Here is a 57,671-nt window from a genome sequence, read left to right as displayed (position 1 = left end):
ATCTTACAAAATGAGTCATGGGAATGTTTTTTCTCCTTGGACAGATGGCTGTCCGAATTAGTTCCATATGGCCATTGAAAGAAAAATTTAAACATATGAAAAATAATAGTATTCCGCTAAAGATTATCTTATTTAGCGTTGGTCTTTTTGTTATGGCTGTAGGTGTTGCTTTATCTGTGAAAGCAGATCTTGGGGTGTCACCTATATCTTGTATTCCCTATGTATATAGTTTTAAAATGCCCTTTTCTTTGGGTACGCTGACGATCTTTTTTAACTTGATTTTGATTGTCATACAAATAGGGATACTTCGAAGGAAGTATCGTCTGCTTCAATTGTTGCAACTTCCTGTTGTATTTGCTTTTGGTGTTTTTATTGATTTGGCACTCTATTTTGTTTCTGATTTGAATGTGTCTAATTATTATTGGCAAGCCTTCTGGTGTTTGGTGAGCTGTGTAGTGATTGCTTTGGGTGTTTTTTTAGAGGTAAAGGCAAAGTTAACGTATCTGCCGGGAGAAGGGTTGGCTATGGCCATTGCTGATACTTTGAATAAAGAGTTTGGGAAAGCAAAAATAGGGGTTGATAGTGCAATGGTTATGGTGGGCTTAATAAGTTCTTTTATTTTTCTTTTTCAACTTGAAGGAATAAGGGAAGGAACTATTGTTGCTGCTGTTTTAGTGGGGTTTATTGCTAAGTTTTTTCATCGTAAGATACATATATTGGACTCGTGGCTTGGGCTGGATGTTAGTAAAGCCTCCGACGAAAACGTCTCGGATAGTATTGAAAATGGAAGTGAAACAAGTCATAAGAATCCAGTTCTTATACAAGTGGATGATTAAGTTAGGCGAGTTCCATATGGCCATTGAAAGAAAAATTTAAACATGAATATAGTTTGTAAATCAATGGGTAGTTTTTATTGAAGAGTGTGAGGGAGATAAATTAACTGAACATTTATTTAAGGCTGAAAGGTCGATAGTGAAACCAATAATTGTATGACAGGGATGACCAGATGGTTTACTAAGGGTGTTTTAAAATTTGGTAAAGCAGGTACTATTTATAGTATAGCTTGTTAACTTTCATCCTGTTTAATATCTTTGCGGCTTATTTTAAAGCCTTGTGGGGTATATTTCATGTCAAAAATTAAATCTTATATTATAGCTTTTAGGTTGCGAACGCTTCCCTTGGCTTTGTCTTCCATTTTGATGGGTAATTTTATAGCTGGCTACCATCAATCATATCGTTGGTCAGTGGGAATTTTAGCCCTGGTGACCACCGTATTGTTGCAGGTGTTAAGTAATGTGGCCAATGATTATGGAGATGCCGTTTCTGGGGCCGACAATGAAGAACGGGTGGGGCCAGAACGGATGGTGTCTTCAGGTAGGATTACAACGGATGAAATGAAAACTACCGTGATTGCATTCTCAGTTTTGTCTCTTATAGCTGGAATTGTTTTGATTGCTTGTGGCGATTTTAGCATGGTGAGTATAAAAGCTTGGGGACTGCTATTCTTGGGTTTGGGTGCAATTGCCGCGGCCATAAAATATACAGTGGGAAATAGTCCTTATGGATACAAAGGTTTGGGTGATATTTTTGTTTTCTTGTTTTTTGGATTAACGGGCGTGTTGGGGACGTACTTTTTGCATACCGGAACTTTTGATGTATGGCTCTTGCTGCCCGCTTCTGCAGTGGGCTTTTTAAGTGCAGGCGTTTTGAATCTGAATAATCTTCGTGATGTAGAGAATGATGCTAAAACGGGAAAGCATACTTTGGTAGTGAGAATGGGAAGTTCATGGGCAAAAAAATATCATACCTTTCTTGTCGTGGGAGCGATGGTGCTTATGGTTTTATACGGTGTTTGTCAGTTTGTTAGTGATTGGCAATGGTCTTTTGTCCTTGTGTTTCCTATTTTCATTAAAAACCTTGTTTTTGTGTTGAGAAATCAAGTACCCAAGCTATTGGATCCTCAATTAAAAAAGTTGGCAATAGCTACTTTCTTGATGGTATTACTATTGGGCCTAGGGTTGTTTCTTTAATACCTTTGTAGCATGTTGTGTGATATGGTGTTTTATTATTAGTTTCATTGCTTATGCTGAAAGCTTCGTTTAAAAGACATACTTTGAGTTTTAATACGCCAGGTGGCACATCACGGGGAGTATTAAAGACTAAGAATAGTTGGTATGTGGAAATTTATGAACAGACCAAGCCTGATGTGGTTGGTATTGGTGAATGTTCCATATTACCCAGATTGAGTGTGGATGACAAACCTCATTTGGAAAGTAAGCTTACTGAGGTATGTGAGCAAATTAATATTTATGCGCACAGCTTGCATGAGTCACTAACTGAATGGCCTGCTATACGTTTCGCATTGGAAATGGCTTTGCTCGATTTACAGAATGGAGGTGGTAAAAAAATATTTCATTCTGATTTTGTGGTCGGAATGAAGGCCATTCCTATCAATGGATTGATATGGATGGGAGAGATGGAGTACATGCAAGAGCAGTTGGAGCAGAAACTAAAGGCAGGTTTCGATTGTATTAAGATAAAGGTGGGTGCACTGGATTTTAAAAAGGAGATTGAACTGATAAAGGAAATAAGAAGAAGGTATGATGCCTCTCAAATAGAGGTAAGGGTGGATGCCAATGGGGCATTTTCACCAGATGAGGCATTGGACAAAATGATCCAACTAAGTAAGTTGGATATTCATTCTATTGAGCAGCCCATAAAGGCTGGACAATGGCAAGTAATGGCTGATCTATGTAAGGAAACACCTTTGCCTATAGCCTTGGATGAAGAGTTGATTGGTCTTGATGATTTTCAGACAAAGGAGGAAATGCTTTCAATCATTAAGCCGCAATATGTTATTTTAAAGCCTTCATTACTAGGTGGTTTTAAGGCTTCTGATGAATGGGTTCGAATTGCAGAAGCTCAAAATGTGGGTTGGTGGGCTACTTCGGCCCTGGAAGGTAATGTTGGACTAAATGCCATTGCACAATGGACCGCTATTCATGATAATTCCATGCCTCAAGGTTTGGGCACGGGACAGGTATTTTCTAATAACGTTTCTTCTCCGCTGGAAGTAAAGAAGGGGCATCTTTTTTATAATATAAATGAACCATGGGGTGTTTTACCAGAGGAGAATATAATCGTATAAAGCTGGACGGTATTTGTCGTGAAGGAGAAGCCTTGAAGGCATATTGCGCTGCGCGGCTAAAAGACCCGCTTACACCGCAATGGCAAAGGGATATTTGGGAATTTATTGAGCAATGGTTGTCTCCCCGCAATTATATCTTAGCTTATACTTCTGGTTCAACAGGACAGCCTAAGGAAGTACGATTGCAGAAAAAGCATATGCTTGCATCGGCACAAAAGACAGTGACATATTTTAATCTAACAACTGATAAAACGGCTTTGTTATGTTTGTCTGCTCATTATATTGCAGGTAAAATGATGTTGGTGCGAGCATTTGTGGGAGGGTTTAATTTGTTGCTGGCGGAACCCTCAGGAACTCCGCTTTCTCATATTTCTGAATCGATTGATTTTGTAGCGATGGTGCCATTACAGGTGTATCATTCCATATCTGATTTTACGAATGTTAAGTCGGTAATAATAGGAGGAGGTGCTGTTTCTTTGGAATTAAAATATAGCTTAAGGGGTATGGAAACCCGGTTTTATGAAAGTTATGGTATGACGGAAACAGTGTCGCATGTGGCTATAAGGGAGCTGGGTGATGAAGATGACTTTTTTAAGGCTATGCCTAATGTGACCTTTGGGCAGGATAAAAGATCTTGTCTGAAAATTGTGGCTTCTGATATTTGCGAGGATGAGATTGTAACCAATGATATTGTGACGCTTAAGAATAAAACAGAATTTTTGTTTATAGGGAGGTATGATCATGTGATTAATACCGGAGGACTTAAGGTGATACCCGAAAAAATTGAATTGAAGTTGTCGCGTTTATTGACAGTTCCTTTTCTAATTTCATCTGTGCCGGATGATAAACTGGGCGAAAAGATTGTATTGGTATTTGAAGAGAATGATAATCTAATGGAACTGCCTGATTTCTCTCTTGTGCTTGACAAGTATGAAAGGCCTAAAGAGATTAAGATCATTCAAAAATTTCCATTAACAGAAACCGGTAAGATAAGAAGAAAGGAAGTAAAACGCCTGATTGGTGATGGTGTATTGTAGTGCTGTTGGTGCTGTGGGGATACTGTGAAAATATGAAGGAAGAGATATTTTTTGAGGTCATGTCTTTGTTCTTGGCGAATGGAAGTCTATAAAATAGATAAATATGCCGAATGTCATGGTATGAAAAGGACAATTTTATTTTCTTTGGCTTTTTGATGCGAAATTTCCCTGAAACTAAAATATTAAATGTAAAACATAAGGAGACATTATGAGGAATTTGAAGTTGACAAGTATTGTTATGCTGGCTTTTATAGCCTTGAATAACATTAGTGCGCAGGAGGAACAGGAAGAAGGGTATCAATTTGAAACCATTTACGATTTGGAGGCAACTCCGGTGAAAAACCAATATCGCTCAGGCACATGTTGGAGTTTTTCCGGACTTTCATTTTTAGAATCAGAGGCTATAAAGAACGGAAAGGGCTCTTTTGATTTGTCTGAAATGTTTGTTGTGAGAAACTGCTATTCAGACAAGGCAACTAAATATGTACGTTTGCACGGCTCTTTGAATTTTGGTGGAGGCGGATCCTTTGAAGATGTGCTTTATACCTTGCGTAACTATGGTTTAGTACCAGAAGAAGTATACACCGGACTGAATTATGGTGAGTCTAAGCATGTGCATGGGGAGATGGATAACCTGTTAAAAGCTTATGTGGATGGTGTGATCCAGAATAAGAATAAAAAACTGACATCTGTTTGGCATAAGGGATTCAATGGTATTTTAGATGCTTACTTGGGTGAATACCCTGAAAGTTTTACATATAAGGGAAAGAACTATACGCCTCAGACCTTTGCCAAAGAAGCAACGGGATTAAATGCCGATGATTATATCATCGTAACATCTTTCACACATCATCCATATTATTCGAAATTTATTTTTGAGGTTCCTGACAACTGGGTGTGGGGAGAGGTTTATAATGTTTCACTGGAGGATTTAAAGAATATCATGCATACAACCCTGGAGAAAGGCCATACTTTCGGTTGGGCATCTGATGTGAGTGAAAAGGGTTTTACGTTTAGAAATGGAGTGGCTATTGTTCCGGAAAGTGATATAGAAGAAATGGACGGTTCTGAGCGTTCCAAGTGGGAGACGATGACAAAGGCTGAGAGAGAAAAATTGATGTACAGTTTTAAGGGACCGGTGAGCGAGAAAGTAATTACTCCAGAAATGCGACAGGCTCAATTTGATAATTATTTAAGTACTGATGATCATGGTATGCATATTACAGGAATGGTAAAGGATCAGGAAGGTACTATATATTATAAAGTGAAAAACTCATGGGATACCAATAATAAGTACGATGGATATTTATATGCTTCTGAATCATTCGTTTTATTGAAAACGATGAATATCATGATTAATAAAAATACTTTACCCAAGGATATTAAAAAGAAGTTAGGTATTAAGTAGTCTTAGCAAGAAAACTCCAAATACTACGTTATTCTCATTTTTGAAACAGTCATTTACAATCAGTAAACTCCAGATTTTCAAAAATATCGAAAGTCTTGTGTTTGAAGCTTTCTTATCAAAGACAGAAAAAACAGTAGTTTTCTTGTAGCTACTAAGTAGATAATGATTTAATACTAGCATACCGTTAAAAAATACGTTATCATCACCAACACTTTACCCAATCATTTTTGATAACGTTAGAAGCCGCTTTTGTTTTCAAAAGCGGCTTTTATTTTTGTATGACTGATGTTTCATCCCAAATGATAGTATATTTGTCATTTGTTGGAGTGTTATGTTTGACCTGATTTTAAAACAAGTATATTATGAGTTATAAAGATTATAAAACCCGTGTAAAGATAAAGGCTGAAATAGAAGATATTTATGCGGCACTAACTAACCCATTTACCATTGAGCTGTGGTCGGGATATAAAGCCGAAATGTCTACGGAGCCTAATTCTGAATTTTCACTGTGGGAAGGAGACATTGTAGGTAAAAACCTGGAGTTTGAAACCAATAAAAAAATGGTGCAGCAGTGGTATTTTGGGGAGCAGCCTGAACCGTCTATCGTCACCCTAAAAATATTTGAACAAAAAAATCATTGCCAAATAGAATTGGTACATACGAATATACCAGAAGGTGATTATGATGATATTTGTGAAGGCTGGAATGCTTATTATCTGGGTGCTATTAAAGAGTTTTTTGAACAGGAATAGCAAGGGGTGTAGTGCCTAAGCTAAAGAAAGATAGGTGTTTGTGTTTGATAATCATTTTGAGTTTTTTTACCTTTAGTTAGGAATTAACCTACTAGAGTATATGAATACCTTTAGCTATAGTGCTTTCCCTTTTGTGCGTTTGTTGCTTCCCTTTTTGGCAGGGCGTGTTCTTTCTCTTTTTTATACGCCTTCCTTCTTGTGTTATCTGCTGGTGTTTTTGCTTAGCATCCTGGTGATTGTTTCTTTATCTCGCTCTTTGGTCATCCCTTATTCAAAGGGGTGGATGGTGGGAGTCGTTATTTTTGTGGTTATATTGGCTTTGGGTTTTATTAGCAAGCCAAACGATTATTTCGACGTATCCTTGATAGGTCAAAATCATGTGTATAAGGGGGTGGTAAAGCAGGTTGTTAAAAGTACGGATGACCGGCAAAGTCTTATTCTTACCATTGGCAATGTAGATAGTTCTGCACTCTACTATTTTAATGTGCTCATGTACCTGAAGAATGAGCCGGCACAAGCTTTACTTCCGGGTGATCAAATAGCATTCTATGCCAGACTTGGCGATATGAAATATACGGGCAATCCTTTTGCTTTTGAGTATGCCGAGTATATGAAAGGTAAAGGAATACGTGGTCAGTTTTTTCTGGAGAATGAAAATGTGCTAAGGTTGGGAAGGGTATTTTCATTGAATCGTATCTTTTATCAAACACGCCAGAAGGCAGAAGCAAAATTAAGGCACTTACCACTGAATACAGAAGAGTTTGCCATTGTTTCAGCTTTGGTACTAGGAGATAAATCGATGCTGGATTATCAAACCAAAGCCAACTTTTCTCGTGCGGGTGCTATTCATGTATTATCTATTTCGGGGCTCCATGTGGGGATTGTATTTATTATGCTTACAAGCCTTATGGGCCAGATAGGGAAAGGTACTGTTGCATTATTGAAGGCGCTGGTGGTGATTTTGGTGTTGTGGTTCTATGCTGCCATTAGTGGAATGTCACCATCTGTCACTAGGGCAACGCTAATGTTCAGTGTTTTTGTTGTCGCCAAATGGAAAAGTCACCAGTATAGCATATATCATTCCATGGCCATAGCTGCCTTTGTTATTTTAGTCATCAATCCATATGCAGTGATCCATGCAGGTTTTTGGCTGAGCTTTATGGCTGTTGGATCCATAGTGTATTTCTATCCATTGGTAAATGGATGGATGTATTTTTCATCTCCATGGGCAAAATATATCTGGTCTTTGATTGCGGTATCGGTATCCGCTCAGGTAGGAACCCTGGCGCTGAGTCTTTACCTTTTCGATTTCTTTCCAACCTGGTTTGTGCTCTCAAATATACTTGTTATCCCTCTGCTGCCAATGATGTTAGTTGGCTCTATCTTGGTTGTGGTTTTTCCTGCTGATTCAATACTGGTACTCTTATTGGGGGAATCTTTAGTCGCGATGTTTCGGTATCTGAATCAGGTGACGGCTTGGGTGGGTAGTCTGCCATTTGCCCAATATGTGGGATTGCAACTGGACTTTTATCAGGTGCTTGTGTTTTATGCGATGTTGGCTTGTTTTATTATGTGGCAGCAGCTTAAAAAGGGTAAATATCTGGTTTATGTCCTCCTGTTTTTGCTAGTGGGTTTAGTTGGCTTAACGGTTTCTCGTTTTAACAGATATCATGAAAAGATATTTGTAGTGCATCAAATCAAAGGAAAAACAGCAGTTACGCTCACCGCTTTTAATAAATGTGAATGTTGGATTAATCAGCCCCTGGCTCCCCAAGAGGTAGATTATGTGTTGTGGCCTCTGGCACTGCATCAACATGCCCCTTCGATCTCTTACCGCAGAGTAGACTCTTTGATGCTAAGTCCTATTTGTAACAGTGGAAAAAACATATTGATGGTCAACGGTAAGTCGGATGTGGGTAGGTTGATTGATCATGCGGATGTGATTGTGTTTACAGCTAAGTCTAAACTGTATCAAATAAAAGAGTGGCTGAATAAAGCAGATAAGCAGGTATTGGTGTTTGATGCTTCCTTCTCTTATTCGCAATGCAAATACCTGCGAAAAGAAGTACAGAATCGTTCTCTGAATGCGCACTTTGTAACGCTTGATGGCGCCTTTGTAATTGCCATATAGGTTAAAAATTAAAACTTATTACTGCCTTGAGTGTTAGGTTCTTGTGGCTAAATATATAAGGTGTTGGTATAAATGTTGTAAATGATTGATAGTTTTAATTATTATCTTATAAATTTGCGACGGTTTTTTAAATGCGGTTGTCGTGTTTGTGTTATAAGAAAAAATAAGCGATGAGAATTATTATTGCAGGTGCAGGTGAGGTTGGTACACACGTAGCAAAGATGATGTGTCATGCCAATCATGATGTTATTTTGATTGATGATAACGAAGAACGTCTTAGGCAGGTTGATGCTCATTTTGATTTAATGACCATTGTTGGATCTGTCTCCTCTATCGAAGACTTAAAGCAAGCTAATGTAGCAGCCTGCGATTTGTTTATAGCTGTCCCTCCCTATGAGGAATTGAGTATCATGTCGGCCATACTGGCAAAAAAGCTGGGCGCCAAAGTTACCATTGCACGTATTAATAATTACGAGTATCTACTTCCGGAGAATAAGGAGTTTTTTAAACAGTTGGGTGTGGATGAGTTGATTTATCCTGAGCAATTGGCAGCCAAGGAAATCATGACCTCCTTAAAACGTGTGGGTATCAGACAACAAATCGATTTCTCTGATGGTAAGCTGATTCTCTATGCCATAAAAATTCGCGCCAATGCGCCTATTATTAATAAAACATTGGCTGAGATAGCCGAAATGCACGATACCAAATTGTATAATACTGTAGCCATCAATAGAGATGGACACACTATTATTCCTCGAGGTAATGAAATGTTCAGACACAATGATCTGGCTTATATTCTTACAACACCTGAGGGAACTCCCAAGGTAATGGCCGATGCGGGAAAAGAACATTTTGATGTTAGAAGCGTCATGATTTTGGGGGGTAGCCGAATTGGAAAAAAGGTGGCTCAACGTTTAGAGGGTGAATATAATGTGAAGTTGATTGAAATAGATAGGGACAAAAGTACCAGACTGGCAGATACACTGGAGCATACCTTGGTGATTAATGGAGACGGAAGAAACCTTGAACTGTTGAAAGATGAAGGTATTAAAAAGATGGATGCCTTTGTGGCTGTAACAGCTAACTCAGAAGTCAATATTTTAGCATGTCAATTGGCCAAAAAAATGGGTGTGCGTAAATCAGTGGCTGAGGTGGAGAACATGGACTATATCGATTTGGCCGAGAATATTGGGATTGGTACCTTGATCAATAAGAAACTAATTGCAGCCAGTTATATTTACCGTTATACTGTAAAAGCCCGTGTTTCACATGTGAAATGCCTGATTGCTTCCGAAGCTGAGGTGTTGGAATTGGTGGCCAGTGAAGGATCTAAAATTACAAAGGATCGGTTGAGGGATCTTAGATTACCCAAAGACGTGAATGTGGGAGGAATTATCCGCAATGGAACCGCTATTATTGCAACCGGAAATACACAGATTATTCCGAATGATAAAGTGGTGGTTTTTGCTTTGCCTTCGGGTATTCGTAAAATTGAAAAGATGTTTCTTTAGTCAAACATTTTTTGTTTATGTGGAATAGCAGATTAATTTTGTGCTTTTACATTAATGGTCTGAAAAGATAAACTATCCTTTTATATGTTAAATGGTAGAATAGTCCTGCTTATAATGGGACTGCTTCTTGTAGTGGAAGGTGCATTTATGCTACTTTCGTCAGCTGTTGCTGCTGTTTATGGTGAGTATGACTTGCCTTATTTCCTTTGGTCGGCATTGATTTGTATTTCTATTGGACTGGTTTTGTTTGTTACCAATCGCAATGCCGAGAAAAATATAGGTAAACGAGAAGGATATATCATCGTTTCTATGGTATGGATTGTTTTTTCCTTTTTTGGTTTACTACCATTTTATTTGAGTGGCGCTATTCCTTCTTTTACGGATGCTTTTTTTGAAACCATGTCCGGTTTTACTACCACAGGTTCTTCCATATTGAATGATATTGAAGCCTTGCCACATGGCATATTGTTTTGGCGGAGTATTATACAATGGTTGGGAGGTATGGGAATCATCGTGTTTTCATTGGCCATTTTGCCTCTGCTGGGTGTGGGAGGTATGCAGCTCTTTGTGGCAGAAGTCCCCGGACCTGTGGCCGAGAAGTTAAGTCCGCGTATTGCAGATACAGCAAAACGACTATGGGGTATCTATGTTTTTTTTACCGCCGTAGAAACATTGATGTTATGGGCCGGAGGAATGAGCTTTTTTGATGCTATCTGTCATTCCTTTACTACGATGGCCACGGGAGGATACTCCACTAAACAAGCCAGTGTTGCCTATTACGATTCTGCCTATATACAATATGTGATTATCTTTTTTATGTTTGTTGCAGGTGCCAACTTTACCTTGTCGTATAGTGCCCTGCATGGTAAAGTGGCCAAAGTATTTAAAGATGAAGAATTTCAGTATTATTTAGGTTTTGTGCTTGTGGTCTCCTTGTTGGTGGCAGGCGTTTTATTTGCTACGGGCAATGTGATGGGTGTGGAACAAGCTTTTCGGGATGCATTGTTTCAGGTGGTGTCTGTGATAACAACAACAGGTTTTGCTACGGCCGATTACTTGGTGTGGTTCCCTACTCTTAGTATTATCATGTTTATGCTTATGTTTGTGGGCGGTAGTGCCGGGTCGACAGGTGGTGGTATCAAAGTGGTTCGTATTGTTTTGTTGCTCAAGAATGCCTATTTTGAATTAAAAAGACTGATACACCCCAATGCTGTTATTCCTGTTCGATTTAATTCTAAAGCTGTGTCCCCAACTGTTATTACTAATGTGCTTGCTTTTATTGTTATTTATATGTTAATAGTAGGAGTGAGTATGATTATTATGTCATTTATGGGATATGATTTGAATACTTCTATTGGAGCTGTAGCTACTTGTATTGGTAATATAGGTCCTGGCCTTGGAGAAGTAGGTCCTGCTGCTAACTTTGCTTATATCCCGGACTTCGGAAAATGGTTTCTTAGTTTTTTGATGTTGATAGGACGTTTGGAAATATTTACAGTGGTATTGCTTTTTTCTCCTCACTTCTGGAAGAATTAAGTTTTGTTAAGCGGTGATTTATTTGCTTATGAGGACTTTGTTTTTGAGGTGCTTGTGCTATCCATGATCTTGTGTAATAATTGGATTACCTATCTTGTCTCCTGTTTTGTGTAACTTACCTTTGTTTTCTGCTACAACGTTTTTTTAAAAAATTACAGATTATTAACACGTTATAAGGATCTTGATTCATTACATTTTTTTTCTCTTATGGTGATGCCGTCATGGATCATCAGGCTGAAGTGGAACTTGCTGAAAGTGAGTTTGTTTGAGTGAGAAGGATTGGGTGATGAAAAAAAACGGTGATTTATTTCTTTTCTATACTAAATATCCGAAAAATACCTATGATAAGTAAATTGTGTATTTGACCTGGGATTTATCGTTGGTTTGACCTGTGGTTTGGAACAATACATAGAATTGTGCGTAGACGGGTAAAATTCAAAAATAACGAAGTTATAATGCATATTCAGATGAAAGATAGGAGTAGATATCATTGTTCTACGTGATGGTGCTAGCTATAGGAACGTTTCGGTCTATGTTAATTAATGAGAGGTAAATGAAAAGTATGAATGATCTAAAGATAGGAATAAGACTTAGCTTGTTTATTGGTCTGGCAGTAATATTAATGCTTACGATTTTAGGTATTTATATTTATCGAATACAAAGTGAGAAAATTGTGCAGGATACGGATGCGCATATGACCGAGCAGGTCAATGATTTATCGAATCTTGTGCGGCTTCAAATACAAGAACGGCAGGCGCAGGTTAGCTCGGCTATTAATGTTGCGTCCGAAATTGTGTATTCTAACGGAGGCTTAAGTTTATTAACTGATGAAAAAATAGAATTAGAAGCGATTAACCAAGTAACGAAAGAAGTTAAAAGTACTGAAGTATTTCCTTTATGTTTAGGTGGTGATGTTTTGTATAATAACACCTATATTGTTGATAAAATTACAGAATTGACTGGTGCAAAGGCGACTATTTTTCAAAAAATAGAAGGGGGTTATGTCCGCATTTCAACATCGGTATTAAAAGTAGATGGGAATAGAGCCATTAATACATTTATACCTGAAGATTCTCCTGTTGTAGCAGCAATAGAACAAGGTGAAGATTTTATTGGTAGAGCTATTGTTGTGGATGATTGGTATTTGACAGCTTATCGCCCCCTTAGGCTAGATGGCGAGGTGATTGGGATTTTATTTGTTGGAATGCCCGAAAAGGATTTACAAAACATAAAAAGAATGTTCAGTGAGAAAAAGTATTTGCAATCAGGCTATCCTTATATTGTGAACAATAAAGGAACAATGATTGTCCATCCAACGCGTGAAGGATCTACACTTGATAATGAAGATTTTTTTAAAAAAATCATGGGTTTGGAAGATGAACAAGGTCGAACATCTTATTTGTGGGAAGGACAAAATAAAATACAATATTCAAAATTTATTAAGGAGATTGATGCTTACGTCGTTGTTTCATTATATGAAAGTGAGATGTTGGAGATTCTCCATCATTTAAGAGATGTACTTGTTTTTTCTATTATTTTTAGCATGATTGTAATTATTAGTATCAATTATTTTATAAGTCGTTCATTGTCTGTTGCTATACAAAAGGGTGTTGATTTTGCAAAGAGAATTTCGGAAGGTGATTTAACAGCGGAGTTAAATATACATCAGAAGGATGAAATAGGTGTTTTGGCAAGTTCATTAACGCAAATGGTTGATAAACTGAGAGAAATTGTTTCTGGGATTAATGGAGGAGCAAAAGAAATTGCAAAGGCAAGCTATCAAATAAGTACAGGAGCACAACAAGTATCGCAGGGTGCCAGTTTGCAGGCAGTTGCAGCGGAAGAGGTTTCCTCGTCAATGGAAGAGATGGCTGCAAATATTCAACAAAATACAGACAACGCTATTCAAACCGAAAGGATTTCTTTGCAAGCCAAAAAGAGTATGGATTTAATGGGAGAGTCTGGTAAGAAAAGTATTACATCTATTAAGGAAATTGTAAGTAAAATTTCTATTATCAATGACATTGTGTCTCAGACTAATATTTTAGCACTCAATGCTGCGGTGGAGGCAGCTCGTGCTGGTGAGCAGGGGAGAGGTTTTGCTGTTGTGGCAGCAGAAGTTAGGAAGCTAGCAGAGCGTAGTAAAGTGGCAGCTGATGAAATTATATTTATTTCTACGAATAGTGTTACTGTAACTGAGGAAGCAGATTCCTTGATAAATAATTTAACTCCTGAGATTGAAAAAACAGCTAATTTGGTTCAGGAAATTAGCTCGGCGAGCAGTGAACAGGTATCAGGTGTTGATCAGGTGAATGCCGCATTAAATGATTTGAATACGGTTATTCAACAGAATGCATCCGCTTCTGAAGAATTGGCCACAAGTGCAGAAGGTTTAGCTGGTCAGGCTGAGCGCCTAAAGACAATGATTAGTTTTTTGAGGTTAAGTGCTAAAGATGCTTAAGAAATATTTATCATCGCGAACTGCTTTTTCACTCGGTAAGAATGGTCTGATCATTTATGAGACTGATCAAATATTTAATTTAGTTATATTTAACAGATAGATAGCCTAATTATTGTTATTTTAATCTATTTTTGGCGACTTAATATGTTTAATCTTATATAAATGAAACAGGTTGTATTTGTATTTCTAACCTTTATTGTCAGTGGATATTTGTCGGCTCAAGAAGTTATGTTTACCGAAAGTGGGGAATATCTTGTTCCTGATGGGGTGACTCGTTTGTGGATAGAAGCTGTGGGAGCAGGCGGTAATGGAGGGTCTAACGGTATGTCAGGTGGCGGCGGAGGAGGATATGCCTTGGGTGTTTATGATGTTACGCCAGGGCAAACGCTCAGTGTAAGCATAGGAGCCGAATCTAAGGTGGATGATTTATTATCAGCTACAGCAGGCGTTAATGCGAGTTATTCTCGTGATGATGATGGATTTGGTATTGTAGGTGAAGGCGGTATAGGTACGGGTGGAAATATAGCCAATTATAAAGGTGGTGATGGCGGTAAAGGTTACTACACCTATTATGGTGGTGGCGGCGGAGGGGCTGCTGGGCCTAATGGAAATGGACAAAATGGTGGGGATACTTATGCTTATGGTGCTCAAGATTGTCCACCTGAAGGTGGAGCGGCTGGAGAATCGGGAGGTTATCCTGGCGGAGCTGGAGGAAAAGGTGCGGGATACGATAACTGTGCGCATGGTTATGGAAACTCAAACCCTTCTACTGCCCCCGAAAACTACGGCGGTGGCGGTGGCGGAGGTAATGGTAGTGGTTATGTTTCTACAGCCGGGGCTGGCGGATTTGTTCGAATATCAACCGCTTCCTTGGTAAATGGAGTTACTGCCATTGGTTTGACTTTGCATGCTCATGATACCGAATCAACTTACCAATGGATTGATGCGGATTATAATAACATTGATGGTGCAACAAGTAGAAGCTTTCAAGTGAAGGATCTAGGTAGTTATGCAGTTAAGTTGACCCAAGATGGAACTACACGGACGTCTAGTTTTACGACTATTACCTTTGATGATTTTGTTGGTAATTCTGCTTCTTTTGGAGCTACTGTATTTGAAGAATCAGGTGAGTTTATTCATGATAATTTTATGACAGATGATGTTCTTATTGAAGTAGTAGGAGCAGGCGGTAATGGAGGATCTAACGGTATGTCAGGCGGCGGAGGAGGAGGTTATGCTTCGGGTATGTATACCTTGACTCCCAATGAAAGCCTAACGGTTGAAGTGGCAGAAGCGAGTGTTTCTGGTAGTGTATCTTCTGTAGGTGGTTTATTATCTGCTACTTCAGGTAGTAATGCTAGTTATACCAGAGACGATGATGGATTTGGTGTGGTTGGTGTTGGAGGTGTTGGAGCTGATGGAAATATCGCCAATTATACTGGTGGTGATGGAGGGAAAGGATACTTTACTTATTATGGCGGCGGTGGCGGCGGTGCGGCCGGTCGAATGGGTAATGGACAAAATGGTGGGGATACTTATGCTTATGGTGCTCAAGATTGTCCACCCGAGGGAGGTGCAGCAGGAGAATCTGGTGGTTACCCCGGTGGTGCTGGAGGAAAAGGAGCTGGTTACGACAATTGTAGCCATGGTTATGATAATACGAATCCGTCTACCGATCCAGATAGTTATGGCGGCGGCGGTGGCGGTGGAAATGGCTCCGGCTATGCTAGTACTGCGGGCGCTGATGGATTTGTAAGTATAAGTTATTGTGATTTCTATATTCAAATGACGCGATCTTCTAATGTATTAACATTCGAAAATTCAAGTGGAATTTCCTACCAATGGCTTAAAATTTCTTCGGATAACAGTATCGAATATCTAACGGATGAAACGGGTCCTTCTTTTGAGATGCCTGAATCCGACGATCAATATGCCTTATATGCTGCTAATGGTACTTGTTCTTTGTTGTCAGACTTGTATACACCATACTTACCAACCGACACAAGGATACTTGAGGAAGCGCAAATTAAGGTGGAGGTTTATCCTAATCCTGTTCGAGATGTTTTATATATTAATGCTGATCAGGAAATACTAAAGATTCAGCTTATCTCTACTTCAGGTAAAGTGATCAAAGCATCTGATGGTGTCTCAGAACTGAATGTGCAAGATGTTCCTAAAGGATTGTATTTAATTCATGTTACTTTTCATTCAGGAAATACGGTGCATAAGGTTGTGATCAAATAGAAGAATTAAGCTTTGCATTCATCTGCTTCTGGTATGGAGGGGCTGATTTGGTATGTAAATTCTTATGTAGGTGTAAGTATTTGTTATTTAGTTGTTTTTTTAAATCCGAATGATGCATGCGGTCTTTGTAATCGATTTTCAAATGTATTTTTCGGTTAAAACACAATTTTAAATGTCAACAGTAAGCATTGTTATTACTATAATTATTTTGGCAGGTTTTCTGCTTTTTACATCTTGTAAACATTTTAGTGGGGCTGTTAATAAGGAACTATCTGATAGTTATTATTATAATAGGAATAAAAGTGCCATTCAATATAGCCCCATGGGTAACTGGTTTGAACTCGGTAACACCAAGATGGATGCGGATGTTGCTTCGTTTGAAGTGCTGGGACGTGATTATGGAAAAGATATGCATAAGATTTACTTCAAAGCAAGCGATATAAGTAACGAGGTGGATTATGCTACATTCTGGGTAAAGGAACATTTTGCTTTCGATCAAAATCATGTTTATGTAGCCATTGAGTATTTACCATACGAACTTGTTGAAAATGTGCCTTCCTCCAAAAAGCTCTTAATTATAGAGGGGGCCAATCCTCAAAGTTTTGTGAATATAAATAATGACTGGAGTAAGGATGATAAGTTGTACTTTTATAATTACCAGGCTGTTGAAGTAGATTATGCTTCCTTTGAGATACTTAACGAAACTTGTAGTAAAGATAAAAATACGGTGTATTTACACCATAAGGATGGGATTATCGCTTCAGATATTGATGTTGTGAGTGTGCAGGTGATTGATAAACATTATGTTGCGGATAGGGATAGACTGTATTCATTTGAAAGGTGGGAAGAGGATAGCGAAAAAGCCATGACCATCATTCCGCTGCTGGATGCTAGAACCATAGAGGTTTTAGAACATGGCTATTTATTGGTGGATGATGGTGTTTATTATAACAATGTGCGGATGCCGATGGCTCATCGTGCTTCTTTTAAGATCTGGAAGGATACTTATTATGGTGTAGATAAAAATTATGTGTACTATTGTGAAATGCCGATAGAAGGAGCTGACCAGGAATCTTTTCATGTGTTTGCTTATCAGTCTTATGCGAAGGATAAAAATAATGCTTACTATGTAGGTAAGCCTATGAAGGGTGTTGATGTGGAATCTTTCGGACCCAAAGATAAAAATGGTTCAGGCCTCTTTAAAGACAAAAACCATATTTATAGAGGAGATGAAATTGTAAGGGAATAGCTTTTGTTTATAATCAATTCGATATTCTTTTTGCAGCGAATTCATGAAAAAGCTATTGATGTCAGCCTTAATAAAATATTTTTATAGTTTAGCATTTAGTTATCAAGCCTAAAACTCATTTAATGCGGCATATCCATCCTTCATAGAAGTCATGCATTTAAATTTAATCTTCAAATGGCACATGAAACTCGCCTATCCTAATCAGGTACTTAAGATTTATCTTTGGGTGTCGATTTTTCTTCCGTTTTTCTGTCTATTTTATCTAATAAATTGTATTTGGCTTCTCTGGCTCTCCATCTTTGGCGGGCGTATTCCTGCATGTCGGTTACCGTGTCCGTTTCATCCACAATTTCTAGTCCTAGTAGTGTCTCTATAATGTCTTCCATTGTAATGATACCATCCAAGCCACCATATTCATCCACAATGAGTGCGATGTGTTCTTTTCTTTCCAATAGCTTTTCCCATAAAGAAAAGATGACGATGGAGTTAGGAACAATGAGAATATCTCTTTTGATATCTTTGAGTTTTGTATCGTGCTTGTGTTCGGCTAACATTTCAAATACCGTTTGGCGAAATACATAACCGGTGATGTTTTCGTCGTTTTCAGCATAAATAGGGATTCGTGAAAATTTGACGAAGTCTTTGTTCTTCAAAAAGTCTCCTAAGCTAAGCTGTTCATCAGCCAGGGCTACTACCACCCTGGGGGTCATAATTTGAGTTACCTTAATGTCCTTTAGTTTTAGTACATTTTGAATGATTTTATGCTCTTTCTCTGAAAAGACACCTTCGTCGGCGCCAATGCTGGCTAGTACGCCAATTTGTTCACGGCTGACCGTGTTTTCGTTGCTGTCGTGGGAAATTAATTTGGTGATAGCTGATGATAATAGTACCAATGGATACGTAATATACATCATTGCTCGGATGGTGTAAAATGTAAATTTAGATAGTTTACGCCAATACTTGGCTCCAATTGTTTTAGGTATAATTTCTGTAACGATTAAAATTAATATGGTGAGGATGGCAGATACTACCCCAAAGGAGGATTCTCCAAATACTTTGATAGCTTGGGCACCAACACCTGCTGCTCCAATGGTATGAGCTACGGTGTTTAGAGAAAGAATGGCAGAAAGGGGTCTGTCAATATTCGTCTTCAAGGTTATAAATTCCTGAGCCCATTGGTGGCCTTTCTCCTGACTAATGATTAAAAAAGACTGGGGGGTGGAGAGTAAAACTGACTCCATGATGGAACATAGAAAGGAGACAAATAAAGCAAGAAATAAATAGGCGAAAAGAAGCGTCATTTTTTTTATTAAAGATACTATTTTTGTCTGTTCCCTACCAACTTCATATTTTTATTTTGTTCATAGTGTAATGCTTTTTACATTATCTATGAATAGCTTAGGTTTGGTGGAGGATGATCCTTTGTCGTTCTTTTGTCCATTTTGTTCTTTCTGCTTCAACAAAAATTAGGATAGGGTGTTTTTCTAATATAATTGAGGTTCCGAATTTATATTTACATCACAAGTTATATCTATATGATTTACTATTTTACCTTGCCTGGCTTAGGGAATTCGGATGAGAATCATTGGCAAAGTCATTTCGAAAAAATACTGCCTAATTGTAGGCGCATTGAGCAAGATAATTGGGATAAGCCTGTGCGTGAAGCATGGGTGGATCGTGTTGAGGAGGCTGTTAGAGGCATCGATTTGTCTCAGGTGGTTTTTATAAGCCATAGCCTGGGAGGGATTACTTTGTCGCACTGGGTGCGTACATACCATAAAAAAATAAAGGCCGCGTTGATTGTGGCTCCGCCTTGTGTGGAAAATGTGTCTCCGGAATATGGTTTAGAGTCTTTTTTGCCTGTGCCCAAAACTAAGCTGCCTTTTTCAACTCTATTGGTTGCCAGTAGTAACGACCCGTGGTCAAGTATTGACCAATCCCAAAAGTTGGCTGAGAATTGGGGGAGTGATTTTGTAAATATTGGCCATGCGGGTCATATTAATTCTGATTCAGGATTGGGGATGTGGAGTCAAGGACAGCGTTTGTTAAATGATTTATTGCAGCCACTAGATAAGTAATAGGGTGCAAAAAAACACACCCTATTATTGAATATTGTTTCTAACCTCTTGCAAAAACTTTTTCATCTTTTTTGTATCCTTTTCGTCTATAATGGCCAATAGTTCTTTTAGTTTTAACCTTATTTTTTCCACCTGACTACTGGTAAAGGGGTTGAACAAAATTTCGGAAAGTAAATAATCATCTTCACTTAACAAGCCCTTGGCAATATCAAAATGTTTGCTAAATGTGGTTCCTGGCGCATCTTGTTTTTTCATGCAAGCGGCAAACACAAGGGTAGAGGAGAAGGGTATGGATAAGGAATAAGCGATGGTTTCGTCATGTTGAATAAAGGTATATTCATGAATGTTCAAGCCCAGTGTGCTGAAAAAATCCTTAAAAAACTTTTTCCCGGCTTGGTCTCCTTCTGATATGATGATGGCATGGTGTTCGCGCAGTGATTTGAGGTTGCCGAAGGTAGGCCCAAACATCGGGTGAATAGAGACATAGCGCATACCGGTTTCTTCATAAAATTCTTGAAAACCTGTTTTTACAGAAGAGATATCAGATATGATGCAGTTCTTAGGTAGATAAGGAATGGTTTCCTGAAAGGCAGCAATGGTAAATTTTAAGGTAACAGCATTTATTAATAGTTCTGGTTCAAATGCTGTTATTTCTTCCAGCCTGGTTAAGCGTTGTGTGTTAAATATGTACTTGAGTTTTTCTAAGTTGGGGTCGTAAATAGCTACATCATGGTCGAGACAAAGTGCATCGGTAAGCCATGTGCCCATTTTTCCGGCTCCTAGTATACAGATTTTCATTATATTTTTTATAAGAGACTTATAGATTTTCTAATGCATTTTTGGAGTTAAAGATAAATGGGGAGCTAAGAGGGTGTTAAATCTCTTAACTCTCTTAACTCATCATTCTTTATCTTCATTCATCAGCAATGCAGATGTGTTATTGATTCATTATTTTGTTTTGGCGCGTAACGGACTCTTCGTGAATGCTTTCGAAGAGCTTGGTTAAAAACTCGTCTGACAGACCCAGTTTTGCTCCGCGTTCTTTACGGTTATTCATGATTTCATCATAACGTCGTGTTTGTAAAATGGTAATGTTATTTTCTTTTTTATAGGTACCAATGGCCTCTGAGATCTCCATACGTTTTTGAAGTGTGCTCAGCACTGCGTCATCCAACTTGTCTATTTTCTGGCGTAGCTCATCTAAGGTAACCCTTGGTTTTTCGCCAATCTTAGGCTCTCGAAGAACTATTTTGTCGGTTATTTCCTTTAGTTCGCTTGGTGTAACTTGTTGTTTGGCATCGCTCCATGCTTTGGTTGGACAGCGGTGCGATTCAACAAGTAGACCATCGAAACCCAGGTCCATTGCTTCTTGTGATATCTCATAAATTAATTCGGATTTACCACTGATGTGCGATGGGTCGCAGATAATGGGTAGGTCAGGACAGCGACGTTTTAGTTCTATGGGGATTTGCCATTGTGGGTGGTTACGGTATTTGGTCTTGTCGTAGGTAGAGAAACCGCGATGAATAGCTGCTAATTTTTTGATGCCAGCCTGGTTGATTCTTTCCAGAGCACCAATCCAAAGCTCCAAATCGGGATTGACCGGATTTTTTACCAATACCGGAATGTCAACACCCTTGAGCGCATCGGCAATTTCTTGAACAGCAAAGGGGTTGGCAGTAGTACGGGCGCCAATCCAAAGAATGTCGATGCCATGTTTAATGGCTTCAAAAACGTGGTGTGCATTGGCTACTTCAGTTCCAACGAACATGCCCAACTCTTCTTTAACCTTTTTAAGCCATGGCAAACCGATGGTTCCTACACCTTCAAAAGCCCCCGGACGTGTTCTGGGCTTCCATATTCCTGCTCTGAATATTTTAAAACCATCCGCTGATAGCTGGGTGGCAGTTTCCATTACTTGCTCTTCTGTTTCGGCGCTGCAAGGACCGGCGATTACCCAAGGACGTTCTAAGTCAAGTCCTGGAAGGCTGATTTTTTCAAGGTCTAATTTTACCATTTTATTGCGTTTTTATATTTTTTTGTTTCCTCTATAAGAATAATATCGTTGTATAGGTAGTTAAGCTTGTTCTGTTGATTTTGTTTTAATCGGAAGTTGTTTTATTTTTTCAATGGATTGCTGTAAAACTTCCTTTGTAGAGCAAAGTGAGATACGTATATACCTTTCACCTTGCGTGCCGAAAATACTTCCTGGTGTAATAAATACATGTGCATTATTTAATATAAAATCAGAAAGTTGTTCTGCAGATTCTACCGAGTCCGGAATTTTAGCCCAGATAAACATGCCCGACTGTTCTTTGTGGTAGGTGCAATTCAGCATATCCATGATTTTCCACGCCAATTCCCTTCGTTGGTAATATTCGCTATTAATTTCATCGTACCAGGTTTTGTCCAGATTCAAGGCATGTGCAGCAGCAAGTTGTAGTGGTTTAAACATTCCACTGTCCATGTTACTTTTTACCCTGAGGATATATTGAATAAACACCTCATTAGCGGCTACCATACCCACGCGCCAGCCGGCCATATTGTGTGATTTGCTCAATGAATTTAGTTCAATACAGATGTCTTTAGCACCTTCGACCCTAAATATGCTCAAGGGTTGGTCGTTTAAGATGAAGCTGTACGGGTTATCGTTGCAAATCAATATATTGTGTTTTTTGCCAAAGGTAACGAGTTTGTTGAATAGCTCGAGGGTAGCGTTTGCTCCAGTAGGCATATTGGGGTAGTTGACCCACATTAATTTTACCTTTGATAGATCTAATTTTTCCAGTTTATTAAAGTCCGGTTGCCAGTTCAGCTCTTCCTCTAAATCGTAGGTGATCATTTCTGCCTCCACTAAATTAGAGACGGAAGCATAGGTTGGGTATCCGGGATTAGGGATAAGAACCTGATCTCCTTTGTTTAAAAAGGCCATGGAAATATGCATGATGCCTTCTTTGGAACCCATGAGCGGCAGTATTTCTTTGTTGGCATCCAGTTCAATGTTAAAATATTGAAGATACCATTGCGAAAAAGCATTTCGCAGTTCCGGTATACCTATGTAGCTCTGGTATCCATGGTTTCCTTTTTCCGAGGAAGTCTTGTTAAGTTCTTCCAGCACTTTCGTGTGTGGTGGTCTGTCAGGGTTTCCTATGCCCAGATTAATCACCTGAACACCCTGTTGACGCATTTCGTCTATCTCTCTGAGTTTTTTGGAGAAATAGTATTCTTTTACCTCGCTGATGCGATGGGCGGGTTGTACGGTCATCATGCCTTAAAATGTTTTTTGTTCTGAAAGAGGTTTGTTGTCATTGCTTACTGTGTCAAAGGATCTTTTGCCCACGTGATACTCACCCAGACTCTTTAAATTCCGTGTCAAAGGACGAATGGCATTCAATGATTGTTGATAGCGTTTGTAGTCTTCAAATACCAAATCGATATAAAACAGATATTCCCATTCGCTACCTACCACAGGTAGTGATTGTATTTTGGATAGGTTTATATTGTAAAATGCCAAAATAGAAAGTACTTTAGATAGGCTTCCCTCTGCATGAGGCAATGCAAATACCAATGATGATTTGTTTATTGGCTGTTGGGTCAATATGTCTTCAAGCGCTATTTTTTCTTTATGGGAGATGATTAAAAAACGTGTAAAGTTTCTTTTGTTGGTCTCAATGTCTTTGGCAATAATGTCTAAATTGTATTTCTCTGCGGCTAATGCAGGTGCTATGGCTGCCATTCCTTTTAGTTGGTTATCCCGAATCCACTTTCCGCTTAAGGCCGTGTCATCTCTTGAAATCATCTTGATATGGGGATACTGTTTGAAAAAATCGCTGCATTGCGCCAATGCCATAGGGTGGGAGTGAACTTCCCTGATATCCTCTAGTCGTTCACCAGGTAAGGCCAGTAGTTGGTGCTTGATACGTAGTTTGTATTCACCAATGATGACCATTCCGGAATCCTTTAGTAGAGTGTAGTTCTGAAGAATACTTCCAACCAAGGTGTTTTCGATTGCTATGATGCCATAAATCGAATGATCTTCTTTTAGTGTGGAAAAAAGCTCTTCGAAGGAGTTGCACTCAACTGTTGCAATGTTGTCTGTTTCAAAATACGCTTTGGCTGCTATTTCGTGGTTAGAACCACCGCCTCCTTGAATTGCTACTTTCTTCATTTTTGTTTTGTTTATAATGAGGTTGCTGTGGAGTTACTGTGTTATGGTTACTTCCTTGCGTCAAACCTGCTGGTAAAAGCTCCGGCTTTGCCAGTGCCATGTAATAAAAAAAGTCCCACCTCATTGAGGCGGGACTTTAAATTTCGTTTAAAAATTTATATACTATATACCCACCTCTTTTTGATTACAGAATCCAAAAAAGTAAAAATAAAAGCTGTAAAAAAATGCAAAATGGGTCATTGATATCTTATTTATGCTGGCAAATGTAGTACAAAAATATTCGTAACAAAAATATTTGCACTAAAAAATAACTATTTTTAATGTTTTCTTTCTAATATATTGTAAGAATTAGGCCTCTTTTAATAATAGTTTAATGTTTCTTTTGTGAATGTATATTTATTTGTAAGTGAACTGATGTTTGTCAGTGTTATTTTAAATATCATCCTTCAATCTCACTTAGTTCTAGCCATCGCATTTCTTTTTCATCGAGTAGGTTTATTACTTCTGAAATACGTTTGGCTTTTTCAGTGAGTAGATCAGCGTCGATACTTCCTGAATTTAGTATCGCTTCAATGCTTTCTTTTTCTGCATTTAGAGCTTCCATATCTTGCTCCAGTTGTTTCATTTCCATCTTTTCTTTAAAGGATAATTTTTTGGGTTTTTCCTTTGGTGGAGTTGGCTTAGAGGGTTCTTTGGTGTTTTTACCTGCTCTTTTGCTTTCTTTTTCTTGTGCCAATTCATGCTCGTGAAAGATAGAGTAGTTGCCTGGGAAGTCTTTGATGTGTCCTTGTCCCTCAAATATAAAGAGGTGATCTACTATTTTATCCATAAAATACCGGTCGTGAGAAACGATGACTACGCAACCTTTAAAGCCTTGTAGGTATTCTTCTAGGAGATTTAGGGTAAAGATATCCAGGTCGTTGGTGGGTTCATCTAGGATTAGGAAATTGGGGTTTTTCATCAATACCGTCATCAGGTATAAACGTTTTTTTTCACCTCCACTTAACTTGTCAACTAGTACGTGATGCATTTCGTTGTTGAACATGAAATGACGAAGAAATTGGGCAGGACTCATGGAGTTGCCGGATCCTAGGGTGATGTTTTCTGATATGTCAGCGATAACATCCAATACTCTTTTGTTGGGGTCTATGTTCATTCCCGCTTGGCGGTAATAACCAAGTACAACTGTTTCTCCTGTCTCCAGATAGCCTGAATCAGGTTCCAGTGCTCCTGTTATGGTGTTTAAGAAAGTTGTTTTTCCTGTTCCGTTTTTTCCAATAATCCCAACTTTTTCTCCTTGTGCAAATTTGTAATTGAAGTCGTCCAGAATTTTTAAATCTCCAAAGGATTTACATACGTGGTGGCACTCGATAATTTTTTTTCCTAGACGGGCCGATTGTATATCCAGGTTCATGGACTGTTCTTGAATACCGCTGTTGGCTCTCTTTTTTAAGTCGTGGAAGGCATCAATGCGATATTTGGCCTTGGTGGCACGTGCTTGCGGCATTCGGTTCATCCAGTCCTGTTCTGTTTTGAGGAGGTTTTTTGCTTTTTCTACTTGTGCATTATGCGTTTGTATGCGTTCTTCTCTTTTTTCTAGAAAAAGCTCATAGTTTCCTTTGTAGTGATATAGGGTTTGGTCGGCCAGTTCCATGATCTCGTTGCAAACGCGATCCAGAAAATAACGGTCGTGGGTAACCATCATGAGTGTGCATCTGGAGCGTTCTAAATAAGATTCCAGCCACTCAATCATTTCCAGGTCCAAGTGATTGGTGGGTTCGTCAAGAATTAAAAACTCCGGTTCGTTAATAAGAATATGGGCCAGCGCAACTCTTTTTTTCTGCCCACCGGAAAGTTGACCGATTTGTTGGTCAAAATGGGTGATCTTAAGTTGTGAGAGAATTTGTTTGATGCGGGATTCAACATCCCAGGCACCTAGTTTGTCCAGCTCCTCAATTAATTTTCCCAGCTCCTCATGGTTTTCTTCGGCCAGGGCTCTTTCGTAGGCTTTTATGGCCAATACTTGCGGATTGTCTGAAGCGAAAATTTCCTCAATAACGGTGTGATTGTCATTTAAAAGAGGAATTTGTGGTAGGTAGCCGATGGATATTCCCTTGCGGTAAATTACTTGGCCACTTTCGTTGGGTAATACTTGCGCTAAAATGTTAAGTAAGGTGGTTTTTCCACTGCCGTTTCTGGCAATTAATCCTATTTTTTGTCCTTCGGAAACACCAAAGGTTAAATCATCAAATAATTGTATGTCGCCCCAGTGATGGGTTAAATTTTCAACAGATAAATAATTCATAGTTATGTGCTTGTTGTAATGGGCAATGCCCATCGCTTAAAATAAATGTAGGGAGCTTTTTGATATTGTTCTTGTGTATCGCCCGCCTGAATAATTTATATACATCCACAGACAAAGCCGTCGGCCAAGGAGTCCAGCATTTCTTGTTCTTTGGCTTTTTCCCGGACAGAACCTTTGCATTCATTACAAACGGGAAGGAGGGTTACTTTGTTCTTGTGAACTACCTGATCCAGTTCTTTTTCGCAGACAAAACATTTCTTAGCTAAATTGCTTTTCATGTGTTTATATTTATCTTTCAATGGTCATATGGAATTCGCCGAAATGAATCATTCTCCTGTGCGAGAAATATTTTATCATGGCTTGTTTCATGTACTCAAATTCGTTTTTCGTTTGTGGCAAAAGTAATCATTAAACCCGAAAAATGCATGAGTGATATCTATTGTGAATAAAAATTGCGGCCCACCAAGTTACTGGTTAACTTGTTTTCATGCACCATAGTGGAGTTACGCCTCATTTCTGCTTGTTTTTGGTATGGCCTTAATGACCAATCAGGTATTTCATGGAGGGCTATGGGGAACGCTTCATAATAAATCAGTGAAACCAAAAATTGAGATTACCGAAGGTGTAATTGATAAGAATACGCTTTCTTTTGATATTTATAGGACTGAAGGAGTGATGTTTATGGCTCTTGGGTCATTCGTATTGACTTGTATGATAAAGGAAATAATTTGATGCTTCATTATGGTCAAGATGATTTAACATCTTTGCGCAAAGAGAGTATATTAAACAACTATGTGGTTAAAATAAAGCCAGGTAAGTATAGTTTAATAGTTCCCTTAGGCGCAAAAGCAACATTGCGTTTAAAAAATGAAAAACTGGAAAAACTACCCCGTGGAGTATATGCCTTAAGGGTTACGGATATTAGTGGTGTTTATTGGGAGTGTGAAATTGTTAAATCCGAATGATGTCTTAGTATCTCGTGACTAAATTGAATATATATATTCCCATAAAGCACATGGTTTTGTGTTTTATGGGAATGCTTTGTTAGATGAGTAATGTGATATATTATTCGATGACCATTTGCTGTGCAAGATCTTCGGCTTCTTTTTCTCCCTTTAGCATGGCTACTAACTGCAGGGCGAATTTCATGGCTGCACCAACACCTTTGGCAGTAACTATATTATCAGCCACTTCCAATGGAGAACCTGTATGGTTAGCTTCTGTCAGTTGATCTTCAAACCCTGGATAGCAGGTGGCATTTTTCCCTTTTAACAAGCCTTTTCCTCCTAGGACGATGGGGGCAGCGCAAATAGCACCTATTAATTTTCCTTGTTTGGAGAAATCAACCAGTAATTCTTTTAGTGCCTCTTTTTTATTAAGGTTTAGGGTTCCAGGCATTCCTCCCGGAAGTACGAGCAAGTCAGCATCTGAAAAATTACATTGGTCAAAAACACGGTCTGCATAAATCATAATGTTGTGTGCACCCTTTACTTCTTTTTTATCGGAAACCGACACTGTTGTGACGTCTATTTCTGCCCTGCGAAGCACGTCAACTGGGGTGATGGCTTCTATTTCTTCGAATCCTTCGGCTAGAAAAATATATACCTTTTTCATATGTTTATAATTTGTTTCTTAATGGTCATATGAAACTCGCCAAAGATAATCATCTCCCTGTTTTTGAAGTACTTTATTATGGCTCGCTTCATTTGTTTAAAATTACCAAAACTTGACTAGTCTGTGCAAATTCCATTCATTCACCTGTGTATCCAATAACACGCAAGGCCAATGTCAGGTTTATGTATTTCTCTCAAATAGAGTGTTTGTTGATTATTCAAAATTAGTCAATGGGGATGAAAAGGACAAAACAATAATGGTAAAAAATCAAACAATTTTAGGTTGACAATCTTATCAATTTATTTATTAGTTTGGTGGTTTTTTTTGCACGGTTTAAATAATAAAATAGGTGATGTGTGAATAATTTATATATATTTGGAGGTTTATTTACGCATTAATTTATAATAGCGATCAGATTTACAAATCGAATTAACAACTAATTATTCTTTCATCTATCGACATTATACTTCATAATTTTTCATTCAAGTAATACAAAATGTTTTTAAAACAGGGAGATAAAACGGCTCTGGTAAAGTCTGGAAAGACGGTTACATATAACGAGTTAGGTAAGAAGGTACAATTATATTCTTCATTATATAAGGCATCAGAAACAAACAAAGTGGGCATCTTTTCAGAGAATCGGGAAGGGTGGGTATATAGTTTTTATTCGGCATGGAACAATAACGCCATGGTTGTTCCGGTTGATTTCATGAGTACGGTCAGTGAAGTGGCCTATATTTTAAATGATTGCAAACCAGAGATTGTTTTTGTGTCGGCGGCAAAGATGGCTGATTATCAAGAAGCGGCTAAGAAATTAGACTATCAACCTAAGGTTTTTACTATTGAAGATTATGAAGACCAAAATGCGGATCGTTTTTCAGAGTTTCCTATTATTGAGCCCCAAAACGAGGACGATACGGCAGTTGTGATTTATACTTCAGGTACTACAGGTAATCCTAAAGGGGTGATGTTATCTTATGCCAACCTCTTGGCCAATATGTTGGGCGTCTCGAGAGATGTAAAAATTTATCAAGCAGATGATAGAGTCATGATGTTGTTACCGCTTCATCATATTTTTGGTTTGGTTGGAAACATGATATTGCCTATGTATATGGGAGCCATGGCTGCCATTCCTCCTTCTATGGCCTCAGATGATATTATTAAGACGCTTCAAGACAATAAGATTACTTTGCTACTAGGTGTTCCTCGCTTATATTCAGCTATACATAAAGGAGTAAAAGATAAAATAAATAAGAGTAAGGTGGCCGGAGCCTTGTTTTCTTTGGCTGAGAAAGTAAATTCGAAAGCGTTTTCTAAATTTGTTTTTGGTACGGTTCATAAAAAGTTTGGTGGGAGTATTCGTTTTATGGTGTGCGGAGGAGCTGCGCTGGATCAGGTTGTGGGTAGAGATTATAAGACCTTAGGTTTTGATGTGTTGGAAGGTTATGGTATGACAGAGGCATCGCCCATGATTACTTTTACCCGCCCGGGGCATATAAAGGTTGGTTCTCCAGGATTTGTCCTGCCTAAATGTGATGTTGAGATTCGTGATGGTGAGATTGTTGCTAAGGGCGAAAATATTATGAAAGGTTATTATAACCGATCCGAAGAAACAGCCGAGGTGTTGAAGGACGGTTGGTTGTATACCGGTGATCTGGGACATTTTGATGAGAATGGATTTTTGCATATCACAGGACGTAAAAAGGAGATTTTGATCCTGTCCAATGGAAAAAATATTAACCCAGTTGAGATTGAAACAAAGCTGGAGCGTTATGCTGCTTTTGTTGCAGAGGTAGGTGTTTATCAATCGGGTGATCAGTTTAAGGCAATTGTTGTGCCATCGCATGAATTGAAAATGCAATTTAAAGATGCGCATGAATTACATCAGGAGCTTAAGTGGAAAGTCTTTGATGTATATAATAAGGGCTGCTCATCCTATAAAAAAGTGACAGATTTTACGGTTTATGATGGAGAGCTACCAAGAACAAGGTTGGGTAAAATACGACGATTCAAATTAGCTGCTTTAGAGCTTGTGGATGAAGTAGAGGAAGTGGCTGAATTGAAAGTGGAGAGTCAGGAGTTTAATATCATTTCAGAATACTTGACTCAGGAAAAAGGGAAAAAAGTATTGCCTCAACACCATCTGGAAATGGATTTGGGATTGGACTCGTTGGATAAGGTAAGTTTGCAGGTGTTTTTAAAGTCATCTTTTGGAGTGGACGTAGACCCTAGTGAACAAGTAAGGTTTAAAAGTGTCTATGACCTGAGCCAGTATATTCATGAACACCGAAGTAAGATGGAGGTGGAGAAGATAGACTGGACAAGGATATTAAAAGAAAAAGTGAATTTGTCGCTTCCTAAAACCTGGTTTACCGGTAGAGCCTTGGTTAAACTGTCAAAGGCCTTCTTTAGTTTGTACTTTGGATTAAAAGGAAAGGGTTTAAAGAATATCCCGGATGAGCCATGTATTATAGCTCCTAATCATCAAAGTTATTTTGATGGGCTATTTGTGGCCTCTTTTTTAAGGAACAATGTGATTAAGAATACGTATTTCTACGCCAAAGAAAAGCATGTAAATACAAGATGGCTTAAGTTTATTGCTAATCGACATCATGTTATTGTGATGGATTTGAATAAGGATCTAAAAGAATCTATTCAAAAAATGGGCGAGGCCCTGAAGAAAAAAAAGAACCTGATTATTTTCCCTGAAGGAACTCGTACGAAGACAGGGAATATTGGCGACTTCAAGAAAACTTTCGCTATTTTAAGTCGTGAGTTGAATGTTCCTATTGTACCTGTTTCTATCAAAGGAGCTTATGATGCTTTACCTAAGGGGAGTAAATTTCCAAAACCCTTTAAAAAGGTGATCGTTGAATTTTTGGAACCTGTTATGCCGGGGGCTGAGACTTATGAAAATATTTCCAATGCTGTGCATAGTAAGATTAGTAAGCAATTGAATGTGAGTCGTGTTAGACTTGGAGAATAAGTCCGACGTAGCTAATGATGCTATGGAGGTAATGTGAAAAAAGAGATTAAGAAACAAAGGAGGGGCGCAATATTGTGCCCCTCCTTCGTTTTATCTTAAAAGATGTATTGGAAAAACCATAGCAAAGTTCTAATATATCACTTGGGTTTAAGCTACACCTTTGGATTTTAGAAGATCTACATATTGGGCGTCGGAACCTTGTATGTGGTTGGTGATCCACGCTTTCAAAAAGTTGGTGATCTCAAATGATAAAATCAACCTTCCATTCAGATATCTGTTTTCTAAATCAATCACTTTATCTACAAAATCCTGATGTTCAGCTTTGTGTTCTGCAAACCCTTCAAAGTCATATTGTCGAAAATAAGCTTCTTCGGTTTCGAAATGATCCACCGTATATTCTTTCATATCCTTAATGAGTTTGGCAATCAGTTCTTTGTTCGATTTTTTTGCAATCATTGCATAAAAATCATTGATCATGTCAACTAGTTTTTTGTGTTGTTGATCAATGCTTTCAATGCCTAACTTAAGGTCATTTGTCCATTTAATAAGTTCCATTTTGTAAATGATTAAACGTTTATATTAGTCTGTTTGTTTTGGTACTACTCTTAATTGGGGTGGTTCTGACCTGTATTTTTTTATTCAGAGTGATTATTAGTAAGGTTTTCTTCTGATATTCGAAATATGCATTTGAAACATAGATTAAGAAGCTTTCATACAAATAACAAATGGATAATACATAAATATATTTTAAAGGTTACTGGATTTATTAAAATAATTGACAAATATCATAAAAAAATAAATATGACTTAAACGTCGATAATCATCTTATGCTTGATTTAAGTTGTGTTTTATTAAATTTTCTACTTCGGAGGCTATTTTTTTCACATCTTTTTCTTGAGGGTCAATGGCAGGTAGTGCAGTGAATGTGAGTTTGGTTCCAAAGTTTAAAGGGAAGTCTCCATGCTTGGTTAATGTACTATTGCCATCAATAACCAATGGTACAACCTTGGCGGAAGGTGCCTTTTTTACTAGAGCAGCGATGCCGGCATGTTGAAACTTTTTAAGGGTTCCGCTTTTGCTTCTGGTTCCTTCAGGAAAAATGCTGGCGCTGTAGTTTTCTTTTTCAATGTGCTGGCCTAACCTGGCAATCTCCATCATGGCTTGTCTTGGATTCTTTCTGTCGATAAGGGCTGATCCACTGTGTCTTAAATTGTATGAGATGCTAGGTATGCCTTTCCCCAATTCTTTTTTAGACACAAATTTGGGATGGTGTTTTCGAAAGCCCCAGACAATTGGGGGAATATCAAAGGTGCTTTGGTGATTGGAGGTAATGATCAGAGGGCAGTCTTGGGGTAAGTTCTCAAATCCTACAAACTTAATACGGACACCAACTATAACTAAACCATATAACAATAGAAAATTGAGGAGATCAACCGATTTTTTTCTTAGTTCGTAACCACCTATGTATTGGCATATAATTTGGATCACGTGAAATACCACCAGTAAAAACCCAAAATAAAGCCAATAGATGACTGAGAAAATGTAAGAAAGAATAAGCATAGAGTTTTGGATGTAAATGAGTTATAAATGTAATTGATTGTTTTTATACGGTTAAAAATAAAATTGTAAACCGCCTGAAATAAGATGATAGCTTTTGTCAAACAACCGCGTATCGATGTCTGCTTCTAACATAAAAGCTATATTTCTTTTGATGTCTACCTCAAAGTTTAATGGAATCCAAAGCGGTGCAATGTTTTCTCCTTCCAAAAAAATAATATCCATGTCTAAGCCCGAAGTGAACCGAGCCGTCGAAGTGAGTGGGAAAGTGAACATTCCGGTAAAATCAAGACCGAAATTGTGGTTAAAGCTGTGAAATCCTGTGGAAATAGATAGGTTTTTTTTGAGGGCAAATTCCAGATCGGCACCTAAATAGCTTTCTTCATCTAATAGGTTTAGTCTGAGTGCAAGATCAATGCCCGAGCTTAAACCATAGCCGGCCTGTAAATATAAGGTGTATTGATTCTCTCCATTATAGATCATGGCTGAGGGCATGATGCCAAGGTTGAATTTATGGGGAGATAAGGTTTGGCCTGTGCCGAAAATTTGTGCTTGTGCTTGGATGGCCAATATTACAATGGCGGTGGTCAGTAATAATCTTCTCATGTGTTTAAAATTTGTTTTTATTTATGAAGGTGTTTTAAAGAATCCATGAGATTGGAAATTTCGGCATAGGGTTTATCGTAATGATTAAAATAAATATTACTATGAAATTCATCAATCTCATTTAGAACCGATAGTGTTTTTTTCCATTTATTGGGGCTGATACATGCTAAAAACATATTTCTCGCTTCTTCAATACGTTTGTTGGCTTTCTTTAAGATTTCTCCTCCCTCTTTTGTTAGTATGAGTATTTTAGCCCTTTTGTCTTGTTCGTCAGGTAGTTCGTGGAGTAATTTGTTTTTAACCAAGCGTCTGATTGTGTCCATTCCTGTTGTGTATTCCACCAGATGAATGTTGATAAGATCGGTCTTTCGGGCTTTTTCAATGTTGCCAATGGTAAATAGAAATAGATACTCTAAGCGAGAATTTAAAGGAAGATCAATAAGGTACTTTCGTATGTAAAATTCTTCAAAGCGTGCTATTCTTAATATGTACTCCTGAAATCGGGAACCCGGTCCTAGTTTGTTAAGGAAGGCCACTGTTTCCGGATGTGAATGTAACTCCCGTTGGGGGTGAAATTGGGTATTGTCAATGCTTTTGTCTTTGATTTGTTCTACCACCCATTCCGAAAAATTTAAAAGATCCTGTTCGTCAGGAGATTCATTTTCATAACTTTCCCATAAATCAATCAGTTTTTTTATGACATCATATTTCCCGTCCATATTTTTTATCATAATAAATTAAAGGGCAAACATAAGTCGTAATCGTTATATATTACATCGTAATCGATTTTTCGGCATATTGTTTGCTACGCAAATATAATAGATAAAATAGCATATTAATTAAAGAGCCCTTATTCATTTAATCGTAGCAGAATTTTAGGAGGAAATGCAATTATTTATTAATTTAGTATCGGAAACGATATGAAATAAATCGCATACGATTTTAATGTTTGAATAATCATTTAAAATATGATGACATGGCGATAAAACAGATAGTACAACAAAATGGAAAGGTTTTTTCATGGAATGAGAAAGCGATTACACATAAAGATTATGATAAGATTATGCATTTGTTAAGAGAGGATGTGGGGAAAGCGCACGTGAGCCCTTCTAGTTTGCATAGACTTTATTTATTTGCAGTTAATAGCGTGAAATATGATTCTAACGATATTCCAAAGGATGTGGTGACTCTAAACTCGGAGGTGTTACTTGCCAATGCTGATCATCAAAGGCAGTTGGTGAAAATTGTATTACCCGAAAAGATTCATGGTAGGCATGATATTTCGGTGTATAGTCTTCTGGGTTTAGCTTGTATTGGATCTAGAGAGAGTGAATGTTTACAGGTGCAACATCATAACTCAAAACAGAAGCTTTTTGTTGAAAAAATAATGTTTCAACCGGAGAAGGAAAATGTACCTTATCTGTAGAAAAGGGTAAATGAATTTGTATTACTAAGTAATTGTATTGATAATTAATTTAAGCCCGAAAAATGCATTGGAAAATCTACTAGGAATTAAAGTTGTTGCCATCAAGTTGCCAGCTAACTTATTTCAATTTTCCATAACAGTGCTATGGAAAATCTTAACAGGTGCTATTGATTGTACATTTAATTTTTATAACGAAATTCTAATGCATCATTGGGGTTAAATGCTAGGTTAAAGAAAATAGTTATGGAAGAAAAAATAAAAATTACTGAGCTCGACTATGCACGCTTAAGCAGTCTGGTTGGGTCTGCACGAAATATAAAAGGTATCGAGCATAATTATCTGGAGGCCTTGGCGCGTGAAATTAAACGGGCTGAAAAAGTTGACTCTCATAGTATTGAGCCTGAATATGTGACGATGAATTCGGTGGTTCAGGTTGAAAATGTGGAGACTAAAAAACGGATGACAGTAAAGGTGGTTTATCCTAAAGAGGCTAATTTTACAAAGGGTTATGTGTCTGTGTTTTCTCCATTGGGCAGTGCTTTATTGGGGTATAAAATTGGTGATTCGGTACAGTTTGAAGCTCCCAAAGGTATTGTTACAGTAAAAATATTGAGTTTGGAATATCAACCGGAAGCCAATGGAGCTTATACGGTGTGAGATGGGTGTTTTGAATTTTTAAGATGCTGTGAACCGTAAGGACAGGTTTATAAGGCAATGGTGTTAACGAAGGGGCTGTCATGGTTAAGTCAACATATGGTTGGCAACTATGACAGCTTTCTTTTTAAGGCTTGTTTATTTGAGAGATGTTTAATCATGGCTCGTTTTATCGGAATTAAATTTTGGGATCAAGGCGTGGATGTCTTTTAGATTGATGCCAATACCATAAAATATACCATGTTTATTCATGAAAGTTGTATTGGGGGTATTTAGGTGAAGTGGGTTTCCTGAGAAATCAGTGACAGGATAATCAAGTTCGTTAAATATGCATGCGCTAGCCGCAAAGTCCCATAAACTACCCCCTCCTTTTGTGGACTTGGGAAGTTTGAAGTAACATGCGGGACTGTTTTCTAGTACCCATAAAGCGTTCATGGCAGCTCCTCCTTGATTAATGTGTGTGAAAGTGTTGTAGCCGCATGATTGGCTGTGCTTTAATAAACCAGCTTTTATCTGTTTAAATTTATGATGGGTGATGAAACTTCTGTCAGTAATAAATGTAAAGTTTTTAGAAGTGTGTTTCAAGTATAATTCATTGTCGTTTTTGCATACTTCTATACCTTTGATAGCATGGTATAAATTCTTTTTTGCTGGATCGTAAACAACGCCAATTATAGGGGCTCCTTCTTTTGAAACCAGGGCTATGGAAACGGAGTAACCATCTTTGCCTTCGGTAAAGGGTAGTGTTCCGTCCAACGGATCAATACACCAAAAATAATCTTTCTCCAACCGCGACTGATCGTCCATGGATTCTTCAGTCAGTAATCCAAAATGATATTTCTTTATGCTGGGACTAAGTTGTTTGATAATTAGTTCCTGACTCTTGATGTCGACTTCAGTAACTATCTGAGAAGCCCAGCTGGTACCGCCCGATAAGCCAAGAGAGGTGTTTTGTGTTGGTTTTCTTTTTATTTGAAGTTGTTGGTTTGAGAAGGTGGAAATCATTCTTCCGGCTTCCGTGGCTGCAAGGCATGCTAGTTGGCAAAGTTCTTTTAATTCTTGGTTGTTTAATTGCATATGTTTATCATCTATTTTTAAGGCCATATGGAACTCGCAGAAATTTATCATGCCCTTGTGTGTGATAATTATTATGGCTTGTTTTATAGCAGGTTCTTTATCTTTATGTGTTAGGACTTCAAAGCAGTTAGTACTTGCCTTGTTATTCTTTCGCTATAGCTATTTATTTTCCAATGACCAGGACTCCATCCTTTTAAGAATCGATGAAAATCGGTCCATGCTAGGGGGTAAAGCGCTCGCCATTGTTTTTCTAACTCTTCGTAGTTTAGCTCTAAACGACGAGATTGTATTGCGGACTTCAATGTTTTAAAATAATAGTCCAGTATTCTTTGTTCATACGTTTCACATTCCTCCTCATGCAAGCAGCTTCCAATAAAGTAAGCAACATCTTTCATCCCGCAACCTCCACCTACATATTGAAAATCAACGGCAGCTACGTGCTTGCCATCGGCAGAGAAACAAAAGTTGGCGAGCTTGGCATCACCATGAACAATGGTGAGATATTGGGTTTCATTTAGTTTTTGATCTATTTGGCTAGCTGCCTGCTTGAGTGCTTTGTCTTCTAGCACAGCAAGTTCTTCTGGGCGAGTGTCCAAGTGCCAGTAGGTGCCAATGTTCCATAATCCTACTGGTTTTTCGTTTAAAAATGTAGCATGAAAGTGAGCTAGCCAACTTAGGCAAGTTTTGATTTCCTGCCACGAAACGGATGAAAGACGTTCTTCGAAACCACTGGCATCCATGTCCTCCATTACCATAAATATTTCCTGGTGGCGGGCTTCAATAATATAAGGTCTGGGTACACGGCAATTAGCGGTGCACCTGCCTGCATAGTTTTTGTAAAAGGAGGTTTCTACTTGGTACGATTTTACTTTTCGTAAATGGGAAACGTCTGTATTCCAGCCCCGTGGATGTTTATTTTGCTGGGGCATTTTAACATGTTTGGCAACTACTCCTTCTATTGTACTTCCTTTTAACCCGATTCTTACAATGCTGCCATAGCCACTCCAAAGGCTCTGAATTTCTTCTGTTATATGTAAATCGATTGCGCCAGTGGCTTTGAGCGTTATATCTTTAAAGTGCTGATTCATTTTTTTTTGTTGTGTGGACAAAGATAATGGTTTTGTGCAGTTTCTTTGTTTCGGGGTGGATGTATCGTTTGAGTTAAACCAGGAAAATGTATTAGAAAATCTATTAGGCCTTGAAATGGCTCCAATAGAATTTTATGTACATTTCAACGCTCATAACGAAGTTCAGATACATCTATTTCGTTTAAAATAATATCTTTACGCATTTACCTTAGTCAGGGTTTATGTTAGAAATAGTTTATCAGGATGCGTATATGGTGGCAGTTAATAAGCCGCATGGTCTATTGGTGCATCGCAGTCCTATTGCTGCCGATGCAGAGGAATTTGCCCTGCAAATGTTGCGTGATCAATTACAAAAACGTGTTTACCCTATTCATCGAATAGATCGTAAAACCTCCGGTATACTGTTGTTTGCATTAAGTAGTGAGATGGCCGGTAAATTGCAGAAAGCCTTAGAAGAGGAGGAAACGCAGAAAACATATTTAGCTATTGTTCGGGGGTATTTTCCTGACGAAATAAGGGTTGATTATCCTTTAACAAATGATCGTGGCAAAAAGCAGGAAGCTCTTACTGTTTTTAAAGTATTGCAACGCAGTGAGTTAGATATATCTTTGGGGCAGTTCTCTACCTCGCGCTATTCTCTTATTCATGCTTTTCCCAAAACAGGTAGGATGCATCAAATTAGAAAACATCTGGATCACTTGCGTCATCCTATTATCGGTGATCGTCCGCATGGCTGTAATAAGCAAAATAGATTGTTTAAAGAGCGTTGGGGTATGACTACAATGATGTTACATGCGATGGAATTGCAACTGAGGCATCCTGTGTCTGGAGAGCTATTGCATATAAGAGCTCGACTGTTTAAGACTTTTGAGGAGATGATTAAAACACTTAAGTTCGATGAATAGTCGTGGTTTTGTAATTGGTTTGAAGGACTAACTTTTCTTGCGACCTTTCTTTGCCCTATATATTGGAAATTCATGATAGTTGAATAGTTAACTTTATATAAACCAATATTCATCTGAACAAATCTAGCTTATCTAGGTTAAATCTAATCTAAACCTGACAGGTGCAGGTGAATAGGGGAAATAATTATAGATAAATTAGATATGACATATAGAGGACTTGTTCTTATTGCGTTGATGTTTATGGTAATAGTGTCATCCGTGGCGCAGAGAAATGGAGTGATATGGGGGCGGATTACAGATGAGGATTCAGGAGATAGATTTCCTTTTGCCACTGTTACCTTAAAAAAGGATGGACAGATGTTACCTATAGGCACTGTTTCGGATAATGAAGGAACATTTAAGTTGAGTGGATTGCAATATGGTACTTATGATGTGCTTGTTTCATTTATAGGTTATAAGACCCATATAGTAGAAAAAGTTATCCTAACTAAGGAAAAACCTAGAATTAACCTGGGGGATGTGACTATCGCTTTAACGAATGTAGATCTGGAAGAGGTGAAAGTGAGTGCCATGGGCAATACTGTTTCAACCAAGATTGATCGTAAAACCTATCGGGCAGAAGATTTTAGTACGGCCCGGGGTGGAACGGCTGTGGATGTATTGAATAAATTGCCTTCAGTGTCGGTTTCATCTAATGGCGAAGTGTCGGTCAGAGGAACAACGGATTTTATGGTCTACCTCAATGGAAAGCCAACGCAGATGGAGCCGTCCATGTTATTGGCACAAATAGCCGGTGCCAATATTCAAAATATAGATGTGATAACTGTACCTACTGCGAAGTATGATGCGCAGGGAAAGGGAGGTATTATTAATATTAACACTAAAAAAAATGGCCTAGAGGGCTTTTCTATCTCAGCCAACGGAAAACTAGGAGCTTCACCATGGGCTAATAAAACGGATAAATATGATGGTTACCATATGAAGGATGATCGTTATGGTAGTGGTATTAATCTCATGTATGGAATAAATAAGCTGGCCTTGTACGGTGCTTTTAACTATAATAAGAAAAATGTAAATGGTGCCCGAACAGGTAAAGCCAGTGTTTGGGACTATGACCTACAAAAGTATAAGCATATGGATGCAACAGGGGAGCGTCCGGAGTGGTACGAATATTATTCGGCTAATGCAGGAGTGGATTATCAACTCTCGAAAAATACCCAATTGTCAGCTTCTTACTTTTTTGGAGACCGTACTGAAGGACGTTCTGCTTTTTATGTGTACCATAATTATTATGGTGATGAGTCTAATGTCGATGCAGAGAAGTATATTTATAATCCCAACACAGATAACCGTTATGGTAAGTTTCATACGGGAAATGTTGATTTTTCGACAAAGTTTGGTCAAAATGCAACGTTGCGTATTTCTTTGTTGTATGAGCATTCGGATTTAAGTCGTCGCTTAGATAATAAGAATTACGGGTATGATAAATATGGAGATGTACCTGGAGAAATAGAACAACATTATAGCCAGTCTGATGATACGCCGTTAGATGCTTATCGATTCAGTGTTGATTATTCTAAAGAACTGGCTAATGGAAATACCATAGGTATTGGGTTGCAACCGCAGTTTTTTCAGATTGATGGCGCATTCTCCTATGATACTTCAGAGGTAGTAAATGGTGTAGAACTAGGAATGTTTGATTATGAGACACTTGAAAATGCGATAGATCTGAACCGGGGTGTTTATGCTGCTTATATTGACTATTCGGGAAGTATTCATCAGCTGAAATATATGCTTGGCTTACGTTTGGAGTATACGGATCAGCGTATGAAAATAGCCAATCCTGATTACTTTACTCTATTTGAACGGGAGAAAAAAGCAAGGTATGAGGTCAATCAGCTGGATTGGTTCCCCACTGTGCATGCCACTTATCCTGTGGGAGAGACCAGTCAATTAAGCCTGGCTGCCAGTAGACGAATTAGCCGTCCACCCATTAAAAATATGGCGCCTTTTTTATACCGTCGTCACTTGGAGGTTTATGAGGTGGGTGATCCTGATTTAGAATCTGAATATATTAATAATGTTGAATTGGGGCTTGAGAAAAGGTTCGGAAAACACAAGGTGGGTATTACCGGGTTTTACCGTGGCGTGGAGAATGCCATATTTCGTGTAAATACAACTTATCAAAAGGAAGTGGTGCTTATACGAAGTTATACCAATTCTGGTGATTCAAGATCTTTAGGCCTGGAGCTCAATGCCAATTTACAAGCTGGTAATATGGCCAAGTTTTTTATTGGAGGTTCAGTGTATGATTATCGAGTGAAAGGTGATATTTTTGGTTATCAGGCCGATAATTCTAGTGTTAACTGGAGTTTGAAAGGAAATGCCAACTTAATTTTGACCAGAGAACTGAAATTTTCAGCCGACATGGATGTGAAATCCTCGACAGTGACTGCGCAAGGTCAGAATGACTTGTTTTACATGACCAATGCAGCCTTGGATTATGCCCCCAAAAAAATGAAAAACTGGAGTTTCTCTTTCAGGTTGTTGGATATTTTAGGGTCAAATAATAAGGGATTGGATACCAGGGCTTTTGATAAGGATGGTCTGGAGATATTTTACCAAGAGACCGAATATAACAGAGCAGGACCTATTGCTGAAATAAGTGTTTCATATGCATTCCGTAATGGAAAATCCCAAAGCAAGACTAAGAAGACTGTAGGTGATAGGGAATTTTAAGGTTAATTTAGAAAAATATGGAATACGAAATAAAAGTATTTACCTGTTTTGATAGAAAGATTTTTTTCTCACCTTTGCGCAGTGTTTTAAACCCGAAAAATGCATTAGAAAATATATTACAAAGTGCGAATGCATTATCCGGGATAAATGAAAAAATAAGAGAATCATGATATTGATCACTGTGAATTTTTATCCATCAGCAAAGCATAAAGAGGATTTTGTTCTTGCTTTCAATAAGTTGGCTGAAGCTAGTCGTAAAGAGGATGGGTGTATTACGTACGATATATATCCTAAAGGAGATGGCTCATCGGAGTTTTTTTTGTTAGAAAAGTGGGAGTCTAAGGCTAAGTTAGACGCCCATGGTAAATCGGCGCATTTTGTAGAGTTTATGAATGCTCCTAAAGAATGGTATGAGAAGGAAACAAAAATTACAGTATATAATGCCAAGGAAATAGAATAGGGATACTGATGTTAGATTTTAGAATAAATGAAAGTTTATGTACCCGTTGTGGTATATGCTCTAAAGAGTGCCCGACTTTGATTATTGATGGTGCGAATGGGATTCCTGAAATAAAGGAAGGAAAAGAAAAAAACTGTATAAAATGTCAACATTGTCTGGCTGTTTGTCCTACAGGTGCTTTGTCTATTTTTGGTAAAAAGCCTGAAAATAGTTTACCTACTGATAGTGTGGTTCCTTCTTACCAAGAGCTTGACAACTTGATAAAGACGCGACGTTCTGTGCGTAAATTTAAAAAAGAGGAACTAAGTGGACAAGAGCTGGATGAGTTATTAGCTTCTGCTGCTTATGCACCAACGGGACATAATAAAAACCAAGTACTATTTTCACTTACGTATAACCGTGAACAACTGGCTAATGTTCGGGAGATGGTTTATGATGCCATTAAAAAAGAAAAAGCTAATTTGTCCCCCTCCTTAGCTATGTATGGTAGTTTTCAAAGTCTGTGGGAAACCAAAGGAATTGATATATTATTGCGCGACGCTCCTCACCTTATCGTTACTTCCGCTCCGGAGTCTAATCCTAATTGTGTGGCTGACTGTGTTATTTCAATGAGTTATTTTGAATTATTGGCAAATACAAAGGGTATAGGAACGTTGTGGGATGGCCTGTTAAAAGTGGTGTTTGAACATATTGCGCCTGAACTAAAAGTTGCCTTGGGTATTCCGGAAGATCATAAAATAGGTTATATGATGGTTTTTGGTAAGCCTGCTGTGAAGTTTGCCAGATCTATACAAAGTGAAGGTTTAAATAAAAATATAATTACCGTATAGTAAATTAGGCATTCCGTTGATGCACATTTTAAAAGCAAGGTAAAGCTTTTCAATTAGCCATTCCTACGCCCGAACATTATTTGCCGTTGCTTTATGCTCTGGCACTTAAGGATGCAAAAGACGACATCAGCCTATTTAATAACGAGCCTCTTGGAGGCTCTTTGTCAATGACATCAGTCAAAATAGGCTAGGATTACTATTGCCTGAGCAGATGCTTTTCTATAACTTAAAGAAGTATTATAATAAAGAAAGATGCCATATTCTTCCGGCCAATTAAAATAAAAATCGATCTACCTATGTATTTTAAGTCATTCTGACGATTGCTTTATTATTACTTCCTCAAAACAAGAAAAGCAAACTTTGAATACTTATTTCAGAAATCGGTGTTAATAATTCTTATTGATAATAAAATATCTCAAAGTCTCTGCTAAACAGGGTTGGTGTACATCCAACCTGGTTGCCTTTTTTAGGTTAAACTTCTTAGTAAAATTTGATTTAACTTAATTACCGGATAATCCCTTTGATCAGAATCCTAAACCAATCCAATAAGGCTTATATAGTGGCTGCAAGAAAACGACTGTTTTTTCTGTCTTTGATAAGAAAGCTTCAAAGACAAGGCTTTCGATATTTTTGAAACCAAGGAGTTTACTGATTGTAAATGACTGTTGCAAAAATGAGAATAACGCAGTATTTGGAGTTTTCTTGCAAAGACTATATACAAGGTAATTTATTTGCTTGGGGTGATTGATTTTTAAAAATGCAGAAAAATTGTCCCAAACTCAGGATACATTTTTCATGTCTTTACATATGTTATATAACACATATGATTAGCGATTAAAATAGCTTTTTAAGTGCAACATAATTATAATCTATAGGTATAAGGTGTTCTATAATTCAATTCAGTATAAGCATTAGGAAATTTGTTATACATTTAAATTGCCCTATAAGATACTCTATAGCTGCTCTATTTCTGCTTAGCAAAACAGTGCTATTCAGGCTTACTAGGTAGCGCTCTTGTAATTTCAATGCATGATGAGATTTTAAAATACTTCAGTTGAATTAAATTATTATTTAATTGTATTTTAATTATGTCTTAATACGTAAATGTTTGTTTGCTATTAAGTTTAAAAAAAAATTATACTCATGAAATTTGTACGTCGAAGCCGTTTTGTTAATATGTTGAGAATGGGCAATGTAAAAATAGGAACCAAGTTGTTTTTAGGCTTTAGCATTTTGCTTTTTATTTCAGGCATAGCAGAGTATACAAGTACCAAGGGTATCTTTACGGTCAGTGAACAATTAAATAAAATGTTAGATCTTTATACGATGATTGATGCCGTAGGTGATGCGCAAGGGGGTTCACTTCGCTATATTATTTATGGTGATGAAGGGTACAATAAGTTGTGTATTGATGAGGCGCAGAAGGTTGTTGGAGCAACACATTTGTTAAATGAAAAGCTTGAGTTAGAAAGTAGTTTTTCTGTTAGTGGTGAAATTCAAAAGGAAGCACAGGAATATATCCAGGTGAATAACACTTTTCGTGAAGCTGAAAAGGTGAAACAAAAGGCCATCAGGGATGGAGCGCTGGCAGGAGCTACTGCCTCGGCATATGTGGAGGAAGCATTTGATATTGTGGTAGATTATGCCAAGGTGGTGGATGATGATACAAATGTTTATAAGTTTCAGGCGATTGAAAATTCACTATCGGCCTTAAAGGAAGGTCGGTATTTGGCCTTGAAATTTATACTAAACTTTTCTGAGGAAAATTACCAAAATAGTGTGAATGCGGTTCAAGAGTCTTCTGAGCACTTGATGCGTGCAGGAAGACTCATGAAAACAAAACGTACTTCGAAACAAATAGCTGAGGCACTTGATAATATAAATAAGTATCTGGAGGCTCTTGCGCTTATTCGAAAAGAGATTCTTAAGCAGCAAGAAGTTCAGCATGTGATGGAACAGAATATTAGCACCATGTATAGGGATGCAGATGTTTTGGCCACTAGTATAAGGCAGTTTGCTACAGAAAAACAGGGGAGTAGTGTGAAGTTTTCTGTGCTGATGATTGCCATTTCTATTGTATTGGGACTTTGTTTGGCGTGGGTTATTACGCGTACCATTACCAAACCTATTGGGATGGGGGTTGCTTTTGCTGGTAGTATTGCTGAGGGCGACCTTACCAAAGATCTGGAGGTTAGTCAGGGTGACGAAATTGGTTTTTTGATACAGGCTCTTAAGGCGATGCGAGATAAGCTTAAGGGGGTGGCAGGTACTGTTTTGTCAGGATCGGAAGGGATTGCTGCGGCTAGTAAAGAAGTGAATTTGGCATCGCAAAATTTAAGTAACTCTGCCAATGAACAGGCGGCTGCTGTAGAAGAGGTTTCATCTACCATTGAGCAAATTAGTGCCAATGTTGTTCAGAGTACTGAAAATTCAAAGAATGCGGCGCAAATCACACAAAGGGCAGAAGAAAGTATACAGGAAGTAACCGGTTTAAGTAAAGAGGCGGTTCAAGCCAATAAAATCATTGCTGAAAAAATTAGTGTGATCAATGATATTGCATATCAGACCAATATTTTGGCTTTAAATGCTTCTGTGGAGGCTGCCAGAGCAGGAGAACATGGAAAGGGCTTTGCTGTGGTAGCTACCGAAGTACGTAAGTTGGCCGAAAACAGTAAGATTGCTGCGGACGAAATTGTACATATAACTCAAGCTGGATTGGAGAAATCAGCATTGGCAGGTGAAAAATTGGAGAGCGTCCTGCCAGAGATTGTAAGTTCATCGCAATTGAGTAAAGAAATTTCTGTGTCAAACCAGGAGCTTTCTACTGGGATTTCTCAGGTGAACAACGCAGTGCAACAGCTTAATTCTATTGCTCAAGCAGGAGCTGGTAGTAGTGAAGAATTAGCCAGTAATGCAGAGGAAATGAATTCGCAAGCCGAAGTACTAAAAGATGTAATGGCATTTTTTAAGGTGGAAGAAGAGGAAGTATAAGAAATAATCTTTTTTATAAGTTGAATTTTTAGCGGATAATAGTCGACAAAAGAGAAAAAAAACTTGTTAATTTGCATGGTCAACAATCAATATCCGATGGACGCAATAAATTACGTAGAAAGAAGCACTAAGACAGTTAAAAAAGAAATGATCGTTGCTAAAGGGGTTTTAAACTGGCTGTACTATACACCAAGTGGAAAGCTTACCTTGCACATGCTCTTGAAGCGTAAGTTTGCATCTACTGTTGTGGGCCATTTTATGAGTAGTCCACTGTCCGTTAATCAGGTAAATAAGTTTATAGAGAAATATAAAATTGATCTTTCGCAATATTATAGTGATAATGGATATAAGTGCTTTAATGACTTTTTTTATAGAAAACTACGACCTGGTAAGCGAATTATTGGAGATAGACTTGTTTCTCCAGCTGACGGGAAGGTCTTAGCTTTTCAGGATATTAGCCATATTACCAGCTTTTTTATTAAAGGTTCTGAGTTTAAATTGCATGAATTTTTAAAGGATAAGAATCTGGCTAAGAAATATAATGATGGTTCTATGTATATTGTTCGTTTGGCTCCAACCGATTATCATCGTTTTCATTTTCCGGTTAGTGGTAGGGTTTCTGAGACCAAATCATTGAAAGGACGTTATTTTTCTGTGTCGCCTGTTGCCATGAAAAAAAATATCCGAATCTTTAGTCAAAACAGAAGGGTGTACACCATTATTAATTCTGAGGAATATGGTGATGTGTTGATGGCTGAGATTGGAGCGGCACTTGTGGGTAGTATTATTCAAACGCATGAACCTCATACGCATATACAGAAAGGTCAAGAAAAAGGTTATTTTGCCTACGGTGGTTCTACGGTGGTTCTGATTTTTGAAAAAGGGAAAGTCACGATTGATTCTGACTTGATCGAGAATACCAAAAATCATCTTGAAACAGAAGTTAAAATGGGCGAAAATATTGGTGGATAATGTATGTAGACAATTGTTAGGTGCGAACATGCAGCTTTTAGGTGAATACTGACCCGGTATCTATCCTCATATTTAGGTATTTTTACCTTGGGATTGAAAAAATACCAATACTATTTTTTGATGTTGAGAATAATCTAATAGATTTGTCGGCGAAAAGATGAAAAGTAGTATTTGAAAATACCTGAATGATGATTCGATTTAGTAAACATAAAAGCTTCTTGTCCATGATTTCATGGCTGCTGTGTGTTATGTTTATTGTTCAAATTGTTAACAAAGCTGTTTATTCTCACACGCATTTACTGGATAACGGTACTATTATTTCACATGCACGCCCTTTTCATAAAGGTTCTGATACGGAACCTATAAAAAAACACCAGCACTCGAATTCAGAGTATGTTTTTTTTAATCAACTAAATATTCTGTTTGTTATAGCCTTTGTAGTTGCTGTTTTAGCTTTAGTAGCAAAGGTTTATGTTAAAACCGAAGATCATATCCAAAAATACTTCTCTGGATATGTTTCCCACAAATTAGGAAGAGCACCTCCTTGTGTTTAGTGGCTGCAAGAAAACGACTGTTTTTTCTGTATTTAATATGAAAGCTTCAAAGATAAGGCTTTCGATGTTTTTGAAATAAAGGAGTTTACTGATTTAAATGATTGTTTCAAAAATGAGAATAAGGCAGTGTTAGGCGTTTTCTTGTAAAGACTATTTAATTCTTATAAGCTCAAATTTATTACGAATTAAATCTGCTGCTCATCAGCTTGTTAGTTAACTTGTTGCTGTAATTTAGCATAGGATTGTTATGTCTCATTTCAACAACTTTTGCTTGATAGCATCTTTAATTCTAATAATGGAGTTCTAATGTGTTATCCTCACTAAATGGATGTGCTTAATTGTGTTATGTATTAAAAACAAATTGTTTATATATATTATTTTATGATGTATATAAAGCGTTTATAGAGGTTCCTTATGTCTTAATTTTTGTTCAGATTGTTATATCAACCTGCACGATATCTTAGTGAATAACAGAAATATGGGCACGTGGGAATCGTATTTGTTTTTGGCATATATCGAGTTATTTCCCAAATAAAATAATCATTTATTATGAAACTAAACAATTCATTACTAGTAATCTTATGTTTGCTGATTACGCAATTGACGTTTGCGCAAAAATCGAAAACCGATGCCAATATTGTAGGGCATGTTGTATGCGAAGGGAAGCATCTTGCTTTTGCAGCTGTTGGAATAAAAGGTACTACTATTGGTACTATGACTGATGAAACAGGTCATTTTCAGTTAATTAATATGCCTGTAGGAGAACAAACCATCGTTGTGAGTATTGTTGGATACAAATCTGAAGAACGAACAGTTATATTGCAAAGTGGCAAGACAATAGAGGAGAAATTTGATCTGATAAAAGATGTGATGAACTTGGAAGAGGTTGTTGTTTCTGCCGATAGGGCTGAGCAAAAGAGAACAGAGGCTGCTGTGATTGTTAACACGATTTCTCCAAAACTTTTTGGAACTACCCAGTCGGTTACATTGGGAGAAGGTCTTTGTTTTTCGCCGGGTTTACGTCTGGAGAATAACTGTCAAAATTGCGGTTTTTCGCAAGTGCGTATGAACGGGATGGAAGGACCTTATTCTCAAATTCTGATTAATAGCCGTCCTATTTTTAGTGGATTAGCCGGGGTTTATGGCTTAGAATTGATTCCTTCAAACATGATAGAAAAAGTAGAAGTTGTGCGTGGGGGTGGTTCTGCTCTTTTTGGTAGTAATGCCATTGCAGGTACTATTAACGTTATTATGAAAGAGCCTACTCGTAATTCCTACGAGGCGGGGGCTAATTACAATAGTATTGGTGTTGGAGTTGATGGAGCAGGAGATATCGCTTCTGATTATTCTGTTAATTTTAATGCATCGATAGTTTCTGATGATCATAAATCAGGAGTTTCGGTTTATGGTTTGAAACGTAAAAGAGAGATGTTTGATGCCAACGGTGACAGTTTTTCGGAACTCGCTCCGTTAGAAAACCTGACCTTGGGAGCAAGGGTTTTTCATAGGTTTGGATATCGGGATAAGTTATCTGTTGATTTTTTTGCCATTAACGAACAGCGTGACGGGGGTAATATGCAAGATTATCCTTTGCACGAAAGAGATATCGCAGAGGCTTTAACACATCACTTAACAGTTGCAGGTGTAACTTATGAGAAGTTTTTTCGGGAAGCTGATTTGTTATCCATTTATGCTTCTGGTCAGTTCTTGAATCGTGACTCTTACTATGGCGCAGAGCAATCATTACAGGATTATGGTAACTCAAAAGATGATTCGTATAATATGGGCGTTCAATACAAAGCTTTACTGGGTAGTAGTTCTACTTTAGTGGCGGGTATTGAAAATACAAGCGGCTTTTTGACTGATAAAAAATTAGGTTATCCAGAGTATGCAGTGGTGAATGGTGAGATTGAAACAACTCATACAGAAAATACCATTGTGGCTGATCAATCTTCAATTACTACGGGTGTCTTTGCTCAATATGATGTAAAAATAAATAGACTGAAGATGTCGGTTGGTGCTCGTTATGACCATTATTATATTGAAGATAAAGAGAATGAAGGAGAAGATAAATCGGGAAATGTTTTTAGTCCGCGTTTAAGTTTTATGTATAATGTAACAAAGGCTCTACAGGCAAGGGTTAGCTACTCGCAAGGATATCGTGCGCCTCAAATATTTGATGAGGATTTACATATCGAAACTTCAGGTCTTCATAAGGTGATTCATAAAAATGATCCGGATTTAAAACAGGAAACAAGTAACAGTTATATGGCTTCATTGGATTTTAATAAACAATTGGGGAACACTTATTTTGGCTTATTGGTTGAAGGGTTTTATACAAAACTGGAAGATGCTTTTGCTAATGAATTGGGAGATCCCAACGAAGCAGGAGAGATTACTTATACTCGTATAAACTCGTCGGGAGCAAAAGTGCAAGGGGTAAATATGGAATTTAAATTGATCCCGCATGAAAAAGTAAACTTATCTTCAGGATTTACTATCCAAACCAGTAAGTATGAGGAAGAACAGGATTGGGGGAGCAAAAACATCCTGAGAACTCCAAATAACTATGGTTTCTTTACTATTGACTGGGATTTTGCGAAAGGTTTCTGCTGGTCTAATACCGGAAACTATACCGGGGAGATGGATGTGCTTTATGAAGGAGAAGAGACTAAAGCTGGTCTGGATGCTAATGGTATTGTTGTGTCAGACAGTTTTTTTGATTTTGGTACTAAGCTTAGTTATAAATATAAGCTGAATGGTGCTTCTATAGAATTCTCTGCGGGTGTTAAGAATTTATTCAACTCATATCAGGATGACTTTGACCATGGTGTGAATCGTGATCCGGCATATATTTACGGTCCGGTTAATCCGCGTACTATTTACTTTGGGGTTAAGTTTGGTAATTTATTATAGAATAAATAACGAAATAGAAAGCAGTCACTTAATTTGGGGCTGCTTTTTTTTATTTGTGATATATAATAATTCGTCGTTCTTAATAAGGAGGGACGAATACCTGTTCATATTATTCGATCTGTATTATTTCGAGAAGTTTCAAAAAATAGTTTCCTAAAATTATTCCTGTAAATGTCAATTGCTTTCTAGGCTTGAGTTGGGCATTCTTTCCATTTTTGTGACTTCGATGCTCCAAAAACCATATTCTTCGGCTACTATGCCTTCAATCACATAGCATCCTGGTCCTCTAAATGGATACATCTGTGCAGCTGGAGGGAAGTGGACGGTATCCAGCCAATGTCCGTCAATGTCAATCCAGGTGCCAAAAAACATGGTTTTTCCATTGGATGTACGGGTTGGTTTTCTATGTATAAGATATCCGACAATACGAATAAGTTTTCCCATAAGCTGTGGTAGATGGCAGGCTTTTAAAGAGGAGGGTAGTTCGTCTCGCACCAGCTCAAAGGGTGAACGGATAGATAAGCCTAGTAGCTCCATTTCGTCAAAGGCATCTTCTAATCGATGTTGCCAGAGCGCAGGGAGTTGAAACTCTTTAACTTCAGCCTGAAAAAGGGTTCGTTGGGGTTTGGTTTTTTTATTGTGCCCCAGTAAAAAGTGTGCATCCCAGAGTAGTTCTTTTTTGCCAATACCTGTAAAACGAAAGGCTCCAATGCGGATGAGTATGGAGAGTTGTTCCAGACTGATGGGCACACGTTTTACGAAGTCGCGCAGGTGAAGATAAGAGCCATTTAACCCTCGTTCATTTAAAAGTGTGCGAACCATCTCCTTTTCAAGATCTCGTAGTAAATAAAATCCCAAAAAAATAGTGTTGCCTTTAATTGTGTTTTCCCAAAAACTTTGGTTTATGCAGGGTACTTCAATGGTAGCTCCATGCATCACGGCGTCGTGGAGGTATAGTTGAGGGGAATAAAAACCACCTCCATTATTCAGTGTGGCCACCATATATTCCAAGGGGTAATACGCTTTGAGGTAAAGTGCCTGAAAGCTTTCTACGGCATAGCTGGCCGAGTGACCTTTGGCAAAGGCATAATTGGCAAAGCTTTCTATTTGTCGCCAGATGTCCTGAACCACCTCGTCGGGATAACCTTTGTTTTTACAGTTGGTGAAAAATTTGTTTCGTACTTTTCCAAATTCGTTGCGTTGTTTGAATTTCCATGACATGCCGCGGCGTAGAATATCTGCCTCGTCGAGTGTCAGACCTGCAAAGTAGTGAGCCACCTTAATTACATCTTCCTGGTATACCATAACACCATAGGTTTCTTCCAGTATTTCGTACAAGGCTGGCAAGGCATTTTGGGCTTCTGTGCGTTTGTTTGGGTTTTGAAAGCGGATGATATATTCACGCATCATTCCGCTTTGTGCTACTCCCGGTCTGATGATGGAACTGGCGGCTACCAGACGTTTGTAATCTTCGGCCTTGAGCTTGGTCAGGAGCATGCGCATGGCGGGTGATTCGATATAAAAACAACCGATGGCTTGTCCTTTTTTTAGCAGAGATTTTACCTTGGGGTCTTCCATAAATACTTTGGTGTTGTTGATGTCAATGTCTATCCCATGATTCTCTTTGATGATGTTGAGGGTGTCTTTTATTTTTCCCAGACCTCTTTGACTTAAGATGTCAAATTTATGTAAACCAATATCTTCGGCTATATACATGTCGAACTGAGTGGATGGGAATCCCTTGGGTAGTAGTTCTGTGGCCGAATAATTACTGATGGGTTCTTCTGAGATGAGGATGCCACTGGAATGGATGCTGGGGTGACTGGGGAAATTGCTAATGTATGCACTGTAGCGAATCACCCATTTGCCGTATTCGTCAGCCAGGTCGGGATTGGGATTCTTTTGTAGACGGGTGATCTCTTCTTCTGGTAAACCGAATACCTTGCCTATCTCTCTAAATGCTGATTTGTGGTTGAAGGTGATGAAAGAACCCAGTAATGCGGTGTGATCCCATCCGTATTTATCAAATAGATAGCGTGTTACATCGTCTCGGTCGGTCCAGGAAAAGTCGATGTCAAAGTCGGGAGGCGAGCTCCGATGGGTGTTGATAAAACGTTCGAAATATAAGTCAAGCTCTACGGGATCAACGTTGGTGATGCGTAATAGATAGGCGGTCAGGCTGTTGGCTCCACTTCCTCGCCCTACGTGATAATATCCTTTACTGAGGGCATATTGAACCAAGTCCCAGTTAATAAGAAAATAAGCACAAAAATCCAGTTCCTTGATGACACTTAGTTCTTTTTCTAAACGGACTAATACCTTATCACTGACTTTATCGTATCTATATTTTAGTCCTTTGTAAGCTTGGGCTTTGAGGTACTGAAAGTCTTCTTCTTTGGAGTTGGTGAATACTTTTTTGTTTTTATTCGTTTTAAAAGTAAACTCCATGTTACATGTATCCAACAGTTTTTGGGTGTTGGCGATGATGGGTGGATAATTCTCGTAGATGGAAAGCAATTTGTCATGGCTTTTATATTGGTCGTTGAAGCTGGCTTGTTCTTCTTTGCTGAGCTTGCTTAATAGCGTGTTTTTATCGATGGCTCTAAGTAAACGGTGAATATTGTAATCACGTTTGTTACGAAAGGTAGCTGTTTGTTGTATCACCAATTTGTCCAGATGCTTTTTCCATGGGGTGAAGGGTAGATTTCTTAAGTCTTGTGGTGTAATACCGATGTATTCGTAGTCTTCTAGTTCTCTGAGTTGTGATTGGAAAGGATATATTATAAATGTGTTTTGGAAATAATCGGGTGCTTGGGGTTTGAATTGTAAGTTGTTATGTTTGTGGAGGTTTAGAAACTCATTTATTTCACTGAAACCATGGGTGTTTTTAGCGATGGCTACAAACTGCTGTTGAACACCATTGCGAATGTCTGCACCAACAATAGGTCGTATATTGTGTTCTTTCGCCTGTCGTACAAAATCAAGACTAACGGCGGTGTTGTTGATGTCGGTTAATGCGATGGAGTTATGTCCTCCCGAAGAAGCTTCTGTTAAAAGTTCCTCCACAGAGAGGGTTCCATATTTAAAGCTATAATATGAATGACAGTTTAATAGCATCTTTTATTTTAATGTTTGTTTCCTATGGTAATGGGTAGTATTGGTTTTTGACCGTTAAATGGATTGGTTTCATTGCCTATGCTTTTTACCTCCATGCCTATGGCTCGTTGTAAGGCATTTTTACCATACTTATTGCGTACGCTGTCCATTGCTTGATATAGTTTGATGATTTTTTCAGAATCCTCAAATAGTCTGATCTGGTAACTGCCTCCAATTAGATGGCTTAGTTTTATGCCTATTAGGCGAATCAATATGCGGCGGTTGTATGTTTTTTCAAATAAATCAAGTACTGTATTAATGATGGTGTGGTCGAGCGAGGTGTATGAAACCCGTCGTTGTTTGGTATAGGTCTGAAAATCAGAATATCTTATCTTAAGTGTGATGCATGCAGTCAGTTTGTTTCCATTGCGTAGTTGATAGGCCAGGTTTTCGGCCATGGCCACCAAGATACTGCGTAGCTTGACCACATCGGTGGTGTCTTTTTCAAAAGTACGCTCGGAAGAGATGGATTTTCGTTCGTGCCAGGCAATAACGGGTGTGTTATCGATGCCTTGTGATTTTTTCCAGATAATGATTCCGTTTTTTCCAAGTACACGCTCCATTAATTCTATGGGCATATCTTGTACTGTTTTAACTTTTTCAATTCCCAGACTGCGTAACTTATGGTAAGTTTTATCGCCCACCATTGGTATTTTTTTGATAGATAGGGGAGCTAGAAAAGATTTTTCGTTTCCCTCCAAAATTTGTATGTGGTTGTTGGGTTTGGCCTCTCCTGTTCCAACCTTAGAAACGGTTTTACTGGTAGATAATCCAAATGAAATGGGCAGATGTGTTTCTTTCAAAATCTTTTTGCGGAGTTCCTGCGACCAGAGATAACTGGTTTGTATAAACCGGTCCATACCAGTGATGTCCACATAAAACTCATCAATAGATGATTTCTCAAAAAGAGGTGATTCTTCACGAATGATGTCCGTTACCATATCCGAGAATTTACTGTATATGCCGCTGTTTCCTCTGATGACTACTGCATCAGGGCATAGCATACGAGCCATCTTCATGGGCATGGCCGAATGAATGCCATAACTGCGCGCTTCGTAACTACAGGCAGCAACCACACCCCTGTCTGAAGTTCCCCCAATGAGTACCGGCCGATTGTTTAATCTGCTGTCCAACAATCTTTCGCACGACACAAAGAATGTGTCCAAATCCAAATGTAAAATAGTTTTTCTCACGATTGTCGATTATTTCGTCATTATTGCGATGATAAATTAGTCAAAACTTATTACATTTGAAAGAAGAAAGTGGATTGCTTATTGTGTCTCGGCTTAGAATCCGGGTTTAACTTTGTACTTAGTTTTATGTATTTTCCTGAGAATATAAAATTTTTACGCAAGCGACGAAGATTGTCGCAAGCCGATTTAGCTGCTCAATTGGGGCTTACCCGAACTACCCTGGCAGGGTATGAAAAAAATATTCAACCACCATTTAGGGTGTTGATTAAGTTTGCTGAATTTTTTAATCTGTCGATAGATGCTTTGGTAAGGTATGATATACAGGCTTTGTCTGAGTTTCAGCTTTCGCAGATAGAAGATGGCTTTGACATTGATGTAACGGGAAAGAAACTGCGTTTGCTCACCATCTCGGTCAATAGCGAAGGTAAAGAAAATATTGAGATGGTTCCAGTGAAAGCACAGGCCGGTTACACGAGTAGCTATGGTGATCTGGATTTTATTGGTTCGTTGGATAAGTTTTCATTGCCCTTCCTGCCTAAGGATAAAACCTACCGGACCTTCCAAATTCAAGGAGATTCCATGTTGCCGGTGCCGGAAGGTTCATGGGTGACTTGTTCGTATGTTCAGGACTGGACTAATATTAGGGAAGGTACACCTTGTATTATTGTGACACAAGATGAGGGGGTTGTATTTAAGTTGGTATATAAACAATTGGATCAAAATAGAACTTTCTTGTTAGTGTCTACCAATCGTGATTATAAACCTTATGAGTTTCCTGTGAAAAAGGTAGTAGAGGTGTGGAAATTTGAGACCTATAACAGGTTTGAAATAGGAGGAGAGTAATAGATTCTGTTTTATAACTTTAGTTTAAGTATATTTGGCATTTTATAAAATACACAAGTTTTGAATCCTGTATATTTATTAAGCCTGCTATTGTTTTTTTGCTGTTGGAGTAAAATGGATGGTCAAGAGGTTGTGCTGATACGACATGCCAAAGTAAATATGGATGCCAAGGGTTGGATCCGAGCTCGAAAGGCTGCGGAATATCGTGAAAAATATGATGTTTCTCCCATCCATAGTTTTAGTGCCACAGCGGTAAAAAAACAATTGCCAGTTATCATTTCAGATACCGTCTACACCAGTGCCCTTGCGCGCACCCAAGAAACAGCTTATCTCCTGTGGGGTGATTCTGTTATATATGTCGCCTTGCCTTTGTTAAACGAATATCAGTTGCATGTGATTCGCTGGCCTTTATGGCTCCCGTATAAAGGGTGGACCAGCATTTCGAGGGCCTTATGGCTGATGGGCTTAAAAAAAGAGGGGGTGGAATCGTACTCCGAAGCCAAAGAAAGAACTTTGAAAGTGGTGGATTTCATCGAACATAAGAGTGAAGGTAATCCGCAGGTGGTCTTAGTGACGCATGGGTTTTTGAATCGTAATATAGCCAAAGAATTGGAAAAAAGAGGCTGGCTTAGAACCCTCAATAAGGGGAAAGTTAACTTGGGAGCTACAGTCTTTAAAAAGTAAGTATTAATATTCTAATTCGCCTTTTCCTTCCCTGATAATGTCAAAGCCGCCTTGGGTACAGTCTACCACCGTAGAGGGGGAGTTGTCTCCATAGCCGCCATCTATGACAATGTCTACCTGATTATGGTATTTTTCATGTATCAATTCAGGATCGGTGGTGTATTCTATTATCTCGTCTTCATCGAGTACTGAAGTGCTCAATATGGGATGTCCTAGTTCTTTGACCAAATCACGAATGATATTGTTGTCGGGAATTCGTATACCTACTGTCTTTTTGTTGTTTTTAAAGAGTTTGGGTACATTGGAATTGGCATTTACGATAAAGGTGAATGGGCCGGGTAAATTTCTTTTCATCATTTTAAAGGTGGCATTATCCAGACTTTTGGTATATTCAGATATCTGGCTTAGGTCATGACAGATAAACGAAAGGTGTTCTTTTTTGAGGTTCATGTTTTTGATGCGTGCAACCCGTTCTACTGCTTTGGCATTGTTGATATCGCAGCCAATACCATATATGGTGTCGGTAGGGTAAATAACCACCGCACCTTTGCGTAGCTCAACCACCACTTCCCTAATGTCTTTAGGGTTGGGGTTTTCTTCATAAATTTTTAAGAACATATCTTTTTTTACATCAAAAGTAAATTTTTTTGTTAAAAAAACAGTGATAAAGTAGGAGAATGTGCAGGGATGCGAACGGGAATGGAATAAAATAAAATCTTCATGGATGCTCCTAATCGTTTCGCTATCTTTCAATACCAAAATATGTTTGCCATCCTTTTTTCATTTACCTCTTTAAATAACTTTCTTTTTAAAACAGGATTGTAATTATTTTCTTCTGTTAGATCCGGAGTTCGAATACATGTTTCTTTGGGCATTTGCACAATAACCCTTTCTAAATCTGCTAAATCATAGGGTATTTTGGTATATCTACTGGGATGATGTATTTTACCTTGGTGTGATTTGTATTTCATATTTCTCATTATTAAACACTAGCTATTTGAAGAAGTTGCATTTTCAGGGAGAACAATGGTATAAGCATCCTTCCAAAAATTCATAGACTTTATTTCACGAAGCATACCAATTTTCTTTTTCACTAGAAATCGGTTTGCTTCATCCATTCCTGTTTGTGATGTTGTATGTAAGCAAAGAGGAATAAGTGTTGCAACATAACGTTCTTCATTACTTGATAATTGAGAAGGTGGAACTATATGTTTTGCATTTCCATAGGTATCAATGTTATAATAGAATAAAATAAATGCTTTACTATATTTATAATCTTTATAACTCAGTGGTATAAACTTATTTGGAGGATTTATTTTTAGCACGTAGCTAAAAGGACATTGACTGTATATTGTGGGTGGAATGCCAACAATAGTTATCGGATCGTTGGTCTCCTGTGTAAAATTACCATAGGGGTACAATTCGGCATGGAAGTTTATTTTTGTAACATCTACATAATATTGACCGATGATAATTTCTAAATCAATTTGTTGGTAAAAACTATAAGCAGGTACAATAAAGTTTTTATTTTGTTCTATAAAAACTTGTTGTTTTCGGGTTGCTTTCGCATAAGTGCAATTTAATAAATCAACAGTATCTATGTAAAACTTAGTATAGTCAGCCCATTGTTCAAATCCTTCGGCAGCTAAAATTGCCCGGTTTTGGTAATAAAGATTGGTACGTATGTTTGAACTTGTTGATGCATTTATTTCATTTATTGCTTTGCTGACTTTTACACCCCATAATTTTTCCCACCCATTTACCATATTTGCATCAAAAAGGCAGTTTACGAGGTGTCTTTTTAAAGGATCATCCTGAGTAAATAGGGTTCAAATTGTAAATGCAATAACTACAACAAATGAAATGGTTCCTGTGATTGGGTTAGCAATCAAAGGGATGGCAACGATAATTTCGGCAGACATTAAAGCCGATAAACCCGAAACAATTCCAGCCATCCCGGCTCCCAACATCAATAAGTCGGTATCGGTGTCTTTTTCGTCAAACTCGGTAAACGAATTTGTAATGTCAGCGATTCCGCCTAAAATAGCCCCAATTCCACCGAATAACTTTGCTCTTTTTAATACCCTTTCTCCTATTTGACCTGCTATTTCTGGGCTTGCTGCATTCAACATTGCTTTTGCTCCTCGTTTTTTTACAACTTGTTCTAAAAACACCTGACGTGGCAGACTTTATTAATCCTTCGATTTGCAAAGCCTTATTTTTATCTTCAATTAAATCATGAATGTTTTTGCCACCTTTGATTACCTTATTTTTAACATCTTTTGCGTCAATTCCGGAGTGCAATGCCAATATTATGGCGTTCATTTCGTCCCAATAGTTTTTTAAATCTTTATCAAGTTCATCTGCACATCCCAGTGGATCATGTAAACAA

The 57,671-nt window shown here is 38.1% G+C and carries 47 protein-coding genes and 1 pseudogene; 28 read left to right on the top strand and 20 right to left on the bottom strand.

Annotated features, from left to right (window positions below):
* Window positions 1-95: 95 nt before the first annotated feature.
* From CYTFE_RS26295 to CYTFE_RS0112005, 12 genes are all read left to right on the top strand, one after another.
* Window positions 96-836: a YczE/YyaS/YitT family protein gene (locus tag CYTFE_RS26295; RefSeq protein ID WP_200871297.1), complete on the top strand. Its 741-nt coding sequence runs from the start codon at window positions 96-98 to the stop codon at window positions 834-836.
* 291 nt (window positions 837-1,127) lie between these two features.
* The gene (locus CYTFE_RS0112055; protein WP_044262782.1) at window positions 1,128-2,030 is read left to right on the top strand and encodes a 1,4-dihydroxy-2-naphthoate polyprenyltransferase; all 903 of its coding nucleotides are present in this window, start codon (window positions 1,128-1,130) and stop codon (window positions 2,028-2,030) included.
* Between the two features lie 83 nt (window positions 2,031-2,113).
* Window positions 2,114-3,148 (top strand): o-succinylbenzoate synthase, encoded by a 1,035-nt coding sequence (locus tag CYTFE_RS0112050; protein ID WP_244880325.1) that lies wholly within the window; start codon window positions 2,114-2,116, stop codon window positions 3,146-3,148.
* Window positions 3,112-4,185, top strand: coding sequence for an AMP-binding protein (locus tag CYTFE_RS0112045; protein WP_027471993.1), 1,074 nt, complete (start codon window positions 3,112-3,114; stop codon window positions 4,183-4,185). The genes CYTFE_RS0112050 and CYTFE_RS0112045 overlap by 37 nt, the downstream gene beginning before the upstream one ends.
* A 208-nt stretch (window positions 4,186-4,393) precedes the next feature.
* Entirely contained in the window at window positions 4,394-5,593 is a 1,200-nt protein-coding gene (locus tag CYTFE_RS0112040; RefSeq protein WP_027471992.1) for a C1 family peptidase, read from the top strand.
* Window positions 5,594-5,955: 362 nt separating this feature from the next.
* The gene (locus tag CYTFE_RS0112035) at window positions 5,956-6,345 is read left to right on the top strand and encodes an SRPBCC domain-containing protein (protein WP_027471991.1); all 390 of its coding nucleotides are present in this window, start codon (window positions 5,956-5,958) and stop codon (window positions 6,343-6,345) included.
* A 100-nt stretch (window positions 6,346-6,445) separates the two neighbouring features.
* Window positions 6,446-8,476 carry a ComEC/Rec2 family competence protein gene (locus CYTFE_RS0112030; RefSeq protein ID WP_027471990.1) on the top strand — a complete coding sequence of 677 codons (2,031 nt, stop codon included), beginning with the start codon at window positions 6,446-6,448 and terminating at the stop codon, window positions 8,474-8,476.
* A 170-nt stretch (window positions 8,477-8,646) separates the two neighbouring features.
* Window positions 8,647-9,987: a Trk system potassium transporter TrkA gene (gene trkA, locus CYTFE_RS0112025; RefSeq protein WP_027471989.1), complete on the top strand. Its 1,341-nt coding sequence runs from the start codon at window positions 8,647-8,649 to the stop codon at window positions 9,985-9,987.
* 84 nt (window positions 9,988-10,071) lie between these two features.
* Window positions 10,072-11,523, top strand: a complete 1,452-nt coding sequence (locus tag CYTFE_RS0112020) for a TrkH family potassium uptake protein (RefSeq protein WP_027471988.1) — start codon at window positions 10,072-10,074, stop codon at window positions 11,521-11,523.
* 553 nt (window positions 11,524-12,076) lie between these two features.
* Window positions 12,077-13,984 (top strand): methyl-accepting chemotaxis protein, encoded by a 1,908-nt coding sequence (locus CYTFE_RS26290; protein WP_081735976.1) that lies wholly within the window; start codon window positions 12,077-12,079, stop codon window positions 13,982-13,984.
* Between the two features lie 162 nt (window positions 13,985-14,146).
* Window positions 14,147-16,228, top strand: a complete 2,082-nt coding sequence (locus tag CYTFE_RS0112010) for a T9SS type A sorting domain-containing protein (RefSeq protein WP_027471987.1) — start codon at window positions 14,147-14,149, stop codon at window positions 16,226-16,228.
* Between the two features lie 172 nt (window positions 16,229-16,400).
* Entirely contained in the window at window positions 16,401-17,477 is a 1,077-nt protein-coding gene (locus CYTFE_RS0112005) for a DKNYY domain-containing protein (protein ID WP_027471986.1), read from the top strand.
* A 209-nt stretch (window positions 17,478-17,686) separates the two neighbouring features.
* Here CYTFE_RS0112005 and CYTFE_RS0112000 read toward each other — a convergent pair whose 3' ends face one another.
* Window positions 17,687-18,778 (bottom strand): CNNM domain-containing protein, encoded by a 1,092-nt coding sequence (locus CYTFE_RS0112000; RefSeq protein ID WP_027471985.1) that lies wholly within the window; start codon window positions 18,776-18,778, stop codon window positions 17,687-17,689.
* Between the two features lie 234 nt (window positions 18,779-19,012).
* Between CYTFE_RS0112000 and CYTFE_RS0111995 the strand changes: the two genes are divergently transcribed.
* The gene (locus CYTFE_RS0111995; protein WP_027471984.1) at window positions 19,013-19,555 is read left to right on the top strand and encodes an RBBP9/YdeN family alpha/beta hydrolase; all 543 of its coding nucleotides are present in this window, start codon (window positions 19,013-19,015) and stop codon (window positions 19,553-19,555) included.
* Between the two features lie 24 nt (window positions 19,556-19,579).
* Here the strand turns inward: CYTFE_RS0111995 and CYTFE_RS0111990 are convergent, their stop codons facing one another.
* The 6 genes from CYTFE_RS0111990 to CYTFE_RS0111960 form a co-directional block, all read right to left on the bottom strand.
* Window positions 19,580-20,353, bottom strand: coding sequence for a prephenate dehydrogenase/arogenate dehydrogenase family protein (locus CYTFE_RS0111990; RefSeq protein WP_027471983.1), 774 nt, complete (start codon window positions 20,351-20,353; stop codon window positions 19,580-19,582).
* A gap of 139 nt (window positions 20,354-20,492) precedes the next feature.
* The gene (locus tag CYTFE_RS0111985; RefSeq protein WP_027471982.1) at window positions 20,493-21,572 is read right to left on the bottom strand and encodes a bifunctional 3-deoxy-7-phosphoheptulonate synthase/chorismate mutase type II; all 1,080 of its coding nucleotides are present in this window, start codon (window positions 21,570-21,572) and stop codon (window positions 20,493-20,495) included.
* A gap of 60 nt (window positions 21,573-21,632) precedes the next feature.
* Entirely contained in the window at window positions 21,633-22,823 is a 1,191-nt protein-coding gene (locus CYTFE_RS0111980; protein ID WP_027471981.1) for a pyridoxal phosphate-dependent aminotransferase, read from the bottom strand.
* A gap of 3 nt (window positions 22,824-22,826) precedes the next feature.
* Window positions 22,827-23,723: a prephenate dehydratase gene (locus CYTFE_RS0111975; RefSeq protein ID WP_044212605.1), complete on the bottom strand. Its 897-nt coding sequence runs from the start codon at window positions 23,721-23,723 to the stop codon at window positions 22,827-22,829.
* 439 nt (window positions 23,724-24,162) lie between these two features.
* Complete coding sequence (locus tag CYTFE_RS0111965) at window positions 24,163-26,028, bottom strand: ABC-F family ATP-binding cassette domain-containing protein (RefSeq protein WP_044212643.1); 1,866 nt, start codon at window positions 26,026-26,028, stop codon at window positions 24,163-24,165.
* Between the two features lie 95 nt (window positions 26,029-26,123).
* Window positions 26,124-26,306: a hypothetical protein gene (locus CYTFE_RS0111960; protein WP_027471977.1), complete on the bottom strand. Its 183-nt coding sequence runs from the start codon at window positions 26,304-26,306 to the stop codon at window positions 26,124-26,126.
* Window positions 26,307-26,559: 253 nt separating this feature from the next.
* On the opposite strand from CYTFE_RS0111960, the pseudogene CYTFE_RS31925 reads away from it, so the two are divergent.
* Window positions 26,560-26,993: pseudogene (locus tag CYTFE_RS31925) on the top strand (TQO small subunit DoxA domain-containing protein).
* Between the two features lie 100 nt (window positions 26,994-27,093).
* On the opposite strand, the gene CYTFE_RS0111945 reads toward CYTFE_RS31925, so the two are convergent.
* Window positions 27,094-27,642 carry a DJ-1 family glyoxalase III gene (locus CYTFE_RS0111945; protein WP_027471974.1) on the bottom strand — a complete coding sequence of 183 codons (549 nt, stop codon included), beginning with the start codon at window positions 27,640-27,642 and terminating at the stop codon, window positions 27,094-27,096.
* Between the two features lie 496 nt (window positions 27,643-28,138).
* Here CYTFE_RS0111945 and CYTFE_RS0111935 point away from each other — a divergent pair, with 496 nt between their 5' ends.
* Window positions 28,139-30,628: an AMP-binding protein gene (locus CYTFE_RS0111935; protein ID WP_027471973.1), complete on the top strand. Its 2,490-nt coding sequence runs from the start codon at window positions 28,139-28,141 to the stop codon at window positions 30,626-30,628.
* A 147-nt stretch (window positions 30,629-30,775) separates the two neighbouring features.
* On the opposite strand, the gene CYTFE_RS0111930 is transcribed toward CYTFE_RS0111935, so the two are convergent.
* The 4 genes from CYTFE_RS0111930 to CYTFE_RS0111915 all read right to left on the bottom strand — a co-directional run bounded on the left by CYTFE_RS0111930 (window position 30,776) and on the right by CYTFE_RS0111915 (window position 33,510).
* The gene (locus tag CYTFE_RS0111930) at window positions 30,776-31,183 is read right to left on the bottom strand and encodes a bacteriohemerythrin (protein WP_027471972.1); all 408 of its coding nucleotides are present in this window, start codon (window positions 31,181-31,183) and stop codon (window positions 30,776-30,778) included.
* 270 nt (window positions 31,184-31,453) lie between these two features.
* Window positions 31,454-32,188 carry a lysophospholipid acyltransferase family protein gene (locus tag CYTFE_RS0111925; protein WP_044212609.1) on the bottom strand — a complete coding sequence of 245 codons (735 nt, stop codon included), beginning with the start codon at window positions 32,186-32,188 and terminating at the stop codon, window positions 31,454-31,456.
* 51 nt (window positions 32,189-32,239) lie between these two features.
* Window positions 32,240-32,791, bottom strand: a complete 552-nt coding sequence (locus CYTFE_RS0111920; protein ID WP_027471970.1) for a hypothetical protein — start codon at window positions 32,789-32,791, stop codon at window positions 32,240-32,242.
* A 17-nt stretch (window positions 32,792-32,808) separates the two neighbouring features.
* Window positions 32,809-33,510, bottom strand: coding sequence for a MarR family winged helix-turn-helix transcriptional regulator (locus tag CYTFE_RS0111915; protein ID WP_044262780.1), 702 nt, complete (start codon window positions 33,508-33,510; stop codon window positions 32,809-32,811).
* Between the two features lie 257 nt (window positions 33,511-33,767).
* Between CYTFE_RS0111915 and CYTFE_RS0111910 the strand changes: the two genes are divergently transcribed.
* Both CYTFE_RS0111910 and CYTFE_RS0111900 read left to right on the top strand, forming a co-directional pair.
* The gene (locus tag CYTFE_RS0111910; protein ID WP_027471968.1) at window positions 33,768-34,217 is read left to right on the top strand and encodes a GreA/GreB family elongation factor; all 450 of its coding nucleotides are present in this window, start codon (window positions 33,768-33,770) and stop codon (window positions 34,215-34,217) included.
* Between the two features lie 243 nt (window positions 34,218-34,460).
* Complete coding sequence (locus CYTFE_RS0111900) at window positions 34,461-34,874, top strand: GreA/GreB family elongation factor (protein WP_027471966.1); 414 nt, start codon at window positions 34,461-34,463, stop codon at window positions 34,872-34,874.
* Between the two features lie 150 nt (window positions 34,875-35,024).
* Here CYTFE_RS0111900 and CYTFE_RS26280 read toward each other — a convergent pair whose 3' ends face one another.
* Together CYTFE_RS26280 and CYTFE_RS0111890 are read right to left on the bottom strand one after the other, a co-directional pair.
* Complete coding sequence (locus CYTFE_RS26280) at window positions 35,025-35,975, bottom strand: 3'(2'),5'-bisphosphate nucleotidase CysQ family protein (protein ID WP_052343167.1); 951 nt, start codon at window positions 35,973-35,975, stop codon at window positions 35,025-35,027.
* Window positions 35,976-36,058: 83 nt separating this feature from the next.
* Complete coding sequence (locus CYTFE_RS0111890) at window positions 36,059-37,036, bottom strand: oxidoreductase family protein (protein WP_027471965.1); 978 nt, start codon at window positions 37,034-37,036, stop codon at window positions 36,059-36,061.
* 221 nt (window positions 37,037-37,257) lie between these two features.
* Here CYTFE_RS0111890 and CYTFE_RS0111880 point away from each other — a divergent pair, with 221 nt between their 5' ends.
* The 9 genes from CYTFE_RS0111880 (at window position 37,258) to CYTFE_RS0111835 (ending at window position 49,403) form a co-directional block, all read left to right on the top strand.
* Window positions 37,258-37,941 (top strand): pseudouridine synthase, encoded by a 684-nt coding sequence (locus CYTFE_RS0111880; RefSeq protein WP_027471964.1) that lies wholly within the window; start codon window positions 37,258-37,260, stop codon window positions 37,939-37,941.
* A 201-nt stretch (window positions 37,942-38,142) separates the two neighbouring features.
* Window positions 38,143-40,680 (top strand): TonB-dependent receptor domain-containing protein, encoded by a 2,538-nt coding sequence (locus CYTFE_RS0111875; RefSeq protein ID WP_027471963.1) that lies wholly within the window; start codon window positions 38,143-38,145, stop codon window positions 40,678-40,680.
* Between the two features lie 17 nt (window positions 40,681-40,697).
* Window positions 40,698-40,850: a hypothetical protein gene (locus CYTFE_RS29995; RefSeq protein WP_154665663.1), complete on the top strand. Its 153-nt coding sequence runs from the start codon at window positions 40,698-40,700 to the stop codon at window positions 40,848-40,850.
* On the top strand, window positions 40,847-41,140 hold the full coding sequence (locus CYTFE_RS26275; RefSeq protein ID WP_052343166.1) for a putative quinol monooxygenase: 294 nt from the start codon (window positions 40,847-40,849) through the stop codon (window positions 41,138-41,140). Before CYTFE_RS29995 ends, CYTFE_RS26275 begins: the two co-directional genes overlap by 4 nt.
* A gap of 8 nt (window positions 41,141-41,148) precedes the next feature.
* Entirely contained in the window at window positions 41,149-41,970 is an 822-nt protein-coding gene (locus tag CYTFE_RS0111860) for a nitroreductase family protein (protein ID WP_027471962.1), read from the top strand.
* A 1,143-nt stretch (window positions 41,971-43,113) separates the two neighbouring features.
* Complete coding sequence (locus CYTFE_RS28735) at window positions 43,114-44,961, top strand: methyl-accepting chemotaxis protein (RefSeq protein WP_052343165.1); 1,848 nt, start codon at window positions 43,114-43,116, stop codon at window positions 44,959-44,961.
* Between the two features lie 96 nt (window positions 44,962-45,057).
* The gene (locus CYTFE_RS0111845) at window positions 45,058-45,933 is read left to right on the top strand and encodes a phosphatidylserine decarboxylase (protein WP_052343164.1); all 876 of its coding nucleotides are present in this window, start codon (window positions 45,058-45,060) and stop codon (window positions 45,931-45,933) included.
* Window positions 45,934-46,118: 185 nt separating this feature from the next.
* A complete protein-coding gene (locus CYTFE_RS0111840) occupies window positions 46,119-46,487 on the top strand; it encodes a hypothetical protein (protein ID WP_044212624.1) in 369 nt (122 codons plus the stop codon).
* A 549-nt stretch (window positions 46,488-47,036) separates the two neighbouring features.
* Window positions 47,037-49,403: a TonB-dependent receptor gene (locus CYTFE_RS0111835; RefSeq protein WP_027471959.1), complete on the top strand. Its 2,367-nt coding sequence runs from the start codon at window positions 47,037-47,039 to the stop codon at window positions 49,401-49,403.
* Window positions 49,404-49,577: 174 nt separating this feature from the next.
* On the opposite strand, the gene CYTFE_RS0111830 is transcribed toward CYTFE_RS0111835, so the two are convergent.
* Window positions 49,578-52,520: a DNA polymerase III subunit alpha gene (locus tag CYTFE_RS0111830; RefSeq protein ID WP_027471958.1), complete on the bottom strand. Its 2,943-nt coding sequence runs from the start codon at window positions 52,518-52,520 to the stop codon at window positions 49,578-49,580.
* 8 nt (window positions 52,521-52,528) lie between these two features.
* Entirely contained in the window at window positions 52,529-53,752 is a 1,224-nt protein-coding gene (dinB, locus tag CYTFE_RS0111825) for a DNA polymerase IV (RefSeq protein WP_027471957.1), read from the bottom strand.
* A 126-nt stretch (window positions 53,753-53,878) separates the two neighbouring features.
* Here dinB and CYTFE_RS26265 point away from each other — a divergent pair, with 126 nt between their 5' ends.
* Window positions 53,879-54,595, top strand: coding sequence for an XRE family transcriptional regulator (locus tag CYTFE_RS26265; RefSeq protein WP_044212626.1), 717 nt, complete (start codon window positions 53,879-53,881; stop codon window positions 54,593-54,595).
* 60 nt (window positions 54,596-54,655) lie between these two features.
* Window positions 54,656-55,279: a phosphoglycerate mutase family protein gene (locus CYTFE_RS28730; RefSeq protein ID WP_161636246.1), complete on the top strand. Its 624-nt coding sequence runs from the start codon at window positions 54,656-54,658 to the stop codon at window positions 55,277-55,279.
* Between the two features lie 3 nt (window positions 55,280-55,282).
* On the opposite strand, the gene CYTFE_RS0111810 is transcribed toward CYTFE_RS28730, so the two are convergent.
* The 4 genes from CYTFE_RS0111810 to CYTFE_RS29990 all read right to left on the bottom strand — a co-directional run bounded on the left by CYTFE_RS0111810 (window position 55,283) and on the right by CYTFE_RS29990 (window position 57,453).
* A complete protein-coding gene (locus CYTFE_RS0111810) occupies window positions 55,283-56,032 on the bottom strand; it encodes an L-threonylcarbamoyladenylate synthase (protein ID WP_244880322.1) in 750 nt (249 codons plus the stop codon).
* Window positions 56,029-56,250, bottom strand: a complete 222-nt coding sequence (locus CYTFE_RS0111805; RefSeq protein WP_152541727.1) for a hypothetical protein — start codon at window positions 56,248-56,250, stop codon at window positions 56,029-56,031. Before CYTFE_RS0111805 ends, CYTFE_RS0111810 begins: the two co-directional genes overlap by 4 nt.
* 18 nt (window positions 56,251-56,268) lie before the next feature.
* Window positions 56,269-57,045, bottom strand: coding sequence for a hypothetical protein (locus CYTFE_RS0111800; RefSeq protein ID WP_027471954.1), 777 nt, complete (start codon window positions 57,043-57,045; stop codon window positions 56,269-56,271).
* A 63-nt stretch (window positions 57,046-57,108) separates the two neighbouring features.
* On the bottom strand, window positions 57,109-57,453 hold the full coding sequence (locus tag CYTFE_RS29990) for a hypothetical protein (RefSeq protein WP_027471953.1): 345 nt from the start codon (window positions 57,451-57,453) through the stop codon (window positions 57,109-57,111).
* Window positions 57,454-57,671: the final 218 nt, after the last annotated feature.

This window comes from Saccharicrinis fermentans DSM 9555 = JCM 21142 (assembly GCF_000517085.1).
In the GTDB taxonomy this organism is placed as follows: Bacteria; Bacteroidota; Bacteroidia; order Bacteroidales; family Marinilabiliaceae; genus Saccharicrinis; species Saccharicrinis fermentans.
The sequence above is the reverse complement of the archived record's forward strand: the minus strand, read 5'-3'. Positions and strand labels throughout refer to the sequence as shown.

Excerpts from the sequence above, each read along its gene's own strand:
- CYTFE_RS0112010 (WP_027471987.1), top strand. The coding sequence starts at position 14,147 with ATGAAACAGGTTGTATTTGTATTTCTAACCTTTATTGTCAGTGGATAT.
- trkA (WP_027471989.1), top strand. The coding sequence starts at position 8,647 with ATGAGAATTATTATTGCAGGTGCAGGTGAGGTTGGTACACACGTAGCA.
- CYTFE_RS26265 (WP_044212626.1), top strand. The coding sequence starts at position 53,879 with ATGTATTTTCCTGAGAATATAAAATTTTTACGCAAGCGACGAAGATTG.
- CYTFE_RS0111805 (WP_152541727.1), bottom strand. The coding sequence starts at position 56,250 with ATGAAATACAAATCACACCAAGGTAAAATACATCATCCCAGTAGATAT.
- CYTFE_RS29995 (WP_154665663.1), top strand. The coding sequence starts at position 40,698 with ATGGAATACGAAATAAAAGTATTTACCTGTTTTGATAGAAAGATTTTT.
- CYTFE_RS0111835 (WP_027471959.1), top strand. The coding sequence starts at position 47,037 with ATGAAACTAAACAATTCATTACTAGTAATCTTATGTTTGCTGATTACG.
- CYTFE_RS0111990 (WP_027471983.1), bottom strand. The coding sequence starts at position 20,353 with ATGAAAATCTGTATACTAGGAGCCGGAAAAATGGGCACATGGCTTACC.
- CYTFE_RS26295 (WP_200871297.1), top strand. The coding sequence starts at position 96 with ATGAAAAATAATAGTATTCCGCTAAAGATTATCTTATTTAGCGTTGGT.
- CYTFE_RS0111910 (WP_027471968.1), top strand. The coding sequence starts at position 33,768 with ATGGCGATAAAACAGATAGTACAACAAAATGGAAAGGTTTTTTCATGG.
- CYTFE_RS26290 (WP_081735976.1), top strand. The coding sequence starts at position 12,077 with ATGAAAAGTATGAATGATCTAAAGATAGGAATAAGACTTAGCTTGTTT.
- CYTFE_RS0112005 (WP_027471986.1), top strand. The coding sequence starts at position 16,401 with ATGTCAACAGTAAGCATTGTTATTACTATAATTATTTTGGCAGGTTTT.
- CYTFE_RS0111920 (WP_027471970.1), bottom strand. The coding sequence starts at position 32,791 with ATGAGAAGATTATTACTGACCACCGCCATTGTAATATTGGCCATCCAA.
- CYTFE_RS0111875 (WP_027471963.1), top strand. The coding sequence starts at position 38,143 with ATGACATATAGAGGACTTGTTCTTATTGCGTTGATGTTTATGGTAATA.
- CYTFE_RS0111980 (WP_027471981.1), bottom strand. The coding sequence starts at position 22,823 with ATGATGACCGTACAACCCGCCCATCGCATCAGCGAGGTAAAAGAATAC.
- CYTFE_RS0111830 (WP_027471958.1), bottom strand. The coding sequence starts at position 52,520 with ATGCTATTAAACTGTCATTCATATTATAGCTTTAAATATGGAACCCTC.
- CYTFE_RS0111900 (WP_027471966.1), top strand. The coding sequence starts at position 34,461 with ATGGAAGAAAAAATAAAAATTACTGAGCTCGACTATGCACGCTTAAGC.
- CYTFE_RS26280 (WP_052343167.1), bottom strand. The coding sequence starts at position 35,975 with ATGGCCTTAAAAATAGATGATAAACATATGCAATTAAACAACCAAGAA.
- CYTFE_RS0112035 (WP_027471991.1), top strand. The coding sequence starts at position 5,956 with ATGAGTTATAAAGATTATAAAACCCGTGTAAAGATAAAGGCTGAAATA.
- CYTFE_RS28735 (WP_052343165.1), top strand. The coding sequence starts at position 43,114 with ATGAAATTTGTACGTCGAAGCCGTTTTGTTAATATGTTGAGAATGGGC.
- CYTFE_RS0111975 (WP_044212605.1), bottom strand. The coding sequence starts at position 23,723 with ATGAAGAAAGTAGCAATTCAAGGAGGCGGTGGTTCTAACCACGAAATA.
- CYTFE_RS0112000 (WP_027471985.1), bottom strand. The coding sequence starts at position 18,778 with ATGACGCTTCTTTTCGCCTATTTATTTCTTGCTTTATTTGTCTCCTTT.
- CYTFE_RS0111985 (WP_027471982.1), bottom strand. The coding sequence starts at position 21,572 with ATGGTAAAATTAGACCTTGAAAAAATCAGCCTTCCAGGACTTGACTTA.
- CYTFE_RS0112040 (WP_027471992.1), top strand. The coding sequence starts at position 4,394 with ATGAGGAATTTGAAGTTGACAAGTATTGTTATGCTGGCTTTTATAGCC.
- CYTFE_RS0112045 (WP_027471993.1), top strand. The coding sequence starts at position 3,112 with ATGGGGTGTTTTACCAGAGGAGAATATAATCGTATAAAGCTGGACGGT.
- CYTFE_RS0111930 (WP_027471972.1), bottom strand. The coding sequence starts at position 31,183 with ATGGAACTTATTAAATGGACAAATGACCTTAAGTTAGGCATTGAAAGC.
- CYTFE_RS0111965 (WP_044212643.1), bottom strand. The coding sequence starts at position 26,028 with ATGAATTATTTATCTGTTGAAAATTTAACCCATCACTGGGGCGACATA.
- CYTFE_RS0111995 (WP_027471984.1), top strand. The coding sequence starts at position 19,013 with ATGATTTACTATTTTACCTTGCCTGGCTTAGGGAATTCGGATGAGAAT.
- CYTFE_RS0112055 (WP_044262782.1), top strand. The coding sequence starts at position 1,128 with ATGTCAAAAATTAAATCTTATATTATAGCTTTTAGGTTGCGAACGCTT.
- CYTFE_RS26275 (WP_052343166.1), top strand. The coding sequence starts at position 40,847 with ATGATATTGATCACTGTGAATTTTTATCCATCAGCAAAGCATAAAGAG.
- CYTFE_RS0111945 (WP_027471974.1), bottom strand. The coding sequence starts at position 27,642 with ATGAAAAAGGTATATATTTTTCTAGCCGAAGGATTCGAAGAAATAGAA.
- CYTFE_RS0111880 (WP_027471964.1), top strand. The coding sequence starts at position 37,258 with ATGTTAGAAATAGTTTATCAGGATGCGTATATGGTGGCAGTTAATAAG.
- CYTFE_RS0111915 (WP_044262780.1), bottom strand. The coding sequence starts at position 33,510 with ATGGACGGGAAATATGATGTCATAAAAAAACTGATTGATTTATGGGAA.
- CYTFE_RS0111845 (WP_052343164.1), top strand. The coding sequence starts at position 45,058 with ATGGACGCAATAAATTACGTAGAAAGAAGCACTAAGACAGTTAAAAAA.
- CYTFE_RS0111860 (WP_027471962.1), top strand. The coding sequence starts at position 41,149 with ATGTTAGATTTTAGAATAAATGAAAGTTTATGTACCCGTTGTGGTATA.
- CYTFE_RS0111935 (WP_027471973.1), top strand. The coding sequence starts at position 28,139 with ATGTTTTTAAAACAGGGAGATAAAACGGCTCTGGTAAAGTCTGGAAAG.
- CYTFE_RS0111890 (WP_027471965.1), bottom strand. The coding sequence starts at position 37,036 with ATGAATCAGCACTTTAAAGATATAACGCTCAAAGCCACTGGCGCAATC.
- CYTFE_RS0111800 (WP_027471954.1), bottom strand. The coding sequence starts at position 57,045 with ATGGTAAATGGGTGGGAAAAATTATGGGGTGTAAAAGTCAGCAAAGCA.
- CYTFE_RS0111925 (WP_044212609.1), bottom strand. The coding sequence starts at position 32,188 with ATGCTTATTCTTTCTTACATTTTCTCAGTCATCTATTGGCTTTATTTT.
- CYTFE_RS0112020 (WP_027471988.1), top strand. The coding sequence starts at position 10,072 with ATGTTAAATGGTAGAATAGTCCTGCTTATAATGGGACTGCTTCTTGTA.
- CYTFE_RS0111840 (WP_044212624.1), top strand. The coding sequence starts at position 46,119 with ATGATGATTCGATTTAGTAAACATAAAAGCTTCTTGTCCATGATTTCA.
- CYTFE_RS0111960 (WP_027471977.1), bottom strand. The coding sequence starts at position 26,306 with ATGAAAAGCAATTTAGCTAAGAAATGTTTTGTCTGCGAAAAAGAACTG.
- CYTFE_RS0112030 (WP_027471990.1), top strand. The coding sequence starts at position 6,446 with ATGAATACCTTTAGCTATAGTGCTTTCCCTTTTGTGCGTTTGTTGCTT.